The sequence below is a fragment of the Pseudomonas sp. 300 genome (assembly GCF_055803035.1).
In genome coordinates this window covers 2,816,202-2,873,131 of record NZ_JAVLRV010000002.1, presented here as the reverse complement: position 1 = coordinate 2,873,131, position 56,930 = coordinate 2,816,202, and the positions used below count along the sequence as shown (strand labels likewise).

General features: G+C 60.0%; 55 protein-coding genes and 1 pseudogene (1 of these 56 only partly in view). 26 read left to right on the top strand and 30 right to left on the bottom strand.

The features are described from left to right. Positions 1-749 carry the 5' portion of a LysR family transcriptional regulator gene (locus Q7W83_RS19535; RefSeq protein ID WP_150634057.1) on the bottom strand. The gene continues 175 nt to the left of window position 1, outside the view, so the window shows 749 of its 924 coding nt (coding positions 1-749); it begins with the start codon at positions 747-749; its stop codon lies off the left edge, out of view. A gap of 49 nt (positions 750-798) precedes the next feature. Between Q7W83_RS19535 and Q7W83_RS19530 the strand changes: the two genes are divergently transcribed. The 3 genes from Q7W83_RS19530 (at position 799) to Q7W83_RS19520 (ending at position 3,074) form a co-directional block, all read left to right on the top strand. After that, a complete protein-coding gene (locus Q7W83_RS19530) occupies positions 799-1,113 on the top strand; it encodes a hypothetical protein (RefSeq protein WP_017337035.1) in 315 nt (104 codons plus the stop codon). Between the two features lie 159 nt (positions 1,114-1,272). Then, the gene (locus Q7W83_RS19525) at positions 1,273-1,872 is read left to right on the top strand and encodes an FMN-dependent NADH-azoreductase (RefSeq protein ID WP_150634056.1); all 600 of its coding nucleotides are present in this window, start codon (positions 1,273-1,275) and stop codon (positions 1,870-1,872) included. A gap of 335 nt (positions 1,873-2,207) precedes the next feature. Beyond that, a complete protein-coding gene (locus Q7W83_RS19520; RefSeq protein ID WP_150634055.1) occupies positions 2,208-3,074 on the top strand; it encodes a carboxylate/amino acid/amine transporter in 867 nt (288 codons plus the stop codon). 42 nt (positions 3,075-3,116) lie between these two features. On the opposite strand, the gene Q7W83_RS19515 is transcribed toward Q7W83_RS19520, so the two are convergent. Further along, positions 3,117-4,004, bottom strand: a complete 888-nt coding sequence (locus tag Q7W83_RS19515) for a LysR family transcriptional regulator (RefSeq protein ID WP_150634054.1) — start codon at positions 4,002-4,004, stop codon at positions 3,117-3,119. 159 nt (positions 4,005-4,163) lie between these two features. Here Q7W83_RS19515 and Q7W83_RS19510 point away from each other — a divergent pair, with 159 nt between their 5' ends. Next, positions 4,164-4,808, top strand: a complete 645-nt coding sequence (locus Q7W83_RS19510) for a hydrolase (protein WP_150634053.1) — start codon at positions 4,164-4,166, stop codon at positions 4,806-4,808. A 130-nt stretch (positions 4,809-4,938) separates the two neighbouring features. Here the strand turns inward: Q7W83_RS19510 and Q7W83_RS19505 are convergent, their stop codons facing one another. Continuing rightward, positions 4,939-6,237 carry a mechanosensitive ion channel family protein gene (locus Q7W83_RS19505; protein ID WP_150653791.1) on the bottom strand — a complete coding sequence of 433 codons (1,299 nt, stop codon included), beginning with the start codon at positions 6,235-6,237 and terminating at the stop codon, positions 4,939-4,941. 193 nt (positions 6,238-6,430) lie between these two features. Between Q7W83_RS19505 and Q7W83_RS19500 the strand changes: the two genes are divergently transcribed. After that, entirely contained in the window at positions 6,431-7,777 is a 1,347-nt protein-coding gene (locus Q7W83_RS19500; protein ID WP_084323398.1) for a DEAD/DEAH box helicase, read from the top strand. Positions 7,778-7,877: 100 nt separating this feature from the next. Here the strand turns inward: Q7W83_RS19500 and Q7W83_RS19495 are convergent, their stop codons facing one another. Beyond that, entirely contained in the window at positions 7,878-8,153 is a 276-nt protein-coding gene (locus Q7W83_RS19495) for a hypothetical protein (RefSeq protein ID WP_473656569.1), read from the bottom strand. A gap of 258 nt (positions 8,154-8,411) precedes the next feature. Beyond that, positions 8,412-9,146 (bottom strand): DUF899 domain-containing protein, encoded by a 735-nt coding sequence (locus Q7W83_RS19490; protein ID WP_150636407.1) that lies wholly within the window; start codon positions 9,144-9,146, stop codon positions 8,412-8,414. Between the two features lie 177 nt (positions 9,147-9,323). Here Q7W83_RS19490 and Q7W83_RS19485 point away from each other — a divergent pair, with 177 nt between their 5' ends. Then, positions 9,324-9,713, top strand: a complete 390-nt coding sequence (locus Q7W83_RS19485) for a transcriptional regulator (protein ID WP_150636409.1) — start codon at positions 9,324-9,326, stop codon at positions 9,711-9,713. 111 nt (positions 9,714-9,824) lie between these two features. Here Q7W83_RS19485 and Q7W83_RS19480 read toward each other — a convergent pair whose 3' ends face one another. The 3 genes from Q7W83_RS19480 to Q7W83_RS19470 form a co-directional block, all read right to left on the bottom strand. Then, on the bottom strand, positions 9,825-10,694 hold the full coding sequence (locus Q7W83_RS19480; RefSeq protein WP_473656566.1) for a DUF6279 family lipoprotein: 870 nt from the start codon (positions 10,692-10,694) through the stop codon (positions 9,825-9,827). 65 nt (positions 10,695-10,759) lie between these two features. Continuing rightward, positions 10,760-11,476 (bottom strand): TorF family putative porin, encoded by a 717-nt coding sequence (locus tag Q7W83_RS19475; RefSeq protein ID WP_150634048.1) that lies wholly within the window; start codon positions 11,474-11,476, stop codon positions 10,760-10,762. Between the two features lie 205 nt (positions 11,477-11,681). Further along, the gene (locus Q7W83_RS19470; protein ID WP_017337097.1) at positions 11,682-11,870 is read right to left on the bottom strand and encodes a hypothetical protein; all 189 of its coding nucleotides are present in this window, start codon (positions 11,868-11,870) and stop codon (positions 11,682-11,684) included. A 350-nt stretch (positions 11,871-12,220) separates the two neighbouring features. On the opposite strand from Q7W83_RS19470, the gene Q7W83_RS19465 reads away from it, so the two are divergent. From Q7W83_RS19465 to Q7W83_RS19450, 4 genes are all read left to right on the top strand, one after another. After that, complete coding sequence (locus Q7W83_RS19465; RefSeq protein ID WP_150634047.1) at positions 12,221-13,057, top strand: CvfB family protein; 837 nt, start codon at positions 12,221-12,223, stop codon at positions 13,055-13,057. A 46-nt stretch (positions 13,058-13,103) separates the two neighbouring features. After that, a complete protein-coding gene (locus Q7W83_RS19460) occupies positions 13,104-13,508 on the top strand; it encodes a DUF2177 family protein (RefSeq protein ID WP_150634046.1) in 405 nt (134 codons plus the stop codon). A 133-nt stretch (positions 13,509-13,641) separates the two neighbouring features. After that, positions 13,642-14,574 (top strand): DMT family transporter, encoded by a 933-nt coding sequence (locus Q7W83_RS19455; RefSeq protein ID WP_150634045.1) that lies wholly within the window; start codon positions 13,642-13,644, stop codon positions 14,572-14,574. Between the two features lie 219 nt (positions 14,575-14,793). After that, positions 14,794-14,922 (top strand): PA1414 family protein, encoded by a 129-nt coding sequence (locus tag Q7W83_RS19450; protein WP_007914492.1) that lies wholly within the window; start codon positions 14,794-14,796, stop codon positions 14,920-14,922. 93 nt (positions 14,923-15,015) lie between these two features. Here Q7W83_RS19450 and Q7W83_RS19445 read toward each other — a convergent pair whose 3' ends face one another. The 6 genes from Q7W83_RS19445 to speB form a co-directional block, all read right to left on the bottom strand. Continuing rightward, positions 15,016-15,267: an acyl carrier protein gene (locus tag Q7W83_RS19445; RefSeq protein ID WP_473656561.1), complete on the bottom strand. Its 252-nt coding sequence runs from the start codon at positions 15,265-15,267 to the stop codon at positions 15,016-15,018. 54 nt (positions 15,268-15,321) lie between these two features. Then, positions 15,322-16,047, bottom strand: a complete 726-nt coding sequence (locus tag Q7W83_RS19440) for an MBL fold metallo-hydrolase (RefSeq protein WP_150634043.1) — start codon at positions 16,045-16,047, stop codon at positions 15,322-15,324. 349 nt (positions 16,048-16,396) lie between these two features. After that, entirely contained in the window at positions 16,397-17,776 is a 1,380-nt protein-coding gene (locus tag Q7W83_RS19435; protein ID WP_150634042.1) for a sodium:solute symporter family protein, read from the bottom strand. A gap of 189 nt (positions 17,777-17,965) precedes the next feature. Next, positions 17,966-19,477, bottom strand: coding sequence for a purine-cytosine permease family protein (locus tag Q7W83_RS19430; protein ID WP_150634041.1), 1,512 nt, complete (start codon positions 19,475-19,477; stop codon positions 17,966-17,968). 54 nt (positions 19,478-19,531) lie between these two features. Continuing rightward, complete coding sequence (locus Q7W83_RS19425) at positions 19,532-19,954, bottom strand: YybH family protein (protein ID WP_150634040.1); 423 nt, start codon at positions 19,952-19,954, stop codon at positions 19,532-19,534. A 9-nt stretch (positions 19,955-19,963) separates the two neighbouring features. After that, the gene (speB, locus tag Q7W83_RS19420; protein WP_008034256.1) at positions 19,964-20,914 is read right to left on the bottom strand and encodes an agmatinase; all 951 of its coding nucleotides are present in this window, start codon (positions 20,912-20,914) and stop codon (positions 19,964-19,966) included. A 235-nt stretch (positions 20,915-21,149) separates the two neighbouring features. On the opposite strand from speB, the gene Q7W83_RS19415 reads away from it, so the two are divergent. Beyond that, entirely contained in the window at positions 21,150-22,043 is an 894-nt protein-coding gene (locus Q7W83_RS19415; protein ID WP_008034255.1) for a LysR family transcriptional regulator, read from the top strand. A gap of 4 nt (positions 22,044-22,047) precedes the next feature. After that, positions 22,048-22,644: a tRNA-uridine aminocarboxypropyltransferase gene (locus tag Q7W83_RS19410; protein ID WP_150637644.1), complete on the top strand. Its 597-nt coding sequence runs from the start codon at positions 22,048-22,050 to the stop codon at positions 22,642-22,644. Positions 22,645-22,792: 148 nt separating this feature from the next. Here the strand turns inward: Q7W83_RS19410 and Q7W83_RS19405 are convergent, their stop codons facing one another. Genes Q7W83_RS19405 through Q7W83_RS19395 form a run of 3 tightly spaced genes read right to left on the bottom strand, consistent with a single transcriptional unit; the run spans position 22,793 to position 27,706 of the window. After that, entirely contained in the window at positions 22,793-24,160 is a 1,368-nt protein-coding gene (locus tag Q7W83_RS19405) for an HlyD family type I secretion periplasmic adaptor subunit (protein ID WP_150634038.1), read from the bottom strand. A 9-nt stretch (positions 24,161-24,169) separates the two neighbouring features. Then, positions 24,170-26,329, bottom strand: a complete 2,160-nt coding sequence (locus tag Q7W83_RS19400) for a type I secretion system permease/ATPase (RefSeq protein WP_150653797.1) — start codon at positions 26,327-26,329, stop codon at positions 24,170-24,172. An 18-nt stretch (positions 26,330-26,347) separates the two neighbouring features. Next, positions 26,348-27,706 carry a TolC family outer membrane protein gene (locus Q7W83_RS19395; RefSeq protein ID WP_150634036.1) on the bottom strand — a complete coding sequence of 453 codons (1,359 nt, stop codon included), beginning with the start codon at positions 27,704-27,706 and terminating at the stop codon, positions 26,348-26,350. A 591-nt stretch (positions 27,707-28,297) separates the two neighbouring features. On the opposite strand from Q7W83_RS19395, the gene Q7W83_RS19390 reads away from it, so the two are divergent. Continuing rightward, a complete protein-coding gene (locus Q7W83_RS19390) occupies positions 28,298-33,991 on the top strand; it encodes a retention module-containing protein (RefSeq protein ID WP_458377735.1) in 5,694 nt (1,897 codons plus the stop codon). Between the two features lie 72 nt (positions 33,992-34,063). On the opposite strand, the gene Q7W83_RS19385 is transcribed toward Q7W83_RS19390, so the two are convergent. Next, entirely contained in the window at positions 34,064-34,459 is a 396-nt protein-coding gene (locus Q7W83_RS19385; protein WP_150630293.1) for a YbaN family protein, read from the bottom strand. 10 nt (positions 34,460-34,469) lie between these two features. Continuing rightward, a complete protein-coding gene (locus Q7W83_RS19380; RefSeq protein WP_150653799.1) occupies positions 34,470-35,057 on the bottom strand; it encodes a UPF0149 family protein in 588 nt (195 codons plus the stop codon). 321 nt (positions 35,058-35,378) lie between these two features. On the opposite strand from Q7W83_RS19380, the gene recQ reads away from it, so the two are divergent. The 4 genes from recQ to Q7W83_RS19360 all read left to right on the top strand — a co-directional run bounded on the left by recQ (position 35,379) and on the right by Q7W83_RS19360 (position 40,276). Further along, positions 35,379-37,505: a DNA helicase RecQ gene (gene recQ, locus Q7W83_RS19375; protein WP_150630291.1), complete on the top strand. Its 2,127-nt coding sequence runs from the start codon at positions 35,379-35,381 to the stop codon at positions 37,503-37,505. A 130-nt stretch (positions 37,506-37,635) separates the two neighbouring features. Next, positions 37,636-38,070, top strand: a complete 435-nt coding sequence (locus Q7W83_RS19370; RefSeq protein ID WP_150630290.1) for a MarR family transcriptional regulator — start codon at positions 37,636-37,638, stop codon at positions 38,068-38,070. A 127-nt stretch (positions 38,071-38,197) separates the two neighbouring features. After that, on the top strand, positions 38,198-39,943 hold the full coding sequence (locus Q7W83_RS19365) for a type IV pilus assembly protein FimV (protein ID WP_150630289.1): 1,746 nt from the start codon (positions 38,198-38,200) through the stop codon (positions 39,941-39,943). 45 nt (positions 39,944-39,988) lie between these two features. Next, positions 39,989-40,276: an Rdx family protein gene (locus Q7W83_RS19360; RefSeq protein ID WP_150630288.1), complete on the top strand. Its 288-nt coding sequence runs from the start codon at positions 39,989-39,991 to the stop codon at positions 40,274-40,276. On the opposite strand, the gene Q7W83_RS19355 is transcribed toward Q7W83_RS19360, so the two are convergent. Further along, entirely contained in the window at positions 40,270-41,163 is an 894-nt protein-coding gene (locus tag Q7W83_RS19355; RefSeq protein WP_150637651.1) for a DMT family transporter, read from the bottom strand. The genes Q7W83_RS19360 and Q7W83_RS19355 overlap by 7 nt on opposite strands. Positions 41,164-41,241: 78 nt before the next feature. Then, a complete protein-coding gene (locus Q7W83_RS19350) occupies positions 41,242-42,000 on the bottom strand; it encodes a helix-turn-helix transcriptional regulator (protein ID WP_150630286.1) in 759 nt (252 codons plus the stop codon). Positions 42,001-42,135: 135 nt separating this feature from the next. Here Q7W83_RS19350 and Q7W83_RS19345 point away from each other — a divergent pair, with 135 nt between their 5' ends. Further along, positions 42,136-42,951 (top strand): UDP-2,3-diacylglucosamine diphosphatase, encoded by an 816-nt coding sequence (locus tag Q7W83_RS19345; RefSeq protein ID WP_150630285.1) that lies wholly within the window; start codon positions 42,136-42,138, stop codon positions 42,949-42,951. A gap of 142 nt (positions 42,952-43,093) precedes the next feature. On the opposite strand, the gene Q7W83_RS19340 is transcribed toward Q7W83_RS19345, so the two are convergent. Both Q7W83_RS19340 and Q7W83_RS19335 read right to left on the bottom strand, forming a co-directional pair. Continuing rightward, positions 43,094-43,684: an HD domain-containing protein gene (locus tag Q7W83_RS19340; protein WP_150630284.1), complete on the bottom strand. Its 591-nt coding sequence runs from the start codon at positions 43,682-43,684 to the stop codon at positions 43,094-43,096. Positions 43,685-43,713: 29 nt separating this feature from the next. Beyond that, on the bottom strand, positions 43,714-44,025 hold the full coding sequence (locus tag Q7W83_RS19335) for an Mpo1-like protein (RefSeq protein WP_150630283.1): 312 nt from the start codon (positions 44,023-44,025) through the stop codon (positions 43,714-43,716). 160 nt (positions 44,026-44,185) lie between these two features. Between Q7W83_RS19335 and Q7W83_RS19330 the strand changes: the two genes are divergently transcribed. After that, positions 44,186-45,247 (top strand): AraC family transcriptional regulator, encoded by a 1,062-nt coding sequence (locus tag Q7W83_RS19330; protein WP_224787820.1) that lies wholly within the window; start codon positions 44,186-44,188, stop codon positions 45,245-45,247. Here the strand turns inward: Q7W83_RS19330 and Q7W83_RS19325 are convergent. After that, positions 45,204-46,658 carry a TrkH family potassium uptake protein gene (locus Q7W83_RS19325; RefSeq protein WP_150630282.1) on the bottom strand — a complete coding sequence of 485 codons (1,455 nt, stop codon included), beginning with the start codon at positions 46,656-46,658 and terminating at the stop codon, positions 45,204-45,206. The two genes, Q7W83_RS19330 and Q7W83_RS19325, sit on opposite strands and share 44 nt — an antisense overlap. 122 nt (positions 46,659-46,780) lie before the next feature. On the opposite strand from Q7W83_RS19325, the gene Q7W83_RS19320 reads away from it, so the two are divergent. Then, positions 46,781-47,347, top strand: a complete 567-nt coding sequence (locus tag Q7W83_RS19320; RefSeq protein WP_150630281.1) for an NAD(P)H nitroreductase — start codon at positions 46,781-46,783, stop codon at positions 47,345-47,347. Between the two features lie 21 nt (positions 47,348-47,368). Here Q7W83_RS19320 and Q7W83_RS19315 read toward each other — a convergent pair whose 3' ends face one another. The 6 genes from Q7W83_RS19315 to Q7W83_RS19290 form a co-directional block, all read right to left on the bottom strand. Then, complete coding sequence (locus Q7W83_RS19315) at positions 47,369-48,709, bottom strand: sensor histidine kinase (protein ID WP_150630280.1); 1,341 nt, start codon at positions 48,707-48,709, stop codon at positions 47,369-47,371. Positions 48,710-48,884: 175 nt separating this feature from the next. Beyond that, on the bottom strand, positions 48,885-49,334 hold the full coding sequence (locus tag Q7W83_RS19310; protein ID WP_150630279.1) for a Spy/CpxP family protein refolding chaperone: 450 nt from the start codon (positions 49,332-49,334) through the stop codon (positions 48,885-48,887). A gap of 236 nt (positions 49,335-49,570) precedes the next feature. Next, positions 49,571-50,248 carry a response regulator transcription factor gene (locus Q7W83_RS19305; protein ID WP_150637657.1) on the bottom strand — a complete coding sequence of 226 codons (678 nt, stop codon included), beginning with the start codon at positions 50,246-50,248 and terminating at the stop codon, positions 49,571-49,573. A 7-nt stretch (positions 50,249-50,255) separates the two neighbouring features. Next, a complete protein-coding gene (locus tag Q7W83_RS19300) occupies positions 50,256-50,669 on the bottom strand; it encodes an SH3 domain-containing protein (protein WP_150630278.1) in 414 nt (137 codons plus the stop codon). Positions 50,670-50,778: 109 nt separating this feature from the next. Then, entirely contained in the window at positions 50,779-51,078 is a 300-nt protein-coding gene (locus Q7W83_RS19295) for a YciI family protein (RefSeq protein WP_008156126.1), read from the bottom strand. A gap of 1 nt (position 51,079) precedes the next feature. After that, a complete protein-coding gene (locus tag Q7W83_RS19290) occupies positions 51,080-51,676 on the bottom strand; it encodes a septation protein A (protein WP_150630277.1) in 597 nt (198 codons plus the stop codon). Between the two features lie 87 nt (positions 51,677-51,763). On the opposite strand from Q7W83_RS19290, the gene Q7W83_RS19285 reads away from it, so the two are divergent. The 6 genes and pseudogenes from Q7W83_RS19285 to rluB all read left to right on the top strand — a co-directional run bounded on the left by Q7W83_RS19285 (position 51,764) and on the right by rluB (position 56,878). After that, complete coding sequence (locus Q7W83_RS19285) at positions 51,764-52,627, top strand: PHP domain-containing protein (protein WP_150630276.1); 864 nt, start codon at positions 51,764-51,766, stop codon at positions 52,625-52,627. Between the two features lie 13 nt (positions 52,628-52,640). Continuing rightward, positions 52,641-53,270: an L-threonylcarbamoyladenylate synthase gene (locus tag Q7W83_RS19280; RefSeq protein ID WP_150630275.1), complete on the top strand. Its 630-nt coding sequence runs from the start codon at positions 52,641-52,643 to the stop codon at positions 53,268-53,270. Beyond that, a complete protein-coding gene (locus tag Q7W83_RS19275) occupies positions 53,271-54,092 on the top strand; it encodes a segregation and condensation protein A (protein WP_150637664.1) in 822 nt (273 codons plus the stop codon). Positions 54,093-54,103: 11 nt separating this feature from the next. Beyond that, positions 54,104-55,096, top strand: a complete 993-nt coding sequence (gene scpB, locus Q7W83_RS19270) for an SMC-Scp complex subunit ScpB (protein WP_473656529.1) — start codon at positions 54,104-54,106, stop codon at positions 55,094-55,096. A gap of 149 nt (positions 55,097-55,245) precedes the next feature. Continuing rightward, positions 55,246-55,439: pseudogene (locus Q7W83_RS19265) on the top strand (DUF1289 domain-containing protein). Positions 55,440-55,594: 155 nt separating this feature from the next. Then, complete coding sequence (gene rluB, locus Q7W83_RS19260; RefSeq protein WP_150630272.1) at positions 55,595-56,878, top strand: 23S rRNA pseudouridine(2605) synthase RluB; 1,284 nt, start codon at positions 55,595-55,597, stop codon at positions 56,876-56,878. The last annotated feature ends 52 nt before the right edge of the window (positions 56,879-56,930 follow it).

Genomic DNA, 56,930 nt, shown 5'->3' with positions numbered 1-56,930 from the left:
TCCCTCAGTTCGCGTTCGATCATGTGCCGCGGCAACCAGGCGAAACCCAGCCCGCTGCCGACAAAGGTCGCGGCAGTGGCGAGGCTGCCGACGGTCCAGCGCTGTTCGGCGCCGAGCCAGCCGACATCCCGTGGCTGTTGGCGGCCGGAATCGCGGATCACCACTTGCATCTGGCTTTCCAGGTCCTGGAAATTCAGTTCACGGTTCAGACGGTGCAGGGCGTGCTCGGGGTGGGCGACGGCGACGAATTCGACGTCGCTCAATTCCGCGCCCAGATAGCCAGGAATACTGAAACCGGTGATCGCCAGGTCAGCCACGCCTTCGAGCAGGACTTCTTCAACGCCCGACAACACTTCTTCGCGCAGCCGCACCCGGCAGCCACGGCTTTGCGGCATGAACGCAGTCAGGGCGCGGACGAGCCGGGCGCTCGGGTACGCGGCGTCGACCACCAGCCGCACTTCTGCCTCCCAGCCTTGCTCCATGTGATGCGCCAGGTCTTCCAGCTGGCTGGCCTGTTTGACCAGTTGCCGAGAACGGCGCAGCAGTACGCCGCCGGCATCGGTCAATACGGCTTTGCGACCGTCAATGCGCAGCAATGGCACGCCGAGCTGATCCTGCATGCGCGCCACGGTGTAGCTGACCGACGATTGCGAGCGGTGCAGCGCCTCGGCGGCCTGGGCGAAACCGCCGTGGTCGACCACGGCCTGTAACGTTCGCCATTGATCAAGGGTCACGCGGGGCGCTTTCATCTTGAGCTCCTCTTGTCCTAAGCTGGCGGTCCTTATTGGAGACTGCCGAATGAAAAAATTCTGTTGTGTGGTGTTGGCGATGTTGCCGCTGACTGCCTTTGCTTACCCGATCGACGTACAAAAACAGTTGAACGGCTTGAGCATCGACTACAACACGTATGACACGGATACCGACATCGCCTCCATTCAGGTGAACAACTACGGCAGCACCGATGCGGTCTGTAAGGTGGTTTTCAATAACGGTCCGGAAGCACCGCGCACTCGCAATATCGAAGTGGCCGCCGGCAAGCACAAAAATGCCACCGCCAAGTTCAACCGGACCATCATCAAGATGCGCATCAATCTGACCTGCACCCCGAAATAGCATCGAGACCCTGTGGGCGTTCGCTTCCACAGGGTGCATTCAGCTTATAAACGAATTTATTGATGGGTTGTAGCAGTTATTTGCGCTTTTTCATCGATATGACTCTGTTTAACCTTCACTCCATCGACTTACAGCATTCTCAGATGGAGGCTACATCCCATGTCCCGCGTTCTGATCATCGAAAGCAGCGCCCGTCAGCAAGACTCTGTTTCGCGTCAACTGACCCAGACCTTCATCAGCCAGTGGAAAACCGCTCACCCGAACGACCCGATCACCGTCCGTGACCTGGCCGTCAACCCGGTGCCGCACCTGGACATCAACCTGCTGGGCGGCTGGATGAAACCCGCCGAGCAGCGCAATGACATCGAACAGGCTTCCCTGGAACGCTCCAACCAGTTGACCGATGAATTGCTGGCCGCTGACGTACTGGTCATGGCTGCGCCGATGTACAACTTCGCGATCCCGAGCACGCTGAAAGCCTGGCTCGACCACGTGCTGCGTGCCGGCGTGACCTTCAAGTACACCGACACCGGCCCGCAAGGCCTGCTCAGCGGCAAGCGCGCTTACGTGTTGACCGCTCGCGGCGGGATCTATTCCGGCAGCACTGCGGATCATCAGGAACCGTACCTGCGTCAGGTCATGGGCTTCATCGGCATTCACGACGTGACCTTCATCCACGCCGAAGGCATGAACCTGGGCGGCGACTTCCAGGAGAAGGGCCTGAACCAGGCCAACGCCAAGCTTTCCCAGGTTGCCTGACCCGTTAATCGCCAGATAATCACTGGATGGTCTAGTGACCTGGCGCAACCCTTCAAGCCTGTACGCGCATCGACCTCCCTTTGCACTTGTTGCTCCTGAGTGCTGTAGCCCGATTGAACGCTTTAGCGCGATCGGGCTTTTTTTTGCCTGCGATTTGATGGGCGTACACATAAACCTGTGGGAGCGGGCTTGCCCGTGATGGCGGCGCCACATTCACCATGTATGTCGGCTGATATACCGTCATCGCGGGCAAGCCCGCTCCCACAGAGATCTGTGTGTTCTCGCGATCGCCGACAAAACCCGCTATCGTCGCCGCCATTCAAAACGAGGCGAGCATGGGCTATCTACTTTTTGTCACGCTGATCCAGGCGTTTTCCTTCAGTCTGATCGGCGAATACCTGGCCGGTCATGTCGACAGTTACTTCGCGGTTCTGGTGCGGGTGCTGCTGGCGGGCCTGGTGTTTATTCCGTTGACGCGCTGGCGCTCGGTGGAGCCGGCGTTCATGCGCGGCATGCTGTTGATCGGTGCGTTGCAGTTCGGCGTGACTTACGTCTGCCTGTACCTGAGCTTCCGGGTGCTGACGGTGCCGGAAGTGTTGCTGTTTACCATTCTCACGCCGCTGCATGTGACGCTGATCGAAGACGCGCTGAACCGGCGCTTCAATCCATGGGCCCTGGTCGCGGCGCTGGTGGCGGTGCTCGGCGCGGCGGTGATTCGCTACGACCGGATCAACCCGGATTTCTTCATGGGGTTCCTGTTGCTGCAACTGGCCAACTTCACCTACGCCGCGGGGCAGGTGCTTTATAAGCATCTGGTGGCGCGTCATCCAAGCGATCTGCCGCACTACCGGCGCTTCGGTTATTTCTATCTGGGCGCACTGGCGGTGGCATTGCCGGCCTTTCTGCTGTTCGGCAAACAGAATTTTCTGCCCGAAGCACCGCTGCAATGGGGCGTGCTGGGGTTCCTCGGTCTGGTCTCGACCGCGTTGGGGTTGTACTGGTGGAACAAGGGCGCGTGCCTGGTCAATGGCGGGACGCTGGCGGTGATGAACAATCTGCATGTGCCGGTGGGGCTGCTGATCAATCTGCTGATCTGGAATCAGCATGAGGAGCTGGGGCGGTTGTTCTTTGGCGGATCGGTGATTTTGATGGCGGTGTGGATCAGTCGACTGGGTGTACGAAAGTCCTTGGCTACGACCTGACTCCCGTAGGAGCCAGCAAGCCGGCTCCTACCAAATTTTGCGTTATATCTCTGCCAGCTGCGCCACCAGAAACTCAATGAACGTCCGGGTCTTCTGCGGCACCCGGCGTGCCGATGGATAGACCGCGTTAATCGTGATCGCAGGCGCCTGCCATTCACACATCACCGGCACCAACCGGCCAGCCGCCAGCGCATCTTCGACAATGAAGTTGGGCAACAGCGCGATGCCCATGCCGGCCTCGGCGGCCTGGGCGAGCAAGTCGCCATTGTTGGCGTGCAACGGACCCGTGACGTTGACCCGTTGGGTTTCCTTGCCGTTGCACAGCTGCAAACTCACGCCGCTTTGCAAATATCCGTAGTTCAAACATTGATGGGCGCGCAGATCCTGCGGCGTCTGCGGCGTGCCTGCGCGTTCGAGATAAGCGGGTGAGGCGACCATGATGCGCGGAGCCGGCGCCAGTTGCCGGGCAATCATCGTCGAGTCCGGCATGCTGGCGATGCGGATGGTCACGTCGAAACCACCGCGCACCGGGTCAACCTGCTGGTCGCTGAGTACCAGTTGCAGCTCTATATTCGGGTGTTGTTCATGAAACAGGGGAATCAGCGGCCCCAGTCGGCGCAACCCGAAAGACATTGGCGCATTGACGCGCAGCACCCCGCGTAACTCGCCGATGCCGTTACGTGCACGCTGTTCGGCCTCGTCCAGCGAGGCCAGTACTTCCCGCGCCGCGTCGAAATACTCCGCGCCAGCCTCGGTCAGGTGCAGGCTGCGCGTGGTGCGCTGCAGCAATTGCACGCCGATGGCTTCCTCCAGCGCCTGAATCTGTTTGCTGACTTTAGATCGCGGCACATCCATTGCCCGTGCAGCAGCGGCGAAGCCGTTCTCGCCGACCGTGACGACGAACGCGCGCATGCATTCGATGCGGTCCATGATTGTCCCTATTTTAGAATCAATGATTCTCGATTTTAGGGAATTGTCCCTTTCTCTGCTAGCCCCTAAAGTGACATCCAAGCCGACGACAAAGCCTCTGGAAGCCGCGTCGACTCACCCATTACTGATTTGAATTATCGACATCAAAAGGAACGCGCCATGTCTATTCGTGAACTGCTCAACCCAACCAACTCCGCTCTGATCCTGATTGACCACCAGCCGCAAATGGCTTTCGGCGTGCAGTCGATCGACCGTCAGACCCTGAAGAACAACACGGTTGGCCTGGCCAAGGCTGCCAAGATCTTCAACGTGCCGACGATCTACACTTCGGTGGAAACCGAAAGCTTCAGCGGTTTCATCTGGCCGGAGTTGCTGGCCGTGCACCCGGATCAAAAGCCGATCGAGCGCACCTCGATGAACTCCTGGGAAGACAAGGCGCTGGTTGACGCGGTGAAGGCCACCGGTCGCAAGAAGCTGATCATTGCCGCGCTCTGGACCGAAGTCTGCCTGACCTTCCCGGCGCTGGAAGCGCTCGCTGAAGGCTACGAGGTGTACATCGTGACCGACGCGTCCGGCGGCACCACCAAAGAAGCTCACGACATGTCGGTGCAGCGGATGATTCAGGCAGGCGCGGTGCCGGTCACCTGGCAACAAGTGCTGCTGGAATACCAGCGTGACTGGGCACACAAAGATACTTACGAGGCCGTGATGGAACTGGTGCTGGAACACAGCGGCGCGTATGGCATGGGCGTGGATTACGCTTACACCATGGTGCACAAGGCGCCGCAGCGTCAGGTCAAGTAAGCAGTGATCATCTGAACGATGCGGTCCATGTTGGAGCGGGCTTGCCCGCGATGGCGGAGTGTCAGTCTACGAACCATTGACTGGCACACCCCCATCGCGGGCAAGCCCGCTCCCACAAGTTTTTGTGGGGTTACATGATGTGTTTTTCGGGTTCGGGAATGTGGCTTGCGCCCAGCATGGCCGGTAGTAATCCGGCACGCAGATCCCCGCCACTGGGCTGCTGATAAAGGCTCAAGCCAAACTCCGGCAGCACCGCCAGCAGATAATCGAAAATATCCCCCTGAATCCGCTCGTAATCCGCCCACGCCGTGGTGCGGGTGAAGCAGTAGATTTCCAGCGGAATCCCCTGCGCAGTGGTCTGCATCTGCCGGACCATGCAGGTCATGTTCGGCTGAATCTCCGTGTGGCTCTTCAAATACGCCAGCGCATAAGCGCGGAAGGTCCCGATGTTGGTCATCCGTCGACGGTTGGCCGACATCGCCGCGACGTTGCCCTGCGCCTCGTTCCAGGCCTTGAGTTCCGCCTGTTTGCGGCTGATGTAGTCGGTCAGCAGATGCACCTGGGACAGTTTCTGCTCTTCGTCATCACGGATGAATCGCACGCCGCTGGCATCGATGAACAGACTGCGCTTGATCCGTCGTCCACCGGACTGCTGCATGCCGCGCCAGTTCTTGAACGATTCGGACATCAGGCGCCAGGTCGGAATCGAAACGATGGTTTTATCGAAGTTCTGCACCTTGACCGTGTGCAGTGTGATGTCCACTACATCGCCATCGGCGCCGACTTGCGGCATCTCGATCCAGTCGCCGACCCGCAGCATGTCGTTGCTGGTCAGTTGTACGCTGGCGACGAACGACAGCAGGGTGTCCTTGTAGACCAACAGAATCACCGCCGACATGGCGCCCAGACCCGAGAGCAGCAACAGCGGAGAACGGTCGATCAACGTGGCGACGATGATGATCGCGCCAAACACATACAACACCATTTTCGCCAGTTGCACGTAGCCTTTGATTGAGCGGGTGCGGGCGTGTTCGGTGCGGGCGTAGATGTCCAGCAAGGCATTGAGCAGGGCGCTGATGGCCAGCACCAGGAACAGAATGGTGAAGGCCAGTGCGACATTGCCGAGGAAAATCAGGCTGGTTTTGTTCAGCTCCGGCACCAGGTGCAGGCCGAACTGGATCACCAGCGACGGCGTCATCTGCGCCAGGCGGTGAAACACCTTGTTCTGGCGAAAGTCGTTGACCCAATGCAACGCCGGTTGGCGACCGAGCATTTTGGTCGCGTGCAGGATCAGGTAACGCGCCACTCGTCCGAGGGTCAGTGCCACCACCAGCAACAGAAGCAGCCCGAGGCCGGAATGCAGGAGCGGATGCTGATCGAGCGCACCCCAGAGGTCTTGGACGTTGAGCCAGAGCTGTTTGATATCCATGGGTAAAACCGTTTCTTCTGTAGGACGCGTCGGAGCGATTAGAGCATTTAAGACGCTTTGCATGACGTTTGAAGACAAAAGACGCAACAAAAAAGCCACTGTTTACGCTCGATTGCATAAAGAAACTCGGCCTTCGCGCTCGAAACCGTTACCCTATGCAGCTGTTTTTTTGTATTTCTTCGAGGTAGCACCCGTGTTTTCCCAATTCGCCCTGCACGAACGCCTGCTCAAAGCCGTGGCCGAGCTTAAATTTGTCGAGCCAACGCCTGTGCAAGCAGCGGCTATTCCGCTGGCGCTCCAAGGGCGTGACCTGCGGGTGACAGCGCAAACCGGTAGCGGCAAAACCGCTGCTTTCGTTTTGCCGATCCTCAACCGTCTGATCGGCCCGGCGAAAATCCGCGTCAGCATCAAGACCCTGATCCTGCTGCCGACCCGCGAGCTGGCTCAGCAGACCATCAAGGAAGTCGAGCGTTTCGCTCAGTTCACGTTCATCAAGTCCGGTTTGATCACCGGCGGTGAAGACTTCAAGGTCCAGGCCGCCATGCTGCGCAAGGTGCCGGACATTCTGATCGGTACGCCAGGGCGGATGATCGAGCAACTGAACGCCGGTAACCTCGACTTGAAAGAAGTCGAAGTGCTGGTGCTCGACGAAGCCGACCGCATGCTCGACATGGGCTTCGCCGAAGACGTGCAGCGTCTGGTGGAAGAGTGCACCAATCGTCAGCAGACCATGCTGTTCTCCGCCACCACTGGCGGTTCGGGCCTGCGCGAGATGGTCGCCAAGGTCCTGAACAATCCGGAACACCTGCAGCTGAACAACGTCAGCGATCTGAACGCGACCACCCGTCAGCAGATCATCACCGCTGACCACAACCAGCACAAAGAGCAGATCGTGAACTGGCTGTTGGCCAACGAGACCTATCAGAAGGCCATCGTGTTCACCAACACCCGGGCCATGGCCGACCGCATCTACGGCCGCCTGGTGGCGCAGGAATACAAAGCGTTTGTCCTGCACGGTGACAAAGACCAGAAAGATCGCAAGCTGGCGATCGATCGCCTGAAGCAGGGCGGCGTGAAAATCCTCGTGGCCACCGACGTTGCCGCTCGCGGCCTTGACGTCGATGGCCTCGACCTGGTGATCAACTTCGACATGCCACGCAGCGGCGACGAATACGTTCACCGTATCGGTCGCACCGGCCGCGCCGGCAACGATGGCCTGGCCATCTCGCTGATCTGCCACGGCGACTGGAACCTGATGTCGAGCATCGAGCGCTACCTCAAGCAGAGCTTCGAGCGCCGCACCATCAAGGAAGTCAAAGGCACTTACGGCGGGCCGAAAAAGGTCAAGGCCTCGGGCAAAGCCGTTGGCGTGAAGAAGAAAAAGGTCGACGCCAAGGGCGAGAAGAAGAAAACCGGTGCCAAGGCACCGACCAAGCGCAAGATCGCCAACCGCCCGAAGACCGACGCCCTGTCGCTGGTCAGCAAGGACGGCATGGCGCCGCTCAAGCGCCGCAAGCCGGAAGCACCGGCTGCTGAATAAGGCGCTGTAGCGATTCCATAAAAAAACCGGACAAACGTCCGGTTTTTTTATACACGTAAATCAATTAGTTGCAGGAACTGCGGGGCGGCATTCCCACAGATCAGCTTTCGGCTTTTTTATCCGCCGTCTTCAACTCCTTCATACGCTGATCGATCAACTGGCACTTGTCCGGCAGATCAGCGCTGGCTGTCCCCAAATCCATTTTCTGCAACTCATCGTTGATCTCCTTGGCCTTCTTCGGATTCTGCTCGGTGAGCTTGGCGACTTCCTTGGCCAGTTGTTCGCGTTTGATCGTGGCCTCCTCGGGGGTGCAGGCCCAAACGGGCAGGGCACAGGCGAGGGCGGCAGCGAGGGTGAGTTTCAGCAGGGTTTTCATGGGCGGGCCTCAGCACTGGTAAAGGCGGGTTACCCGGTTGAGGGGTGAGATCAGGGGAAAGTTCAGCCTATCGGCTCCTTTTGTTCGAGTGACGAGCTGAAAGCCAAACGCTGGCGATTGCAGTGAGTCAGTTGTATCGGTGTTGAATGTCAATTAGCTATGGCGAGCAAGCTTGCTCCAGGGCTTGCGGTGTTCACGGGCCTTGTTGCATCCAGCCCGGACCGCTGCAGGAGCAAGCATGCTCGCGAGTGGTGCTGTCTACCCCCCATGGCAGCAGCTTGAAGTCACCTTGTCATCATATCGATCATGATGCTTCACCCATTCCATGATCTCCTCTTCGTTGCGTCCCTTGGGCGTGAGGTCGAGGTAGTTGTAAGCGCCGACCAGCATGTCCAGGCCTCGGGCGTAGGTGGAATAGGTGTGAAAGATTTCGCCGGCATCATTGCGATAAAACACACTCAGGCCGGGGAGTTCTTCTTCGGGGCTGTCAGACTTTTCGTAGTTGTAGGTGGCTTTTCCTGCGGCAACATCTTCGGCTCGGGCCGAGACGCCAAAATCGTAGTTGAAGTCGCAGCCTTCTGACGAAACCCAGTCGAACTTCCAGCCCATGCGTCGCTTGAACGCCTGGAATTCGGCGAAGGGTGCGTGGGAAACCGCCACCACCGCCACGTCGTGATGTGCCAGGTGCTGGTTGGCGCCGTCGATGTGGTCGGACAGGAAGGAACAACCGGGGCAGCCTTCGTCCCAACCGTCGGCGAACATGAAATGGTAGATGACCAACTGACTATGGCCGCCGAACAGGTCGGCCAGTTTCAGTTCGCCGTTGGGGCCCTGGAAGTGATAGTCCTTGTCGATTTTCACCCAGGGCAGCGCTCGGCGTTCGGCACTGAGTTTGTCCCGTTCCCGGGTGAAGGCTTTTTCGTGGGCCAGGTGTTGGCGTCGGGCGGTGAGCCATTCTTCTCGGGACACGACCGGATGGTTCTGAATGTTCATCGGGTTTTCTCCTGCGGGGGGCTGGGAGGTGACTTACACAGCCTAGTCGTTCGGCCTGCGCACCAATCGACATACCGCCGGTCGGCAGAGGCGAAAAGCCTGGCTGAACGGCTGACGACGTAGCCGGTCACAACCTATGAAGGCCATCACACTCACGGGCTTTGGAGGTTGGACAGGATGACGACTTATAACTGGGATTTGATTGAACGCCTGCTGCACGAAGTGCAAAACGCTGCGCCCAGCTTTACGCCGCGGCCCTATGCAGAAGATTACGCGGCGGAAAAAGGTGCGGAAGGCGAGCAGACTGAAAACCTGGATCACCTGAAAGCGGTGGCCGGTGAGTATGAAAAGTTACTGTTGGAGCGGGGCTATATCGAATCTCGACCTGAAGAGCAGGGCGGAACCGGCTCGAACTACATGCTGACAATGCGGGGTTCGCGGTTGTTGAGCCTGATCGACAGCAGCATTCCGGGCAATGAGCATCCGCGGCAGGTGCTGGATGACCAGGAAGATGCGCTGGACGAGGTGACGTTTGATGAGGTGGCGTCCAAGGCGCAGATTGCCTGACGTACACACGACCCTTGTAGGCGCTGGCTCGCCAGCGATTGCGGTATTTCGGTCAACATGGATGTTATGGCCTTATCGCTGGCAAGCCAGTTCCTACAGGACGGTGGATGACTATCCCTGCTTCGCTGCTTTCAGGCACTTCAAATCATTGAAGTCTTTGCGCACGCCTTCGATTTTTTTCAGCAACCGCTGACGCTGGACCGGCGTGCTCTCGGCCATCAAATCGACAAACAACCCGCGTGCCTGAGCTTCGGTGTTGGCGTAGGCCTGGCGGTAGGCCGGTGTCCATAAGCTCTCTCGATTTACCAGAAGCGTCTCAATGCGCTGTGGGAATTCCGGACTCTGGCGCTGCGCAACTGCTGCGCTGAACTGTTTCTGCCAATGAGCGCGGTTGGCAATCCATTGGGTGTTCTGGTCGCCCAACGCATTTGACCAGGCAACGACCCGTTGTTGTTGAGGCGGACTCAGTGGACCGATCCAGTCATCCAGGCGTTTTTCCATGCGCTCGCCACGCTTCTTGATCTGCTGATCGAGCGACGGTTTTACGTAGTTCTCTTGGCGTTTGTGCTGGTCCTTGGCAAAGGCTTCGTTCATTTCCGCAACTTGCGTGTCGTCCAGCCCCTGCAGCAACTCGATGGCCGACGGGGTGATTTCCCGGGCGGTCTGGGCGATGGCTTGTTTGGCTTCCAGGGTGCGGGTTTGCAGTTCGGCGTCGGTGACCTGATTGGTTTCTACCATCAGCTGCAAACGGTCCAGCCAGTCGAGATAGCCCGGCAATTGCGTAGTGCAGTGCCAGCTCAGGTGTTCCTTCAGGCGTTCGTTGAACCAGCCTTTCTGTTCGCCGTTCATGTCCAGGTAATCGCTGAGCGTCCATGGAATGATCACGTCGAGGTTACGATAGGCCAGGCCCACGCGGCTGCAGGCGCCGAGGGCGAGAAAGAGGGTGATGACGATGGCAAGACATTTCAACCAGCGCGACATGGGCGAGTCCTTGCGAAAGCGTAGGTTCTCATGTGAACGCAGGATGAGCCTGGCAGTTCAGCCGATCAATAGAACGCGTGTTCGGCCTTGAGGGTGACCAGGCCGTCGCATTGACTGTTGTGTCCGGAATAGGCGGAGCAGTCGCTGCCGTTGAGGCTCGAGTCGCTGTAGATCAGGTCAAGGTCGATGCCCATGAACGGTCGGGACAGGGTCAGTGACCAGTCGGTGAAATTGCCTACGTACCCGCCGTCCACCGATACCGGGGTGTTGAGCTGGTGAGTGGTGTATTTCATGCTGATCCCGATCCCGAACGGCTGATTGCCACGGAGATCGGCGAATACGGTGCTGTTCTGTTTGTCCGGATCGTTGCTGAACGCTGCGCCGAAACGACTGCCCAACAGAGTCAAGCCGCCGAAGAGTTCCTGGGTGTCGAGCGTGTCCACTTTCGGGTAGCTGTAACGGATCATGCCGACTTCGTAACCGAGGGTTTGATCGAAGGGCTGTTTAAACCCCACGTAGGAATCCACTTCAAGGTTGTTCCCCGGACTCAACCCCATGCTCGGGGACCACTGCCCGAAGTAAAAGCCGCTGTCGTGACTCAGGTCGAGCCCGCCGTGGAAAGAGCCGGTGGTCGAAGGTTTGACCAGCCCTTGGGCCATGCTGCGACTGGGGGTGGTACCCAGCTTGAGATCGAAGTCGCCCAGCTCACGCTGGAAAACTTGCGCGTTGGCGACCGAGCAGAAAAGCAGGTTGCCCAGCAAGAAAAGAGAGAGTTTGAGCATGCGTCACTCCATGACCGCGAGGAGCAGAAACAAAAACTGCTGAAACGCTTGATCTAGACGTGTGCAAGCATACCGGCGAATGCTCGGCATCGAGGGCCGTTCGTCGATTTTTGAAATATTGGTGGGTTGGGCGGGGTGTTGCGGGAGGGTTCCAGTCCAAGCGCTTCGATGCTCAAAGCGCTTAGGGACCAGTTAACGCGGGGTCTTACTTCTTGCCGAGCGTGATCTGCTTGGACGGGCCGAACGTCTGGCCGCTGACGCCTTTGGCAATTTGCTGGATTTCGCCACCGGACTTGAGGAACGCAGCAATCTGGTTGTTGATCGATTCGCTGGTTTCAACGGCTGGAGCTGGCTTTGCTTTGCTGTTGGATGCTTTTACACGCATGGCGGCCATTAACCTGTAGAAAATTAACTTGGCCACGCATCGTACAGGAAATACTTGACAATTGCTTGGTAAATATCCCCCTGAAATACACGTCACAGAAACTGGATTAATCGCAAGTTATTATTCGAAATACTTCCCTAAGCTGCTGTTTTAACTAAGAACATCGGTGGATGGAAATGCTTTTTTGCTTGGCTGGGGGGAGCGAAAGTGCTCGGGATGTTCTGACGAGTGGCCAGCCCGTGTGACAAAACCCAGGAAAATTAAGGCCTGCAAAGGATTTTCTCGCGCCATCGGGCCGGCCGCCGAACGCGGCCGGTAAAAACGGGTAGAATGCCGCCCACGCAATGAGGGTATTGGACATGGCTTTAGTCGGGCGTTACAACAGTTTGCAAGTGGTTAAACACACTAACTTCGGTTTATATCTGGACGGTGGCGCGGACGGCGAAATCCTTCTGCCTAATCGTTATATTCCCAAAGATATTCCCAGCGAAGATGAAGACTGGCTCAACGTTTTTATTTATCTGGACAGCGATGACAAACTCATCGCAACAACCGAAAAGCCGAAAGTTCAGGTCGGTGAGTTCGCCAGTTTGAAAGTCGTTGAAGTCAACAGCATCGGTGTCTTCCTGGATTGGGGCCTGCCGAAGGATCTGTTGCTGCCGTATTCCGAAGAAAAACGTCAGATGACCGCTGGCGAGTACGTCGTGGTGCACGTCTACCTCGACAAGCACACCCGCCGTATCACCGCGACCGCGCGTCTGGACCGCTACCTGGACAAGACTCCGGCCAACTACACCCCCGGCCAGGAAGTTGATCTGCTGGTTGCCGAAGCGACCGATATGGGCTTCAAGGCAATCATCAATAACAAGCACTGGGGCTTGATCCACAAGAACGAAATCTTCAAGTTCATGCGCGCCGGTAAAGAAGAGAAGGGCTTTATCAAAGAAGTCCGTGCCGACGGCAAGATCAGCCTGAGCCTGCAGCCGGTCGGCGAAGAGGCCGCCACCAGCCTGAACTCGAAGATCCTCGCCAAGTTGCGCGACAACAACGGCACGCTGCCGGTGAGCGACAAAAGCGACCCGACGGTGATCACCAGCATGTTCGGCGTCAGCAAGGGCAACTTCAAGAAAGCCATCGGTGCGTTGTACAAGAATGGCCAGATCGTGATTCATGCCGATCGCATTGAACTAAGCTGACCGCGCGCCGGCCCCATGCAGGTCAATCACATGAGGTTGGACTGCGATGAAAAAAGCGCTGTATGCCTACGCTGGCACCTTGCTGGCGTTTCTCGTCCTCGACGGCCTCTGGCTCGGCGTACTGATGGCCCCGACCTATCGGGCGCTGCTCGGTTCGCTGATGCTTGACCAACCGCTGCTGGCCCCGGCGGCGGCGTTCTATCTGCTTTATGCCGTCGGTTGTGTGGTGTTCGTGGTGTTGCCGGCGAGTACCTGGCCGCGTGCCGCACGCCTGGGTGCATTGTTGGGGTTGGTGGCTTACGGCACGTATGACCTCAGCAACTGGGCGACGCTGCATGGCTGGTCAGCGCAGTTGGCCCTGATGGACATGGCGTGGGGAACCCTGGCGACCGGTATCGCTTGCACTGCCGGCTATTGGGCGTCGCGCAAGATGACGTCCGTAGTCACTTGAAGGTCTCCTGCAGGCTCCTTTTTCTGGCCATCTGGTTAATAATCGACAGCATAATTTTTCGCCCCGGCCCTGAGTCGGGGCTTTGCTTTCTACTGTGAGTCACTGCCATGGATTGTATTGTAGAGGTGTTCCGGTGAGCGCCACCCGGCGTAGCGCCGATGGGTTTGCCCTGCAAGTGATGATCGGGTTGTGCCTGATCTGGGGCGTGCAGCAAGTGATGATCAAGTGGGCGGCGCCGGACATCGCGCCGGTCATGCAGGCGGCCGGTCGGTCGGGCATTTCTGCGTTGCTTGTAGGATTACTGATCTGCTGGAAGGGCGGCTGGGATCAGGTCAGCCATACGTGGCGCGGCGGACTACTGGCCGGCGCACTGTTTGGACTGGAATTCTTCTTCATTTCCGAAGGCTTGCAGCTGACCACGGCCGCACATATGTCGGTATTCCTTTACACGGCGCCGATCTTCACCGCGTTGGGTGTGCACTGGCTGTTGCCGAGTGAGCGTTTAAGGCCGGTGCAATGGTTGGGGATTTTTCTGGCGTTTGTCGGGATTGCCATCGCGTTTGCCGGCGGGGTGTCTTGGGACAACCTCGACCACCGCATGCTGATGGGCGATGCACTGGGCGTGCTGGCCGGCGCCGCTTGGGGGGCGACCACCGTGGTGGTGCGCGCCTCGCGCCTGTCGGAGGCACCGGTGACGCTCACGTTGTTCTACCAATTGATTGTCGGTTTCGTCGGCCTGCTGCTGATCGCGATGCTCAGCGGCCAGGTCACCCACGTCAGCCTGACCACCGTGGCCGTGGCCAGCGTGCTGTTCCAGGGCCTGGTGGTCTCGTTTTTCAGCTACCTGACGTGGTTCTGGCTGTTGCGCCGGTATCTGGCGGCGAACCTCGCGGTGTTTTCGTTCATGACGCCGTTGTTCGGTGTCACGTTCGGCGTGGTGTTGCTGGGTGAGGCGCTGAGTCTCAACTTTGTCATCGGTGCCGTGCTGGTGCTGCTCGGCATCACGTTTGTCAGCGCGGAGCAGTGGGTGCGCCGGCGTTTGCGCAAGGCCCTCGGCCAGCTCTGACCGGACTGAACAACAAGCCGCCGCGCGGTGAATCAGACGGTTTACCGATGAGGTGGATTCAGGTCCAGGCGATTATCTGAACTAATGGTCAGGTATTTGGATCAATTCAGTAACAGATCATTGCGGATTTTGCCGAGCATTGCGTAGGACTTCGGACTATTATCAGTGTGAAGGGGCTACAGAATTTCAGCCGCTCGGCACTACCCTGAAGGGGGCACCATGAAAGAGAAAATTCAAAACTGGCTGCATGACCTGGGTGTCGCACTCGGTTTGATCGAACCGCCTCTGCAACCTGTGCCAATTCGCACTGACGACGAACAGCGTCGACGCCAGCAGCGTCGGCGCTAATGTCCAGGTCTGGAAGACCGCAGCCGTGTTGTTGCAGCTGCCGAAGGCTGCGTTCGGCTGCGTAGCAGACGTAGATTCAAAGATCGGGCGAAATCAATGCCGCCCGATTTCCATCAAAAACCGACTCAGATCATTCGCCGTCCTGGCGCTATTGAGCATCCGGTCTTCCTCAGCGGTAAACGCCGTCAACCCCAGCTCATCTTCCAGATGGATGATCAGGTCTTCGATGTCCGCTTTATCCAGGCCCAATTCCGCCAGGCTGGCGTTATCGTCAAAGACATCCTGACTTTCCAGCAAGCGGCTGATGTACTGATGAACGGCGGCACGCACGACGGTTCTTTTCATGGTCGTTCTTCGAGGGCGTTATTGTTGTTGTCCCAGGGTTGAGTACAGCAGGCCTCAGCCATGGGAGCGCTGCCACTCATCAATCATCGTGCGCAAATGTTCTCCGGAAAAACTCCCGAAATGCCCGCCATGCACCGTGCGGATTGGCAACGCGCGCAAGCGTTGCAGACTGCGCGCGTAGTCGTCGAGGTTGGAATGGTAGGCGTCTTCGATCAGCGGGCCGTCGTAGATGATATCGCCGCTGAACAGCGTCTCGGTGACCGCTTCATACAGGCTGATACCTCCTGGCGAATGCCCCGGCGTGTGCAGCACCTGCAACACACGATCACCCAGATCCAGCACGTCACCTTCCTCAATCATCCCCGTGGCCGGTGCGGCTTTGACCCGGTATTCGGCGTAGCACAGCGGGCAATCGGGGTGAGCCTCGAACATGTCGTCGCCGACGAATGCCCGGCTCAAATCGTTTTCGCCGTCAGGTCCCGCAAGGATGTCGGCCTCGGCGGGATGCACCAGGCGTTCGGCAAATTCGTGATGACCGGCAATGTGGTCGAAATGGCAATGACTGGCCACGGCCACCAGCGGCCGCTCGGTGATCCACGGCAGTTGCTCGCGCAGGCTCACCAGCCCGGAGCCGCTATCCAGCAGCAGGTCCTTGTCACGGCCCTGAATATGCCAGAGGTTGCAGCGGTAGAAGGGGCGGATGTACGGCTCGTGAATCAGGCGGATGCCGTCGCTTAGCTGTTTGACTTCGAACCACTGATCGCGAGAAACAATCTTCATCAAAGGTTTTCTCCAGACGAAAAAAAACGGGTGTGGCAAGTGGGCGTGTCCTCCCTTATTTCATGCGCCGCGCCGGATCTGATGTCGTGCAGGGCAAGGCGCGAGGAGCGTGGTTTGGTTGTTCCAAATTAGCTCCGAGTAACGCAGCCCTGCACGACATCAGCTCCGGCCCTCCGGGTTGTGCCTAAAAGTGAGCCAGACTGCGTTGCAGTCCTTGGCAAGGAAACGACCCTTACCTACGGACTGCGCCTTGCCTGGCTCGCTTTTAGGCGCAACGCGGCGCATGAAATAAGGGAGGACACGCCCGTGCCACACCCGTCGAAGAAAGCATCAAGTCGTTATGTTCAGCTTAGGCGGCGCTGGCCACCACTGCCGGGCGAGGGGACAGCAAGCTGACCACCACGAAACTCACCAGACCTACGCCGAGGCTGTAGTAGATCGGGGTGTTGGCGTCCATACCGTCCTTGATCATGAACAACAGCGCGGTGGCGAAGCCCATGCCCATGCTGGCGATCGCGCCGGCGGTGGTTGCGCGTTTCCAGAAGATTGCTCCGATCAGCGGGATCAGCATGCCGCCCACCAACAGGTTGTAAGCCAGGGTCAGCGCGCTGATCACGTCGTTGACGACCAGTGCGATACCCAGCACCACGAGGCCGGTCAGCAGGGTGAACAGGCGGTTGATGCCCAGGCTCGACGTTTTACCGCCGCGCAGTTTCGGCAGCAGGTCTTCGGTGAGGGTGGTAGCAGCGGCGAGCAGGCCGGCGCTGGCGGTGGACATCATGGCGGCCAGGGCAGCGGCGATCACCAGGCCTCGGATACCATCCGGCAGGGACAGTTTGACTATGGCGGCGAAGGCGTTGTTGACGTTGTCCAGGTCCGGGATCAGCACATGAGCAGCCATGCCGATCAGGGCACAGGCCAGTCCGTAAAGGATGCAGTAGAAGCCTGCGAATGTACCGGCGACCTGAGCCACTTTGGCGCTCTTGACGGTGAACACACGCTGCCAGATGTCCTGGCCGATCAGGATCCCGAAGAAGTAGATCATGAAGTAGGTGATGATGGTGTCCCAGCCAATCGTGGTGAAGCTGAAGGCGGTTGCCGGCAGTTTCAACACCAGCTCATCCCAACCACCGACGCGGTACAGGCAGATTGGCAACAGGATGAACATCAGGCCCACGGTCTTGATGACGAACTGGACGATGTCGGTCAGGGTCAGGGACCACATGCCGCCGATCGCCGAATAAATCACCACCACACCACCGCCGACCAATACCGACAGCCAGAACGGCAGGTCGAACAGCACTTGCAGCACGGTGCCAATGGCCAGGATCGAAACCACGCCGATCATCAGCGCATACGCCAGCATGATCACCGCGCTCGCGGTGCGGGCCATCGGGTTGTAGCGTTTTTCCAGCACCTGGGTAACGGTGTAGATTTTCAGTTTCAGCAGCGGTTTGGCGAGGAACAGGTTCAGCGCCACGATCCCGCAACCGAGGGCCGCGCAAAGCCAAAAACCGGAAATGCCATGGACGTAGCCCAGGCGCACGGTGCCGACGGTAGATGCGCCGCCCAGAACGGTAGCGGCCATGGTGCCCATGTACAGGCTCGGGCCGAGGTTACGACCGGCGACCAAAAAGTCTTCGTTGGTCTTGGCCTTGCGCATTCCGTAGTAGCCGAGTATCAGCATCGCGGCGGCGTAGATAAGTACGACGAATAAATCCAATGCCATGATGGCGTGTCTCCGATTGTCTTTTTTATGGTGAGGCGAAAATCAATCCCTGTGACGCCGCCAATTCCTGTGGGCGCGTGGCGTGCCCGCGATGGCGGCGCCGCGGTCTGTCAGGCAGATCGCTTCATCGCTCATCGCGGGCAAGCCCGTTCCTACAGGTAATGCGTTGACCACAGGTGATGCGTTTATTCAGGCGGCTTGTCGCACCGCCGGTTTACCGAGCGAATCCGTGCCCTTGCTGCGTGAATCATTCGGTCCGAACACCGCAGCCGATTCCGGGAACAGGCTCAGCAACGCCAGGTACACCAGCGAGGCCAGGCCCAGGGTCACCGGCAGGCTGATGTCGATGCCGCCGGCCAGGTCGCCCAGCACACCCACAAACTGCCCCGGCAGGTTCACAAAGCACAAACCGACCAATGCACTCGGGATCCAGGCACCCAGTCCACGCCAGTTCCAGCCGTGGGTGAACCAGTAACGACCGCCTTTCTCACCGCGGGTGAACACTTGCAGGTCATCCGGGCAGTAGAAGCCGCGGCGCACCAGCAGACCGATGATCATGATCACCATCCACGGGGTGGTGCAGGTGATGATCAGCACGGCGAAGGTCGACACGCTCTGCACCAGGTTTGCCGCAAAGCGTCCGATGAAGATGAAGGCAATCGACATCACACCGATCAACAGGGTGGCCTTGACCCGCGACAGCACACGCGGGAACACGCTGGACATGTCCAGCCCGGTGCCATACAGCGAGGTGGTGCCCGTGGACATGCCGCCGATCACCGCAATCAGGCACACCGGCAGGAAGAACCAGCTCGGTGAAACGGCCAGCAGGCCACCGACGTAGTTGTTGGCCGCGATGTAGTCCGGCGCCTTGATCGCAACGATGGTCGCAGTGGCGAGGCCGAACAGGAACGGGATGAACGTTGCGATCTGCGAGATCACCACCGCGGCCATGATCCGGCGCTTGGAGGTGTTACGCGGGATGTAACGCGACCAGTCACCGAGGAACGCGCCGAAGGAAATCGGGTTGCTCATCGCCACCAGTGCCGCGCCGATGAAGGCCGCCCAGAAACCCGGTTGGCCCATGCTCACGGTGCCGGCGTAGTTCACATCAAAAGGACCGGCGAAGGCGAAGATGCCCAGCAGAAACAGCAGGCTGGCGCTCCACACCGCGATCTTGTTGACCCACAGCAGGAAGCGGAAACCGTAGATGCACACCGTCAACACCAGAATCGCAAACAGACCGTAAGCCAGGCCCAGGGTCAGGTCGGTTTCCGGCAGGCCGATGAGGCGTTTCGCCCCACCGATCAGCGCATCACCCGAACTCCATACCGAGAGCGAGAAGAAGGCGATAGCGGTCAACAGCGACAAAAACGAACCGACAATCCGCCCGTGCACGCCGAAGTGTGCACCGGAAGACACGGCGTTGTTGGTGCCGTTTATCGGGCCGAACAGGCCCATAGGCGCGAGGATCAGCGAACCCAGCAACACGCCCAGCACAATCGCGCAGACGCCCGCCTGAAAGGACAGGCCGAACAGCACCGGGAAACTGCCGAGCACGGCGGTGGCAAAGGTGTTGGAACCGCCGAAGATCATCCGGAACAAGTCCGTCGGGCCTGCGGTGCGTTCGTTGTCCGGGATCTGTTCGACCCCGTAGGTTTCAATGTGCGTAAGGCTTTGGTCGTTGTTGTTGTTATTCATGATCTGCTCCGATCATAAAGGCGCGCTCATCGTGTGTGAGCGTCACCTGTTTGGCTAAGGGGTTGGCAGCCCTTCCGGCATCGCGGACAAATGTTCGTGGCAGGCCAGCCATAGGCCTTGTTGTTCTTGGCCAGACGCTTGTTTTTTGAAAACAATCGTCTCGCGCTCCTGGCTGAAGTGTTGCTCCCCTTGCATGCGCAGCTCGGTGGCCACGTCATGGATGAAAATCGCCACGTCACCTTGCAGGCTGACGAAAGCGTTGCTCGAGGTGCACGACAGCACCTCGAAGCCATCCTCGGCACGCCAGATGTCCCACAACGCCTGATAGGCATCGCGCGACAGCAGAGGCTGCTCGAGGGTGTAGAAGACGAAGCTGGCATCGGCGCTGAACGCGCCGAAGTAGGCTTCGCGATCATTGCGGGCAAAGGCGGCCACCAGATCGGCGGCGGCCTTCAAAACCTGATCACGTTCATTCATGACCAATCCTCAGCGATGGGCCACGCCAGGCAGTACGCAGAGCATTTCGTACAGCAGGTTGGCGCCCAGCAGCGAGGTGTTGCCGGTGGTGTCGTACGCGGGCGAGACTTCTACCAGGTCGCAACCGACCAGGTCGAGACCTTGGCAGCCACGAACGATCTCGATTGCCTGAATGGTGGTCAGGCCGCCGATTTCCGGGGTGCCGGTGCCAGGTGCCCAGGCCGGGTCGATACCGTCGATATCGAAGCTCAGGTACACCGGACCGCCACCGACTTTCTCGCGAACTTCGGCCATCAAAGGCGCGAGGGATTTGTGCCAGCATTCTTCGGCCTGAACCACACGGAAGCCCTGATTGCGGCTCCAGTTGAAGTCGTCAGCGGTGTAGCCCTGGGCGCGCAGGCCAATTTGCACCACGCGGTCGCAATCCAGAAGACCTTCTTCGACGGCGCGACGGAAGGTGGTGCCGTGGGCGATTTTCTCGCCGAACATGTGATCGTTCACATCGGCGTGAGCATCGATGTGCACCAGGCCGACCTTGCCGTGTTTTTTGTGGATGGCACGCAGGATCGGCAGGGTGATGGTGTGGTCGCCGCCGAGGGTCAGCGGGATCACATCGTGTTCAAGGATATTGTCGTAAGACTCTTCGATGATCCGCACGGCGTCGAGCAGGTTGAAGGTGTTGATCGCGATGTCGCCGATGTCGGCAACCGACAGCGAGTCGAACGGTGCAGCGCCGGTGGCCATGTTGTACGGGCGAATCATTACCGATTCAGCGCGGATTTCACGTGGCCCGAAACGGGTGCCGGGGCGCAGGGAAGTGCCGATATCCAGCGGGATGCCGATAAAGGCAGCGTCCAGGCCGGCAGCGGTGGGTACATGCGGGAGTCGGAGCATGGTGGCGATGCCGCCGAAGCGCGGCATTTCGTTGCCGCCCAGTGGTTGGTGAAGAATCTTGTCCACGGGTAGGGCCTCATCGTCGTTGTTTTATTTATGTCGGTTACACCGCACCGGGGAGGTTCGGGCACCGTTAGGGGCCGATTCTGCGAAATGTAGTGGTCGGGAAGAATCGCTACGGGCAAATACTTAGTTCAGATTTTTCTAAACTAATGCCTTGGCTGGCGATAGACTTCAAGATCACCACAGACCCAATGTTTTTACAGAGACAGCGCGCGTAACCTTGCGACAGGAACTCCCCATGGCCAACGCTTTACCCGACTTGAAACTGTTGCGCATCTTCGTCAGCGTGGTCCGCCATCAGGGGTTCGCCAACGCCCAGCAAGAGCTCAACCTCTCGACCTCGGCGATCAGCACCTACATGAGCCAGCTCGAGGCGGCCCTCGGCCTGGTGCTCTGCCATCGCGGGCGCGGCGGGTTCAGCCTGACCAGCAAGGGCGAGCTGTTCCATCAGGAAACCCTGCGCCTGCTCGGCGAACTCGAAGGCTTCGAGCAATACGCGGCGGCGCTGAAGGGAGAATTGCGCGGTACGCTGAACCTCGGCGTCATCGACTCCACCGTCAGCGACAAGGCCTTGCCGTTCGCCGAAGCTATCGGCGCCTACAGTCAGGAACACCCGGCCGTGCATTTGCACCTGTCGGTGATGAGCCCGTACGAGCTGCAACTCGGCGTACAGGACAACCGCCTCGACCTGGCCATCGGTGCGTTTTCCACACGCATGAGCGGGCTGGTCTACATGCCGTTGTACCGCGAGCAGCACTGGCTGTATTGCAGCAGCCGGCACCCGCTGTTCACCGAGCGGCGCATCCCCGAGCAAGTCATCACCCAGCAGCGCATGGTCGGCCGTGGCTATTGGAGCCAGGCCGAGCTGGCGCGCCACGGCTTCAAACACAGTGCCGCGACCGTGGAAAGTATGGAGGCGCAACTGATCCTGGTGCTGTCCGGCGCCTACATCGGTTACCTGCCGGAGCACTACGCCCAGGCCTGGGCCGACAAGGGGGATTTGCGCGTGTTGCTGCCGGCGACCTTCGGTTACCAGGCACCGTTCTCGATGATCATGCGCCGGGGCCGCAGCCGCGAACCGTTGATCCAGACCTTCCGCGATCTGCTCAAAGCGCAACTCAATCAGGCTTGAGAACATGTCCAGAATCCAATGCCCGCGCTGCCTGCGTCCGCAAACCCACTGCCTGTGCCCACTGATCCCGAGCCTCGACAGCCGCACTCGGGTGTTGCTGTTGCAGCATCCGAGCGAAGTGAACCATGCGCTGAACACCGCGCGGTTGGCGGCGCTGGGGTTGAACAATGCCGAGTTGATTGTGGGAGAGGTGTTCGAAAATTTACCGGCACTGTTGAATCAATCGGGCTATCAGGCGCGGCTGTTGTTTCCGGCAGAGCAGGCACAGCCGTTGCAGGCTTACACCGCAAATGATCAAGCGCTGCTGCTGGTGGTCCCGGACGGCACCTGGCGCAAGGCGCGCAAAATGCTGCACCTCAATCCGTTGCTGGCGGCGTTGCCCCGAGTGACCCTGGCGGAGGGCGGCGTGTCACGGTATCGCTTGCGCAAGGCGCCGGGGCCGGGTGCGTTGTCGACGGTGGAGGCGATTGTGCAGGCGTTGCAGACGCTGGAAGCACCCGTGAGTTTCGAGCCGTTGTTGAAACCGTTCGAGGCGTTGATCGAGGGGCAGATTGCGGCGATGGGGGAGGAAACCTTCCAGCGCAATCATGGCGACAGATAAGTATTGTTTTTACCGGCCCCATCGCTAGCAGGCTAGCTCCCACAGTTGATCAGTGGTGAGTACAAAATACGTGATCGCTCCAATTCCCCTGTGGGAGCTAGCCTGCTAGCGATAGCCATTGCACATTCAATGAAAATTCTGGCCGGATCTATCGCTCCCGCATCGCCTCGGTCCGGGCTTTAAGCACCGGCTTCAGCAGATAATCCAGCACACTTTTCTCACCCGTGATGATGTCCACCGTGGCAACCATCCCGGGAATAATCAGCAACGGTTTCACATCTCCACCCAAGTGATTTTTATCGGTCCGCACCTGGATCAGATAAAAACTGTTGCCCTTGTCATCGGTGATCGTGTCCGCCCCGATCAGCTCAAGCTTGGCACTCAACCCACCATAAATCGTGTAGTCATACGCACTGAACTTGACCATCGCTTTCTGCCCCGGATGCAGGAACGCCACGTCCTGCGGCCGCACCTTGGCTTCGATCAGCAGGTTGTCTTCGATGGGGACGATTTCCACCATGTCGCTGCCCGGCTGGACCACGCCCCCGATGGTGTTGACCTTCAGCACTTTGATAATTCCGTGCACGGGCGACACCACCGTCGTGCGGCTCACGCGATCGTCGATGGCGATGCTCGACGCGGTGATTTTCGACAGGTCGGTGCGTTTCTCATTCAACTCTTTCGCCGCGTCCGAGCGGAAGGATTGTTCCGATTCGTCGATCTTGCTTTTGATCTCGTTGATCGCCGATTCGGCGCGAGGAATCGCCAGCGTCGTGGCATTCAGCGAACCGCGAATCTCCACTGCGCTGCGTTTGAGCCGCAGGATTTCCACCGGCGACACCGCGCCGGTACCCACCAGGGGTGCAGACATGTTCATCTCTTGTTGCAGCAGCGCCAGGCTTGAACTGTATTGCCCCTGTTTCGAGCGAAACTCCGCCAGTTCCTGGGTTTTCTGCCGCAGTTGTTCGGTCAGTGTGCGCTGTTCGCTGGCCAGCCGGCGTTGCCGTTGTTCGTACAGCGAGCGCTCGTCTTCGGCGACTTGCGGGGCCTTGGCGATCACCTCCGGCGACAACTTGAATGGCCGGCCCTCGGCCTCGGCGGACAGGCGTTCGACCTGTGCAGTCAGCGCATAGCGATCAACCTCGCTTTCTCCCTTGTTCGACAGAAAGCGCGTGTCATCCAGGCGCAGCAGCGTGTCGCCCTTGTTCACCATTTGCCCTTCGCGCACGAAGATCTCGGTGACGATGCCACCCTCCAGGTTCTGGATCACCTGCACCTTGCTCGACGGAATCGCCTTGCCTTCGCCCATGGTGACTTCCTGCAACACGGCGAACTTGGCCCAGACCACCGCACTGATGATCAACGCAGCGGCGAGCCACACGGTGATCCGCGACCAGCGCGGGGAATCCTGCAATGAGGCGCCGGCCGTTTCCGGCATGAACTCGCTTTCGGCACTTTTGCTGAAGCTGTCGAAGTACCCGCGTGTCTTCGACGTTACAGGCAGGGAATTAGGCATGGCGGACTCCTAGACGGCCGCAGAGCCGACACGGCCCTTGCGCAGTGCATCGATGACCGCTTCTTTCGGACCGTCGGCGACGATCCTCCCGTTGTCCAGCACCACCAGCCGATCCACCAGGCTCAGCATCGAGGTGCGGTGAGTCACCAGCAGCAAGGTTTTGCCCTGGACCCAACCGTGGAGTTTTTGCCGCAGGACATCTTCGCTGCTGTTGTCCATGGCGCTGGTGGGTTCGTCGAGCAACATGATCGGCGGGTCGAGCAACAAGGCGCGGGCCAGCAACACCGCTTGGCGTTGCCCACCCGACAGCAACTGCCCGCGTTCGCCGACAGGCCGGTCAAACCCTTGCGGATGTTGACGCGCCAGTTCGGTCACACCGGTCAATTCCGCCACTTCCAGCATCCGCGAATCGCTGATGTAACGCGCGCCGAGGGTCAGGTTGTCGCGCAGGCTGCCGGCCAGCAGCGGCAGGTCATGGGCGACGTAACCGATCTGTTGACGCAGGTCGGCGACGTCCAGTTGCCGCAGGTCCAGGCCATCGAGCAGCAACTGACCTTCCTCAGGTTCGTAGAAGCCCATCAGCAGTCGCCCCAAGGTACTTTTCCCCGAACCGCTGCGCCCGATGATGCCGACCCGTTCACCGGGTTTCAGGCTGAAACTGATGTTGGCCAGCGCTGGGGCGTTCTGGCCGTTGTAGTGAAAGGTCACGCCGCTGACGTCGAGGGCGCCTTGCAGTTGCGTGCGTTCCAAGGGGCGCTGTTTGGCGTCGCGCTCTTGCGGCAGGCCCATCAGCGCATCGGTGCTTTTCATCGTCAGTTGCGCTTGCTGATAGCGCGTGATCAGGCCTGCGATCTGTCCCAGCGGCGCGAGCACACGGCTGCCGAGCATGTACGTCGCCACCAGTGCGCCGACGCTGAGGTTGCCGGCAATGATGCTGTAGACCCCGGCGACGATGGTCGCCATGCCGGAGAACTGCTGGATGAACAACGTGCCGTTGGTGGCCAGCGCCGACAGGTTGCGCGCATGGCTGTCGAGGCGGGTGAGGGCGCCGTGGGTGCTTTCCCATTTGTGTTGGCGTTCACTCTCGGCGCTGCAAGCCTTGAGGGTTTCCAGGCCGCCGAGGGTTTCGATCAGCAGGGCCTGGCGTTCGGCGCCGAGGGTCAGGCTTTTTTGCACGGTGTCGCGCAGGCGCACTTGAATCACCATCGCGAACAGGATGGTGATCGGAAACGCCAGCAACGGAATCACCACCAACCAGCCACCGAGCAGGCCGATCACCACCAGCATCAGCACGGCGAAGGGCAGGTCGATCAGGCTGGTCAGGGTTACGGCGGTGAGAAATTCACGCAGGCCCTGGAAGTCATGAATGCTTTGAGCGAACCCCCCGATGGTCGCCGGGCGCGCTTTCATCGACATGCCGGTGATGCGTTCGAACAGCGTGGCGGACAGGATCACGTCGGTTTTCTTCCCGGCGGTATCCAGCAAATGTGCGCGGACCACCCGCAATGCCAGCTCGAAACCGGTGCCGATCAGCAAACCGATGGACAGCACCCACAGGGTCGAAGTGGCCTGGTTCGGCACCACCCGGTCGTAGGTCTGCATCACGAACAGCGGCACCATCAGCCCCAGCAGGTTGATCAGGAAACTCGCCAGGATCGCATCGCTGTACAGCCATTTCGACAACTTCAAGGTGTCGCGAAACCATGCCTCCACACGTGGCACCAGGGGCGAGCGCAGGTCTTCGAGTTCATGCCGTGGCCGGGCGAACAAGGCTTGGCCGCTGTAGTTTTCGGCCAGCTCTTCACGGCTGACCCATTGCTCGCCGCCGTCGGCTTCGCTCGGCAGAATCAGCAACCGGCCATCCTCGCCAAAGCGACGCAGCACTGCGGTGCGGCCGTTGTTGAGGATCAGCATCACGGGCAAATTGAGCGCGGAAATGTCGTCCAGTTCGCGGCGCAGCAAGCGCGCCTGCAGACTGGCCCGGGCCGCAGCGCGCGGCAGCAGGTCCAGGCTCAAGCGTTGGTGTGCCATTGGCAGCCCGGCACTCAGGCTGGCGCGACTGACCGTCGCGCCATGAAGTTTGCAGAGAATCAGCAGCCCGTCCAGAAGCGGGTCATCGAAGCTCAGCCGCGGATCGACACCATTGTTGCCGGATTCCATGCTGGTCACATTGATCGCTCCAGTGCACTACTTCAGTTCAGGCAGACGGGCTTCGTTTTTCACTTCGGTCCGGGCGATCGCGTCGGCGGGCAGCACCACGCGTTGTTTGCTCAGCAACTGGCCCATGTTCGCCAGCACGCGGTACATCGAGTATTCCTCGGTGTAGCGCACTTCGGTGTAGCGGCGGTTGGCGTTGTAGAGTTCGTTTTCGCTGTCGAGCACGTCAAGCAGGGTCCGTTGGCCGAGGCCGAACTGGTCCTGATACGCCGCACGAACGCGGGTGGTGGTTTCGGCGTATTCGCGGGCAGTCGGGGTTTGTTTTTTCGCGTTGACCATGGCGTTCCAGGCCAGGTGAATGTTCTCGTTGAGTTGGCGCAGGGCGTTGTTGCGGATGTCCATGGCCTGGTTGATCTTGTGCGCGTCGGACGCCAGCCGTGCCTTGTCGCTGCCGCCACGGAACAGGTTGTAGTTCATCACGACGCCGACGCGCCATTCATTGTCATGGCCTTCTTCACCGGCGATGTTGTTGTTCGCGCCCACCGCAGCTTCAGCGTCGAAGCGAGGGTAGAACGGCGACTTGGCGACTTCGTACTGGCTCTCCGCCGATTGCACGTCGGCCTGGGCCGATTTCAGGTACGGGTTGTTGTCGACCATGCTCTGTTGGGCATCCTGGATCGTGGCCGGCAGTTCGCCGCGAATCGACGGCAGCGTTTCCAGTTCATCGGGCATGCGCCCGGTGACTGCGTAGAAATTTGCTTCGGCATCGGCCAGATCGACTTCGGCGGTGTCGAGGTTGTTCTCCGCAAGTGCCCGACGCGCCACGGATTGATCGGCGTCGGCGTTGCTGCCGATGCCGCGCTGGGTACGCAGGCCGATCTGGTCGTTGACCCGTAGGTGGGCTTGCAGGTTGTTCTTGGCCAGGGTCACCAGTTCGCGGCGCTTGAGCACCTCAAGGTAGACCTCGATGGTACGCAGGGCCAGGTCCTGAGCGGTGCCCTGGGCGTAATAGGCCCGGGAGTTGACCACGCCTTTGGTGCGCTCGACTTCGTTGGCCGTGTTGAAGCCGTCGAAGAGCATCTGCCGCAGGCGCAATTCCGATTGGGTGTAGTTGAGGATTTCCGTGTTGTGATTGCCGAAGGCGCGGGTGTTGGTGTTATCGCTGTACCCGCGCCCGTACGAGGCATTTAGATCAACGGATGGATAAAACCCACCTTTGGCGACTTTTACGTCTTCATCGGCCGACAGACGGCTGTCCACCCGCGACGCCAGTTCCGGGTGGGTCGCAATGGTGCTCTGGATCGCCTCGGTCAGTGACATGGCTTGAACCTGAGAAGTGCAGGCCATAGCCAATAAAATCGCACTGCAGATGGGGTTCAATCGGCTCATGGGTGCATCTCCCTGATTCCTAATGGTGCTTATAAGTCGCCAATTATTTGGCGGCATTTATAGGTAAACCGTTTCATGCCTGTAACAACTAGAGCTAAGAACATTCTGGGAAGAACCTAAGAAGGATTTTTCATAAGGTTTATGCCAAAAAAAACTTATGCGCTCTGCAAAATCCAGCACATTGTTCAAGTCGAAACCCCTTGATTTACGAGCGTTAGGGCGCTCAAAAGGGCAAAAGGAAGGTTCTACCCACTTATCGATACAGGGCGTAGAAGTGCTGGAGGGGAGGGACGCGAAACGGTTTTTTTGGTGACGTTTTTTTGTCACTTGTTTGATTCAGAACCGTTACGCATCGCTCACTGGATGAGGTTTTGCCGAACAGGATCCCGATGCTTTTGACTGCAAAGGGGTTTATCTCGGATCGACACCTCGCCCACGAGCGACATGCTTGGCGAGACAGTCGCCAGGGCGGCGGCTTGGTATTGACAGGCCGCTGCCCGGTAGACGTTCGCTGGCCATCCGCTTGAACCCTGAGCACGTTCTTCGCAAACAACAGGATGCCGACAACGGTTGGCAGCGGAGGAAGTGCACATGGCTACGCTCATCGGTATCGTCAGTAAGGTCATTGGTCAGGTGTTCGCCCAAGGGAGCGACGGCACCCGGCGTGTGCTGATCGAGGGGGATCGCCTGTATACCGGCGATCAACTGATCACCGGTGCCGAAGGCGCGGTGGCGGTGCATCTGCAAAATGGCCAGGAACTGACGCTCGGGCGTGGCAGCAGTCTGCAAATGAATCCTCAGTTGCTCGCTGATCACGCGCCTCACGTGGACACCACTGAGGCGGCCACGCCGACTCAGGCGCAATTGACCGATGTCGAGCAACTGCAAAAAGCCATCGCCGCCGGTGATGACCCGACCCAAACCGCTGAAGCGACGGCCGCAGGCCCTGGCACACCGGGTGCCCCCGGCGGTGCATTGGGCGGCGGCCACAGTTTTGTGCTGCTGGAGGAAGTGGCCGGGCGGGTCGATCCGACCATCGGTTTTCCCACCGCAGGCTTCAACGGCATTCCCGAAATGCCTCTGGAACGTCTGGCCGGCGATCCGGACAATGGCGGCAACGGGCCCGCTGCGGCGATTGTTGCAGACACCCCGGATCGTCCGGACGTTCCTGACACTCCGGACAACCCTGTCACCCTCAACGGCCTCGACGTAGAAGGCGGCGAGCTGACCGTCTACGAGAAAAACCTCACCTACGGCACCGACCCGGACGCTCCCGTCCTGACCCAGACTGGCACCTTCTCCGTCACCGCTCTGGACGGTTTGCAAACCCTCACCGTGGGCGGCATCGCCGTGGTCACCGCGGGTGTCGCGGCAGGCTTCCCGCAATCGAGCGAGACCGATACCGGGGCGATTTTCACCATCACCGGTTACAACCCGGCGACCGGCGTGGTCAGTTACAGCTACACGCTGCGTTACGACAGCGATCACCCGAATGGCAGCGGAGCCAACAGCATCTCCGAACACTTCGACGTGGTGGCCAAGGACACCGACGGCAGCACCGCGACCGGGCAAATCAACGTCAACATCGTCGATGACACGCCCGACGCCAACCCCGATGCGACCTCGGTGGCGGAGGGCGGCGTGGTCAGTGGCAACGTGTTGTGGAACGACGTCGCGGGTGCCGACGGTCCCTTGCTTGGCGGTGGCGTGGTCGGCGTGCGTGCCGGTTCCGATACCTCGACCCCGGTCAGCGGCGGACTGAATCAGCAGATCAACGGCACCTACGGTTACCTGACCCTGGACGCCCAGGGCAACGCCGAATACCACAGCTACCCGAACAGCGTGAACGGCCCGGGCGCGACCGACGTGTTCACCTACACCCTGCGCGATAACGACGGTGATGAAAGCACCACGACCATCACCATCGACGTCAACAACAGCTGCATCAAAGCGGTCAGCGACAACGACGTGACCGTCTACGAGAAAGCGTTGGACCTGAGCAAGGATGGCCAGGACCTGGCGCCCGGCACCGTCATCGGCAGCCAGCCGGGCCACACAGGCGAAACTGCCTCTGGCACCTTGGTCGGCTCGGTCAGCGGCGCGGCGGGCGCGATCACTTATGCACTGGTCGGCAGTGACCAGGGGGCATACGGCCAAATCCTGCTCAACCCCAACGGCACCTACACCTACACCCTGACCTCGCCGGCGAGCACCACGCCGCACGCGGACAACGGCGCCAACACCCTGAGCGAAACCTTCACCTATCAGGCCACCGATTCGCTGGGCAACACCGTCACCAGCACCATCGTGGTGAACATCGTCGATGACGTGCCGAAAGCGGTCGATGACAGCAACGCGACGACTGCCACGCCCACACACCTGACGCTCGAAGGCAACGTCCTGAGCAACGACGTGCAAGGCGCGGACCGCGTGCCGACCGGGCCGGACAGCGGACCGATTACCGCCGGCACGTTCAACGGGACTTACGGCACGTTGGTGCTGAACGCCGACGGCACGTACACCTACACGCTGAACACCAGCGATGCCGATTTCAAAGCCTTGCACGGCGATGGCAACGGCACCGAAACCTTCCAGTACACGCTTACCGATGCCGACGGCGACACCAGCACCGCCAACCTGGTCTTGCAGATCCATAACAGCCCGGTGACCCTCAACGGCCTCGACGCGTGTGGCGGCGAGCTGACCGTCTACGAAAAAAACCTCACCTACGGCACCGACCCGGACGCGCCGGCGCTGACCCAGACCGGCACCTTCACCGTCACTGCTCTGGACGGTTTGCAAACCCTCACCGTGGGCGGCATCGCCGTGGTCACCGCGGGTGTCGCGGCAGGCTTCCCGCAATCGAGCGAGACCGATACCGGGGCGATTTTCACCATCACCGGTTACAACCCGGCGACCGGCGTGGTCAGTTACAGCTACACGCTGCGTTACGACAGCGATCACCCGAATGGCAGCGGAGCCAACAGCATCTCCGAACACTTCGACGTGGTGGCCAAGGACACCGACGGCAGCACCGCGACCGGGCAAATCAACGTCAACATCGTCGATGACACGCCCGACGCCAACCCCGATGCGACCTCGGTGGCGGAGGGCGGCGTGGTCAGTGGCAACGTGTTGTGGAACGACGTCGCGGGTGCCGACGGTCCCTTGCTTGGCGGTGGCGTGGTCGGCGTGCGTGCCGGTTCCGATACCTCGACCCCGGTCAGCGGCGGACTGAATCAGCAGATCAACGGCACCTACGGTTACCTGACCCTCGACGCCCAGGGCAACGCCGAATACCACAGTAACCCCAACGGCGTGAACGGCCCGGGCGCGACTGACACCTTCACCTACACCCTGCGTGATAACGACGGTGACGAAAGCACCACGACCATCACCATCGACGTCAACAACAGCTGCATCAGAGCAACCGTAGACAACGACGTGACCGTCTACGAAAAAGCCCTCGACCTGAACCAGGACGGCCAGGATCTGGCGGCTGGCACCGTCACCGGCAGCGAGCCGGGCCACACCGGCGAAACCGCCTCGGGCACGCTGGTCGGCTCGGTCATTGGTGCGGTGGGCGCGACGACCTACACGCTGGTCGGCAGCGCCACCGGAACCTACGGGCAAATCCTGCTCAACCCCAACGGCACCTACACCTACACCCTGACCTCGCCGGCCAGCACCACGCCAAACGCGAACAACGGCGCGAACTCGCTGAGCGAAAGCTTCACCTACAAAGCCACCGATTCTCTGGGCAATTCCAGCATCAGCACGATCAAGGTCAACATCGTCGATGACGTGCCAAAAGCGGTCGCCTCGGAGCGTTCGGTGTCCGCCGTGGAGATCGATACCAACCTTCTGCTGGTCATCGACGTGTCCGGCAGCATGAAAGACGGTTCCGGAGTGGATGGGTTGTCGCGACTGGATCTGGCCAAGCAGGCGATCGGCGCTTTGCTCAACAAGTACGACGACCTCGGCGACGTCAAAGTGCAGATCGTCACTTTCAGCAGCGATGCCACTGACAAGACCTCGGTCTGGGTCGATGTGGCAACGGCCAAGTCGATCATTTCCGGACTGACAGCGGGGGGCAATACCAACTACGACGCGGCGGTGACGGTGGCGCAAACGGCATTCGACACCAACGGCAAACTCACTGGCGCGCAGAACGTCGGCTACTTCTTCTCTGACGGCAAACCCAACGAAGGGGACATTGGCAAAACCGATGAGGCGAACTGGAAAGCGTTCCTTGAAGAAAATCACATCAAGAACTTTGCGGTAGGCCTCGGCGACGGCGTTGGCCATACCAACCTCGATCCGCTGGCCTATGACGGCACTGCCGGTCTCGGCAATGGCACCAATACCAACGCCGTCATCGTCAACGATCTCAACCAGCTCAATCCGGTACTGTCGGGCACCGTGGTCGGTGCGCCGGTTACCGGTTCGCTGTTGGGCGAGGGCGGTACGTTTGGCGCCGATGGCGGCTTCATCAAAGCCATTATGGTCGACGGCACCACGTACACCTACGACCCCAAAGGCAACAGCAACCAGGGGTCGCTGAATTACAGCGGCGGCGCCAACCACGGCACTTTCGACACGGTCAACAACACCCTGAGCATCGCCACCGACGGCAAAGGCACGCTCGTGGTGAATCTCGACACAGGCGAATACACCTACACCTCGCAAAAAACCACGTCGGTGGTGATCACCGAAAACATTGGCTACACCGTCAGCGACAACGACGGCGACCTGGCCAGCTCGACGCTGGTGGTCAAGGTGGTTCCGAATGCGCCACCGGTGGCGGTCGATGATCACGTCATCACCAACGTGCTGTCGGGCAGTATCGTGGTGCCCGGCGAGTTGTTGCTGGCCAACGACACCGACCCCAACGGCGATCCGCTCACCGCTTCGCCAACAACTTTCAATACCGGCTGGATTGCCAAAGGCGCGGACTTCACCGGCAGCAACCAGAACTACAGTTTCACCGGCAGTAACGCTCAATCGGCGACCATCGCCCGCAGCGCATTCGTTGCCAACACGGCGGCCATGACTGCGGTACTGGTGGTCAGTGGGGCGTTGGGCGAAGTCAAAAACAACAACACCAATGATGAGGACCGCATCAACGTCACTCTCAAACAGGGTGAAACCCTCAACCTCGACCACAACCTGGCGGCCGGGCACGTCGCCATGGAGTACTCGGTCAACGGTGGGGCGTTCATTGCCATCGGCGATGGCCAGACCATCACCGCCGCGTCGGACGGCACCTACCAGATTCACATCACCAACATCGACAACGGGGGGTGGGGCAATAGCGGCAAGGACGCGGAAAACTACAAACTGACCCTGACCGTCGATTATTCCGGCGCTCACACCCCCGCCCCCTCGGACTACCACGGCGCCTACACCGCCAACGACCACCATGGCGGCAGCGACAGCGCAGCGGTGACCATCAGCTATCAGGACGGTCACACCCTCACCGGCACAACGGGCGATGACGTGCTGGTGGCGGGCACCGGCGACAACGTGATCAACGCCGGCGACGGCAACGATGTACTCACCGCCGGTGCAGGCAACAACGAGCTGCACGGCGGCGCGGGCAATGACGTGCTCTACAGCGGACCGGGTAACGACCTGCTCGACGGCGGCGATGGCATCGACACCGCGAGCTACGCCCATGCCACCGCCGGGGTCAAGGTCGACCTGAGCCTGCTCGGCGCGCAAAACACCCTGGGCGCCGGCACTGATACTCTGACGGCCATCGAAAACCTCACCGGTTCCAATTTCGACGATAAGCTCACCGGCGATAGCCACAACAACATCATCACCGGTGGCCTCGGCAACGACGTGCTCAATGGTGGCGGCGGCGATGACTTGCTCATCGGCGGCCTCGGCAACAACACCCTCACCGGCGGTGCTGGCGAAGACACCTTCCAGTGGCTCAAAGGCAACAGCGGCCACGACGTGGTCACCGACTTCACGCCGGGCACCGACAAACTCGACCTGTCGCAACTGCTGCAAGGCGAGAACGGCACGGCGGCGTCGCTGGATGACTACCTGCATTTCAAAGTCACTGGCAGTGGCGATTCTCTGGTCACCAGCATCGACGTCAGCGGCATGGCCGGCGCTGCGCCGAACCAGACTATCGATCTGGCCGGTGTGAACCTGGCCAGCCATTACGGGGTGACGCCGGGGGCGGGAGGGGTAATTGCCGGCGGCGCGGATACGGCGACCATTATCAACGGGATGTTGAATGATCATTCATTGAAGGTGGACACCGTGTGATCTGAAACCTTAAACAAAAAACCCCGCCATCCCTGTGTAAGGGATGGCGGGGTTTTTGTTGAGAACCAAAGCTCAGGATCGATGCAGGGTTTTCTGTTTGAGGATGTAAATCGTCACCAGCACGGCACTGGTCAGCATGAATCCGCGTGCCCACGGCAAAGGCACCAGGTAGCAAGACAACAGAATGCTGACCCACATCAGACCAATGGCGTAGACCTTGCCCTTGAGCGGAATACCGTTGCCGTCGAGGTAGTCGCGAATCCACGGACCCAGCCGGGGGTGCTCCACCAGCCAGTTGTAAAAGCGCGGCGAGCTGCGGGCGAAGCAGGCGGCCGCCAGCAGCAGGAAAGGTGTGGTGGGCAATACTGGCAGGAAAATCCCGATCACCCCCAGCGCCACGCTCAGCCAGCCGATGGCCAACAGCACGTAACGCAACATCAGGGAGCGGTTGCCTATGGGGTTGTCCATAGGCAAAACCTTAGTGGTGACGTGGCTTGAGGATCGCCGGTTTTTCGTCTGGCGCGTTGCACAGCAGGTACAACGCTGTCAGGGCTTCCGGGATCTGCACGATCATGTCATCCATCAGGTTGGCGTCGGCTGCGATGTCGGAGAACTCGGGCTGCTCGTCGAACAGACCCGAACCGACCATGATCGGCAGCAGCATTTCACTGACTTCATCTTCGGCGGTTTCGAACCAGGCCGCTTCGCGCAGGAATACGCCTTCCATGAAACCGATGCACCAGCCACGCAGGTCGGAATCGTCCGGATCGTCGCCAAGGTCCAGATCGCACGGCAGCTCGAACTCCTCATCGGACGCCAGTTGGCGGGCGATATGAGCCTTGAGGGCCAGCAGTGTGGATTCGATCGCTTCACGCTCGGTGTCATCGGCGTAATGCGGCTCTTCGGCGAAGAGGGCGTCGATCCACTCACGGTCAGGAACGGGTTCGGAACAGATCGATAGCGCGGTGAGGTAGCCGTGGGCGGCCACGTAGTCCAGCGCCTCGTCATGCAGTTCATCGGCGTCGAGGAAAACTTGCAGGCGGGTTAGTTGCTCAGCGAAGGACATTAAAGGGCTACCTTGGGAATTAACAGATGCGGGAATTCTAGGCCTTCTTGAGCACTCAGGCCAGCCGCGCGGCATATTTGCCCCCCTTGACCTCTCGGAACACCGCTCCCACAGGTTCTGCGCCATATTGGATTTTGTGCGTCTTCTCAGCGGCGCCCTTTGGAAGGGAGGCCTCGGGTATACTCCCGCGTTTTGTGATGCCCTGCTGCGTCGCGGCTCAAATGTGAAGCGTCATGCAATGCGCACTTACGATTTGTCGGTGCAGACTGCGTGGTTCTGAACCAGCCTTGCAGGGATGTTTCGGTGATTTTTGGAGTTTTTATGCTCGAACAGGCTCAACGCGTCCTCAAGGACATCTTCGGCTACGACAGTTTCCGTGGCCGTCAGGGTGCAATCATTGAGCGCGTGGCCAGTGGCGGCGACGCCCTGGTGCTGATGCCTACCGGTGGCGGCAAATCCCTGTGCTTCCAGGTGCCGGCGCTGTTGCGCGAAGGGCTGGCGGTGGTGGTGTCGCCGCTGATCGCGCTGATGGACGACCAGGTCGCGACCCTCGAAGAACTGGGCGTCGCTGCCGCTGCGTTGAACTCCACGCTGAGCGCCGAACAGCAGCGCGATCTCGCCGCACGGATCAAGCGCGGCGAAGTGAAGATGCTCTATCTCGCGCCGGAACGTCTGGTCCAGCCACGCATGCTGGCCTTCCTGCAAAGCCTTGAAATTGCCCTGTTCGCCATCGACGAAGCCCACTGCGTGTCCCAATGGGGCCACGACTTCCGCCGTGAGTACCTGCAACTGGGCCAGTTGGCGGAACTGTTTCCCAATGTTCCGCGCATTGCCCTGACCGCGACGGCGGACAAGCGTACTCGCGAAGAAATCGTCGATCGTTTGCACTTGCAGGATGCCGAGCGCTTCCTCTCCAGTTTCGACCGCCCTAATATTTTTTATCGCATCGTGCCCAAGGAGCAGCCACGCAAGCAGTTGTTGGCGTTCCTCGCGGAACGGCGTAGCGATGCCGGCATCGTCTATTGCCTGTCGCGCAAGAAAGTCGACGAAGTGGCGGTGTTCCTCAGCGAGCAGGGGTTCCCGGCACTGCCGTACCACGCCGGGCTGGCCAACGAAACCCGAGCCCACCACCAGAAGCGCTTCCTCAACGAGGAAGGCCTGATCATGGTCGCCACCGTGGCATTCGGCATGGGCATCGATAAACCCAACGTGCGCTTCGTCGCTCACCTCGATCTGCCGAAATCCCTTGAAGCTTACTACCAGGAAACCGGTCGCGGCGGTCGTGACGGCCTGCCGGCGGACGCCTGGATGGCCTACGGCCTTCAAGACGTGGTGATGCTCAAGCAGATGCTGCAGAACTCCGAAGGTGACGAGCGCCACAAGCGTCTGGAACAGCACAAGCTCGACGCGATGCTCTCGCTCTGCGAAGAAACCCGCTGCCGTCGTCAAACGCTGCTGGCGTACTTCGACGAAGACATGCCTGAGCCGTGCGGCCATTGCGACAACTGCGTTGATGGCGTGCAAACCTGGGACGCTACCGAGCCGGCCCGTCAGGCGCTCTCGGCGATTTATCGCACCGGCCAGCGTTACGGCGTCGGGCATTTGGTGGATGTGTTGCTGGGCAAGGACAACGAAAAAGTCCGTAGCTTCGGTCATCAGCATCTGTCGGTATACGGTGTCGGCAAAGCGATGGGGGAGAGCGAGTGGCGCTCCCTGTTCCGGCAACTGGTAGCCCGTGGTCTGGCCGACATCGATCTCGAAGGCTATGGCGGCCTGCGTCTGAGTGACACTTGCCGGCCGCTGCTCAAGGGCGAAGTGACCCTGGAATTGCGCCGCGACCTCAAACCGCAAACCACCGCGAAAAGCAGCAAGAGCCAGGCAAGCCAACTGGTTCGCGGCGAAGAGCGCGAACAGTGGGAAGCCTTGCGCGCCCTGCGCCGCAAGCTCGCCGAAGAACATGGCGTGCCGCCGTATGTCATCTTCCCCGACTCGACCTTGCTGGAAATGCTCCGCAGCCAGCCGACCTCGCTGTCGGAAATGGCCACGGTCAGCGGCGTCGGTGCGCGCAAACTGGAGCGTTACGGCGAGGCCTTCCTCGAAGTCCTTGGAGGTCAGGTCGAGGCGCCAAAAGTGGTGGCCGACGTGCGCCATGAATTAATCACGCTCGCGCGGGCCGGCATGACACCGCTGCAAATCGCCGGTCAGCTGCAATGTTCGGAAAAGAATGTCTACACCATGCTCGCCGAGGCTATTGGCAAGCAGCAGTTGTCACTGGAACAGGCGCTGGATCTGCCCGAAGACTTGATGGGGGAAGTGCAGGACGCGTTCCTCGACGGCGAGGGTGAATTACCGCCCGTGGCGGAGATTGCTGCGCTGTTCGCCGGTCGTGTGCCGGAAGGAGTTTTGTATTGCGTACGTGCCGCGTTGCAATCGGAATTCGAGGTCTGAAGCTCAAATCCTGAAACGGTTGTATTGATGTAACGATTCAGTACAGAGCAAGCCTTGCCTCTAGCCAAGGGCCATGCTTAGCTGACTAATAATTAGTTTTTCTCTATTTCAGTCTAACCATGAGTGTTTTATGCCGTTAACCGATCAACACCGCTTTGGCATGCAACTGGCGCAGATGTCGCGTGGCTGGCGTGCCGAACTGGACCGTCGTCTCGCCGGCCTGGGTTTGTCTCAGGCGCGCTGGCTGGTACTGCTGCACCTCGCTCGTTTCGACGACGCACCGACCCAACGTGAACTGGCGCAAAGCGTCGGCGTCGAAGGGCCGACCCTGGCACGGTTGCTCGATAGCCTGGAAAGCCAGGGCCTGGTTCAGCGCCAGGCGGTACTGGAAGACCGCCGGGCGAAAAAAATCGTCCTCTGTGCACCGGCCCGTCCCCTGATCGAACAAATTGAAACCATTGCCACACAACTGCGCCACGAGCTGTTCGATGGTGTCGATGAGGCGGATTTGAAGGTCTGCATGCGGGTTCATGGGCACATTCTGGCCAACCTGGAAAAATCTTGAGGCATAAGCAGGCGCCGGCTTTTTGAGATACCCCGTTGGGCAGACTATAAAGAACTACTAGGCAATATCGTGTTCGTACCGGATGTGCGAACACGCACTGGTTGGTCTGGCTATCTAAGGGATGCTCATGCTCGAGAGTTGGCACGTTGTATTGCGGTGTTGCGCCAGGCTGCTGCTGGCCGGTGGGGCTGTCACCTACTCGGCATTGGCGCCAGCGCTGGGTCTGGGGGAGATCACCCTGCATTCGGCGCTCAATCAACCGTTGCGTGCCGACATCGCGCTGGTGGATGCCGCCGGTCTTGAGGAGGGCGAGCTGTCCGTCAGCCTGGCGACGGCAGACGAGTTCAGCCGTGCGGGTGTCGAGCGGGTATTCTTTCTCAATGATCTGAAATTCACGCCGATCCTGCGGGGTAACCGCAGCCTGATCCGGGTGAGCTCCAACAAAGCGGTCAACGAACCCTTCCTGAATTTTCTGGTGCAGCTTAATCAGCCGAACGGTCGTGTGCTGCGCGAGTACACCGTACTGATCGATCCTCCGGGAGCGCCCGGGGTTGTTCCGGTCACTGACGAACCGTCCGCCAGCTCACCGAACTCTCCATTCCCGAGCGTTACACCTGCCGCTGCGCCTCGACCCGCGACGAAAAAAGCGGCCCAGCCAAAAGTTGAGCCACCGGCCGCTGTACCGGTGATTGATCCCGGCGCAGAACAACTGGCCGCCAGCGTGCTGCAAAATCAGCAATTGCAAAAAACCGCCGATGAGTTGAATGCAAAGCTGCAGGCTCAGGACGAACAGATCGCCGGTCAGAAAAAACAGATTACCGAACTGCAAACCCGTTTGGCGGAGGTTCAACAAGCGCCGCCGGTCACGCCGCAAACAGTGGTGCCCGCCCCTGTCGCGGTGCAAGAGCCCGAGGCATTCAATTGGCCGCTGATTATCGGGTTGCTGGCGCTGCTGGCGTTGCTGTTGTCGGGGTTGTTTGTTCGTCGGCAACGACAGCAGGTTCAGGCAGTGCCCGAAGATTCCCCGGTTTTACCGTTGCAACATGAGCCCGTGCTTGATCGAGCCGCAGCGCCGACTGTGAAGGTCGCTCCCGTCCATCACGAAGAGACGCCGTCTGGCGATGTGCTGGAGGGCGTAGGCATCTACTTGGCGTATGGCCGTTTTTCCGAAGCAGCGGCATTGTTGCGAGAAGCCTTGGCCAAGGAACCACAGCGCACGGATCTGGCGGTGCAACTGCTGGAAGTCCTCGGTAAACAGGGGGATGTGTCAGCCTATGACGCACAGGAAAGCAGTCTGCGAGACGCAGGGTTCGACCCTCAATCACTTCAGGATATTCGTGCCCGCTTTCCCAAATTGAACAGTGTGGCGCCTGCAGTGGCTGCGCCGGTTACCCATCCGATGACATCCGAGGGTGCGTCCGCTGATGAATTTCAGTTGAATCTGGATGACCTGTCGATGGATTCCAATTGGGACCTGGTCAGCCCCTTCGACCCTGCTAAACCTTTGGACGAACCTCTAAAGCCGGCAGAACCGGCGTTCACCTCGAACCTGCACGTTTTGCCCGATGTGTACGAGATGCCTGAAGAGCCGACGCTCGACGAGTCCGAGCTGGAATGGGTCGCCGAACCTGATTCACAGGCGCTGGACGATGATTTTCTTAACGAATTCAGCGAGGCCGGCGAGTTACTGGAGCTTGAGCCATTGGGTCAGGAGCACGCTGGGCTGAACAGCGCCGGCAAGCTCGAACAGGCCCAGACCTGCATCGATGACGGCGATCTCGACAGCGCGATAGAACTGCTCAACGAGTTGCTCAAGGACGGTGATGAGCCACTCAAACAGACTGCTCGGACTTTGTTGGCCGGTATCCGCTGACGCTCTATCATGGCGCTGCCCCTTGGCTCAGGAGTTTCGCCCGTCATGACCGCGCATAAACCGGAAATCGTCATCACTTATTGCACGCAATGCCAATGGCTGTTGCGTGCAGCCTGGTTGGCGCAAGAACTGCTCAGTACCTTTGGCGACGATTTGGGCAAGGTGTCGCTGGTGCCTGGCACCGGTGGGATTTTTCATATTGTCTGTGACGATGTGCAGATCTGGGAGCGCAAGGCGGACGGCGGTTTCCCTGAGGCCAAGGTGCTCAAGCAGCGGGTCCGCGATCAGATTGATCCGGACCGCGACCTCGGGCACAACGACCGCATTCAGTGAGACGCCGCTTCGACCGCCACGGTCTTCTTGCTTGAACCGCCAGAGAGCCTGCTGGACACAACAATTGCGACGATGATCAACACGCCGCCGATCAGCATGCGCAGCGTCGGGTTTTCATCGAACAGCAGCCAGGCCATGGTGATGCCATACACCGGCTCCAGGGCGAACACCACCGCAGCGGTCCGCGCCTTGATCACCGCGAGGCTGGCGACGAACAGACTGTGAGCGACGCCGGTGCAGAATATTCCCAGCAGGCCGATCCACAGCCAATCGATGGTGCGTACTTCGCTCAGTTGCGGTGCCGCCACCGGTAGCAAACACAGCGCGACCACCACGTTCTGACACAACGCAGCCTGCACCGGCGGAATTCGCCCGGAACTGGCGCGGTTGGTCAGTGACAGCAAAGCGAACAGCAGACCGGAACCTATCGCCCACAACAGGCCGGTAGTGGCGCCGCTGGCCAGATCGAAGTCAGGCGTGACCAGCACCAGCCCGATACTCACCAGCACCACCAGCAGGATTTCATTGGCGCGAATGCGCTCGCGGAAAATCAACCCTTCCAGGATCACGGTGAACGCGGGGAAACTGGCGAAACCGAGGGTTGCGATCGCCACGCCCGCCACTTTTACCGCAATGAAGAAACTCACCCAGTGCCCGGCCAGCAGCAAACCGCTGAGCAGCAATCGGCGCCAGTCCACGGCGTCGAGTTTTTTCCAGCGGGTGTGGCTGGCAAACCGCGCGAAAATGGCCAGGGCGAGCACGGCAAAGGCTGCACGACCGAAGACGATAACGGCGGGGGAGGCGGCGGCCAGTTTGCCGAACACACCGGTCAGGCCAAACATCAATGCGCCGATATGCAGTGCGCCCAGGGCGGTACGGGGAGTCATTGCGATCCTTAATAAACACAACCGACAGAGGTGCAGTCTAGAGCGCTGGCGGCACGCCTGTCTGTCGCCAGACTCGCATCATTTGTCGCCAGCCTCGCGCCGCAATTTACCGGGCGAGACGCCGAACTCCCGCAACACCGCCGCTGAAAATGCACTTTGAGAGCTGTAGCCGACCCGGCTGGCAATTTCGCCTATGGGCAACGTCGAATCGCGCAACATGGCCACGGCCCTGTGCAAACGACGACTGCGAATGTAGTCCATCGGCGTCTGCCCGCATTCAGCGACAAACCGCGCATGCAGCCGAGCGCTGGACAGCCCGGCAATGCGCGCCAGATCGGCCACCTGCAGCGGGTAGGCCGCGTATTGATCGATGTGCGAATTCAATGCGGCGTACGGCAGACGCCGGCCGCCCGGCACTCCGGTTTTGGCGTTGTTGAGGCTGGCCAGCAACAGCACCGCGCCTTGTTGGGCGATCAGCGGGTCGCTGACCTGACTGCCCGCCAGCCAACTGACCAATTGGCTTTGCCCGGCATCCAGCGGCAGGCGCCCGGCGTTGTCGAGCAAGCGACGGCTGGCATCGGCGTGCTCGCCAAGGGATTGCGCCACCCATTGATCGCTCGGTACGTCCAGCACCAGGCAGCGGCTGCCATTGGGGCTGCCGCACGCATGATGGAACCCGGACGGGACCACGACGAAACTCTGCTGAACCACCTGACTGCCATGCCCGTCGACCTCGAAATCCAGCGCGCCCGAGAGCCCGAACACCAGTTGCGCGTGGTCGTGACTGTGGACGATCAGGTCGTGAGTGTATTGGCGCAGCGTGAGGATCGGTCTCATCGCAGGTCTCCCGATTAAGGCCGCCAGTCTACACCGCGAGGGCTCACGTGCGCTGTCACAGGACTGACTTGTGACTGTCATGGGCAATTAACCCGACCGGCGCAAGCTTGCAAAAACAATCGCAGAGGGTTGCCCATGACCAGCGCCGAGCTCGCCAAACCCAGTCGTAAGCAACGTGTGCGGACCTTGTGGATTTCCGATGTGCATCTGGGCACCCGGGATTGCCAGGCCGAGCACTTGTCGCAGTTCCTCAAGGGCTACCACGCGGACAAGATCTACCTGGTCGGCGACATCATCGATGGCTGGAAACTGCGTGGCGGCATGTACTGGCCTCAGGCCCACACCAACGTCATCCGTCGCCTGTTGACCATGAGCAAGCGCGGCACTGAGGTGATTTATGTCACGGGCAATCACGACGAATTCCTGCGCCGTTACTCGAAGCTGATTCTGGGCAATATTCAATTGGTGGATGAAGCGGTGCACGTGACCGCCGACGGCCGTCATTTGCTGGTGATCCACGGCGATCAGTTCGACGTGATCACCCGCTATCACCGCTGGCTGGCCTTTCTCGGCGACTCGGCCTATGAATTCACCCTGACCCTCAACCGCTGGCTCAACCATTGGCGCGCCCGGTATGGCTACGGCTACTGGTCCTTGTCGGCGTACCTCAAGCACAAAGTGAAAACCGCAGTCAGTTTCATCAGCGATTTTGAAGAAGCCATCGCCCACGAATGCGTCAAACGCGAATTGCATGGCGTGGTGTGCGGGCACATTCACCATGCCGAGATTCGTAAGGTCGGCGGGGTGGATTACCTCAATTGCGGGGATTGGGTGGAATCGTGCACGGCGCTGATCGAGCATTGGGATGGTTCGATCGAGTTGTACCGGTTGGCGGATGCCCAGGCGCGGGAGGCGGAATTGAAAGCCGTTAAAATCGCGGAGCCGGCTTGAAAGTCAGCGTGTCGGCGCTGGCCTCATCGCGGGCAAGCCCGCTCCCACAGTAATTGGGGTGACCCCAAAATCTGTGAACGCCCGAGAATCCTGTGGGAGCGGGCTTGCCCGCGATGAGGTCAGACCAGACACCCCTTATTCATCAGGCCGGCGCGTGCGCCTCCATCGCCGCTGTGTAAATTGAATGCTTGGGATGAGCAAACAACCGCTCCATCATCGGCTCAAAGAAGCTCAGCGGTAACGTCTCGTAAGCCGGATCAAACGCTGCCGCATCATACTTCGCGCAAAATTCGATGGTCGCCTGATACTGCGGATGCCCACTGAATTGCTCGCGTAAATGCCGGTCCATCCCCAAGTGATGGAAAAAGTAGTAACCCTGGAAAATCCCGTGTTTCTCCACCATCCACAGATTCTCGGCGCTGACGAACGGCTTGAGAATCGCCGCCGCGATGTCCGGGTGGTTGTAGGAGCCCAAGGTGTCACCGATGTCGTGAAGCAGGGCGCACACCACGTACTCTTCGTCGCGGCCATCGCGCCAGGCGCGGCTGGCGGTTTGCAGGGAGTGGGTCAGACGATCCACCGGGAAACCGCCAAAATCACCCTCCAACAGTTTCAGGTGCGCCACAATCCGTGTCGGTAATTGTCTTGCGTAGGCACTGAAGTCAGCGGCGATGATCGCCCAGTCTTCTTGCGTGCCGTCCTGCATGTGGGTGAAACGGGCGTTGGCATTCATCGGCTAGTCTCTCTTTTTGTTGGCTGCGCCTAGAAAGGCACGCGACCCAGAATCATGTCGCGGTACATCACGAAATCGCCGAGCAGGCTGTAGAACGGATGTTGAAAGGTGGCAGGACGATTCTTTTCAAAAAAGAAATGCCCGACCCAGGCGAAGCTGTAGCCTGCCAGCGGTAAGGCCAGCAGCCATAGCCAGGCCCCTTTGCCAATGGTCAGGGCCAGAATGAAAATCACCAGTGTCGTGCCGATAAAGTGCAATCGTCGGCAGGTACTGTTGCTGTGCTCACTGAGGTAATACGGGTAAAACTCAGTGAAGCTGTTGAAACGCTTGATGTTTTCCACGACTGCGATCTCTGTGGTTATTGTTCTGACTGCAAGTTGTTCTGCGGGTAGCTTATTTGAGTCTAGAGTGATCATTGGCATCAGCCAGTGACATTGGGCGCCACTTTAGTATCCTTCGGAAATTGGCCGTAGCATGCGGCTCACCATGTAAGTAAACGCCATGAGCGAACGAACGACTTCTGCAAGCTGGGCGATGGGGATTGTCAAAGCACTGGAGATGGACGGCCTGGATTGCCGGGTTCTGTTCAAGCAGCTGGGGCTCGACTACGCGTCACTGGACGATCCTGATGCGCGCTTCCCGCAAGATTCCATGACACGACTGTGGCAGCGCGCGGTCGAGCTGTCCGGCAACCCGGCAATTGGCCTGAACATGGGCAAGGTGGTGCGACCGGCGTCCTTCCATGTGGCCGGGTATGCCTTGATGTCCAGTCAGACCCTGGCCGAAGGCTTTCAGCGGCTGGTGCGTTATCAGCGGATCATCGCCGAAAGTGCTGACCTGAGTTTTCGCCTGCTGGATGAGGGGTATGCACTGATTCTGACGGTCCACGGCGACCACCTGCCGCCGACCCGGCAAAGTGCCGAAGCGTCACTGGCCTGTGCGCTGGCGCTGTGCGGCTGGCTGACCGGGCGCACCCTGCAACCGCGCAAGGTGCTGGTTCAGGGTGAACAGCCCGCCGATCTCGAACCGTACAAACAAGCCTTCCATGCCCCGCTGGTGTTCAACGCGCCTTATGACGCACTGATTTTCGAGCGCGCCGACATGGAAGCACCGCTGCCGACCGCCAACGAGGCCATGGCGCTGCTGCATGACCGTTTTGCCGGGGAATACCTGGCGCGGTTTTCCGAAAGCCGCGTGACCCACAAGGCGCGTCAGGTGTTGTGCCGTTTACTGCCCCAGGGCGAGCCCAAGCGCGATACCGTGGCGCAGACGCTGCATTTGTCGCAACGGACATTGCAGCGGCGCTTGCAGGAAGAGGGCACGAGTTTTCAGACGCTGCTCGATGACACCCGACGCGAGCTGGCCGAGCAGTATCTGGCGCAACCGAGCATGACCCTGCTGGAAATTGCCTACCTGCTGGGGTTTGCTGATCCAAGTAACTTCTTCCGTGCCTTCCGACGCTGGTTCGATGCCACACCCGGCGAATACCGGGCGCGGCTGATGGAGGCACCGAACGAGGTCAGTGACGCCAGAACGCCGGAATACACAGAACAAACACCGTAATGATCTCCAGTCGGCCGAGCAGCATGCCGAACGACAGAATCCACTTGGCGGCGTCCGGAAGGGTGGCGAAGTTGCCCGCCGGGCCGATGGTTTCGCCCAGCCCCGGACCGACGCCGGACACGGTACTGGCTGCCCCCGTCAGCGCCGTCATCCAGTCCACGCCGAGCAGCGACAGCAACAGTGCGATCACGCAGATGGTGATGGCGAAGAAGAACGAAAAGGTCAGGATCGAACGCACGATCTCTTCGTCGAGGCGGTGACCGTTGTACTTTTGCTTGATCACCGCGCGCGGGTGAATCAACTGGTTAAGGTTGGCCTTGAGCAGAATGTAGGCGACCTGGAAACGAAAAATCTTGATCCCCCCTGCGGTCGATCCCGAGCAACCGCCGACGAAACCCAGATAAAAGAACAGCATCAGCGAGAAATTACCCCACAGGCTGTAGTCCCCGAGTGCGAAACCGGTGGTCGTCACCACCGACGTCACGTTCAGCGCCACATGCCGCAACGCTTCCAGCCAATGCAACTGGGTGGTCCACCAGTACCAGGTGCCCAGCACCAGCCATGTCACCAGCAGCATGCCGAGCAAGCCTTGCACTTGCTGATCCTTGATCAGCGCCCGGCGGTTACCGCGCAAGGTCGCCACGTACAGGGTGAACGGCAGGCTGCCGAGAATCATGATGACGATCGCCACCCAGTGCACCGCCGGTTGCGTCCACTTGGCCAGTGACTGATCGGAGGTGGAGAAACCGCCGGTGGAAATCGCCGACATCGCGTGGTTGATCGCATCGAACGGACTCATCCCGGCCCACCAGAACGCCAGGCTGCCGAAAATGGTGATGCCGACGTAGGCCGCTACGATCAAACGCGCCACCATGTGCGAACGGGGCATGACTTTTTCGGAACGGTCCGACGACTCGGTCTGAAACAGCCGCATGCCGCCGATGCGCAGCAATGGCAGAATCGCGACGGCCATGCCGATAAAGCCGATGCCGCCGATCCAGTGCAGCAATGAGCGCCACATCAGGATGCCGGGGGACATGTCATCGAGATGATTGAGTACCGTTGAGCCGGTGGCGGTGATGCCGGACATGCTTTCGAAGAATGAGTCGGTGTAGCTGATGTGCTGGGTCAACAGGAATGGCAGCGCCGCAAATATGCACACCACCAGCCAGCTGCTGACGGTCAACAGGTACATGTCCCGCGGGCGCAGGTGCACGTGCTCGGGGCGACCGGGGATCACCAGCGCCAGACCGGCGACAAAGGTGATCATGCTGGCCCAGAGGAACGACGGCAGGTCGCCGGTGCGTTCGAAAATCACCAGTGTGGCCATGGGCACGACCATGGCGATAGCCAGCGTGATCAGGAAGAGGCCGATGATGAAACCAATGAGACGTAAGGTCGGCAACGCCATGAAGTCCGCTCGGGCTGAAAGTAGGAAGGGCGCCATTCTACCCGTGGGGCAGGGCATGTAAACCGGCATCCCCGTGGCACTTGCAGCTAGAATAGCCAGACATTTTTTTCAGGAGGTGGCCGATGCAGGCTCTCGACGCTTTGCTCAACCGTGTTTCCGTTCCACGACTGGTCGACCCGGCCCCCACCGCCGAGCAGCGCGAAGTGCTGTTCAACGCCGCAATGCGTGCGCCGGACCACGGCCACTTGCAGCCTTGGCGCTTCCTGACAGTCGAAGGCGCAGCGCGTGAGCAGATGGGTGAGTTGCTGGCCGAAGCCGCGAAACTGCAAGACAGCGACGTGTCCGAAGCGGCGCTGGACAAGGCGCGCAATGGTCCGCTGCGTGCACCGCTGGTGGTCGTGGTGATCGCGCGGTTGCAGGATCACGTCAAATACCCGAAGGCCGAACAGTTGCTGGCGGCGGGTTGTGCGGCGCACGGGATTTTGCTGGCGGCGTATGCGCAAGGGATTGGCGCAGTGTGGCGCACCGGTGATCTGGCGTATTCGGCACATGTGGCCCAAGGGTTGGGTTTGGCTGAAGGGGAAGAGGTGATTGCGTTCCTGTACCTGGGCACGCCACAGAAAGAACCGCGGGTGGCGGAGAAAGTCGATCTCGCCGAATTCGTCAGCGCCTGGCCCGGTAAGTCCTGACACCGCCGCTCCCACAGGGGGTCACGGTTGGACCACGGCTCCGGGCACCAAGGGTAACTCCAGGCTGGCGATGAACCCGCCATCCGGATGATTGGCCAGCACCAGACTCCCGCCATGCCGCTCCGCCGCCCTGCGTGCAATGGCCAATCCCAAACCGTGCCCGGCCGCCGTCTGCCCCGGCGCCCGATAAAACGGCTCACCCAACTGGTTCAAATGCTCGGCATCCACGCCGGGCCCATGGTCGCGCACACTCACCACAATCCGCTCACCCTGACGCACCGCCTGCATTTCAATCGATTGCCCTACCGGGTTGAAGCGCTGGGCGTTGCGCAGCAAGTTGTCCAGGGCACGCTCGATCATGGTCGGCCAGCCTTTGAGATTCAGCTGCGGTTCTGCGTCGAGGCGAACGTTCTGCTCCGGTGAACCCAGTTGTGCATCCTTTTGCAGGGTGTTGAGCAGCGCATTCAGATCAACGTCTTCCGCGCTGGCGTTGTCGGCATCGACCCGCGCCAGTACCAGGATTTCGCTGATCAGCGCTTCCAGTCGGTCGCATTCGCGGGTCAGGCGCGGCCAGAGTTTTTCCCGTTCCTCAGGGTTGGCCCGTTCGGCCAGTGCCAGCGCTATGCGCAGCCGGGCGAGAGGGGAGCGTAACTCGTGGGACACATCGCGCAACAATTGACGCTGACTGCCGATCAAACTTTGCAGGCGTGAGCCCATGCGGTTGAAATCGTTGGCGAGCACGCCGAACTCATCGCGACGGTTGGCCAGTTTCACCAGGCTGTTCTGTTGATAGGTGGTTTGCCCAAGATCGTGCACCGCGCCGCGCAGGCGGCTTAGTGGTCGGGTGATGGACAAGGTCACGAACAGGCTGAACAGGGTCAGCACCACGAGCGCGATCCCCAGTGCACTCAGTGGCCAGAGCAGGCTTTCGCGGTGCCATGAGTCCAGCTCGGGGTGCGGAATGCGGTAGATCAGCAGGTAGGTGTCGCCGGTTTTGGCGCTGGTGTATTCATCGGTCAGACGGCGCCACGGCAGGCGCCGGTCATCGTTGTTCTGTCGAGCTTCGAAGGCCGCCGCGCGGCGAGGGAAGGTGCCGCGGACGACCGGATCACCGCTCTCGTTGAGCACCTGAACGTCGATGTGATATTGGCGTTTGCGCTGTTCCAGAATGTCCTGGGCGGCTTCTTCGCCTTGTGCTTCGTAGGTTTGCGTCCACTGTTCGGCCAGGGTGTTGAGGCCCGGGTGACGGCTGAGAATCCACGCGTCCTGGTTGAGCATGTGCCCGAGCAGAATGGACAGCCCTGCCACCAGAGCGATGGCCAACCAGAAGCTGGCCAGGATACGCCAGAACAATGAGCGCACAGAAAATCCTCAAGCTGACAGAATTCCATGTGGGAGCGAGCCTGCTCGCGACAGCGGTATATCAGACGACATCATGCTGTCTGACACACCGCTGTCGCCAGCAGGCTCGCTCCCACATTAAATTGAGTGGTATCGGACCCAACGGTGTTCAGCCGTTGGGTCCGGGGTTAGCGCATTATTGCGCTTTTTGCGGTTGTTGCGCTTTCCACGCCTTGAACTCAGCCCATTCTGCGCGGCGCTCAGCCTGTTTCTTCTCGATCTCGTCGAATTTCTTCTGTTGATCCGGTTTCAGCACGGCGCGCACGTCGGCCTGGGCTTTCTGATGTTTGGCGGCCATTTCGTCTTTCAGGGCTTTCTGGTCCGCTGGCGAGAGTTTTTCCAGGTACTTGTCGACCAGTTGCTTACGATCATGCATCTGCTCGCCCATGATCTTGCGGATCTGCTCGCGCTGTTCGCGGCTCAAATCCAGTTGGCTGTACGGGCCGCCTTTACCGTGCTCGTGCATCTGACCGCCGTGGCGCGGGCCGTCCATCGAACCACCCATCGGGCCGGCGCCTTCAGGCATGGCCATGGCAACGGTTGGCAGGGCGGCAGCGAACATCAGAGCGATAAGAGTCTTGCGCATGGTGAATCTCCTTGTCTCGTTCCCGGTACGTTCCGGATGAGTACAGATTACGGAGATCAAGGTCAGCGGCGGTCAGCGGAGCGTAAAGCTTGGGTAAAGACGGTTTTGCACCTTCCTGACAAACTCTACCTGAAGCAGCGCCTAACCTGAGCCGGCTTGCTGGCGATGCAGGCGACGCGGTATGTCAGATACACCGTTATCGCCGGCAAGCCAGCGCCTACAGGGGGCAGAGGATTTCAGAGGCTGTAGTAGTAACCACGGCTGCGCAGGGCGACGATGCGCGGGCGGCCGTCGGGGTGGGGGCCGATTTTTTTGCGCAGGTTGCTGACGTGCATGTCCAGGCTGCGGTCGTACAAGGTCAGCTTGCGGCCGAGGGCGATCTGCGCCAGTTCCTGTTTGTCCAGCGGCTCGCCCGGCTGCTTGAGCAGTGCTTCGAGCAGGCGACTTTCAGAGACAGTGAGGGTGAATTCCTGTTCATCGATGCTGACGACGCCGCGCACCGGGCTGAAACAAAGGTCGCCCAGTTCGAGCTGGCTGGACACCGCCGCCGGATGACTGCGGCGCAAGACAGCGCGCAGACGCGCGGTCAGTTCCCGTGGATCGCAGGGTTTGGCCAGATAATCGTCGGCGCCGAGCTCCAGGCCAAGGATGCGGTCCAGGGGCTCGCCGCGGGCCGAGAGCATCAACACCGGCAAGTCCGGGTGATCACTGCGCAATTGCTTGAGCAGTTCCAGGCCGCTGCCGTCCGGCAGCATCACATCCAGCACCACGGCCGCCGGGGATGTTTCGGCGAGCGCGCGGCGAGCACTCTGGCCGTCGTGGCAAGCGCGGACCTGAAAGCCTTCCTGGCTCAGCCAGCTGACCAGCAGCTCACACAGCTCCTGATCGTCATCAATTAATAACAGCTCGCTCATGACTCACTCAATTTAGCCATTGTCGACGTTTTCGACCTGCACCACTGGCGAAGATACCGCAGAGCAGGGCCAATAGCGCTACTCCCGCACCGATCACGAACCATTGCTGCTGATCTGTGAGAAAACGCGGCAGCGGACTGCTGGCCTGGGCTTCCTTGAGTTGCAGCTTCAGACGCTGGTTCTCCTGGCGCAACCGGCTCAGCTGAGCGCTTTCGCGTTCGGCATCGACACTTTGCAGTTGTTTGCTCAGTTCTTCTCGTTGCTGTTCGCTCGCCTTCAAGCGTTGCTGCAACTCGCTGATCTGGCTCCCGGCGCTCAAGGACAGAGGCGTCGAATTCCCACCGGCGGCACTTTCTTCACCGTGGGCGGGCGCCACGATCGACAACGTGACCAACATCAGACACAACGGACCTTTGCGCATCGGAGCTCCTGAATCCAATCGATTATTGGGCAGGTTGTCGGCAGGCAAACGAGAATAATGAGCGATTGAGAGCGCGATGAACCGAGAAGGTTCATCGCACGGGAGGGGTTTACGGAAGGACTTGCTTGAACGGCTTGACCGAAACGTTGGCGTAGACACCTGCGGCGATGTACGGATCGGCATCGGCCCAGGCCTGGGCGGCGCTCAGGGAATCGAATTCGGCGACGATCAGGCTACCGGTGAAACCCGCAGCGCCCGGATCATTGCTGTCGACCGCGGGGTGGGGGCCGGCCAATACGATACGACCTTCACCTTTGAGCACTTGCAGGCGCTCAAGGTGCGCAGGCCGTGCGGCCAGGCGGGCTTCCAGGGAGTTGGCGACGTCTGTGGCAATGATTGCGTAAAGCATGTCAGTCCTCGGTTTTTGGCGTGGTGGTATCGGCGTCGTGCAGGTGGCGGGACAGGTAGATACCCTGAGCGACCAGGAACAACAGCGTCATGCCCAGGCTGCCGAAGACCTTGAAGTCGACCCAGTAGTCCTGAAACGTGAACGCGACGAACAGGTTGGCGGCACCGCAAAACAGGAAGAATGCTATCCAGGCAATGTTCAGGCGAGTCCAGACCGCGTCCGGCAGGGTCAATGCGTGGCCCATTATGCGTTTGATCAGCAGTTGATCACCGATGAAGTGGCTGCCGATGAACGCCAGGGCAAACAGCCAGTTGACCACCGGGGCTTTCCATTTCAGGAAGGTCTCGCTGTGGAACGCCAACGTCAGGCTACCGAAGACCAGGCAGGCGATGAGCGTCAGCCACTGGCTTTTTTCCAGCTTGCGCTGCTTGATGAAGAGCGTGCCGTACACCACCAGGGAGCTGATGATCAGCATCGCGGTGGCGCTGTAAATACCGCCTACAGTCACTGGATGACCGGCGATGTCGACGACCCGTGGATCGATTTTGAAGACGATGAAAAACAGCAGGAGCGGGATGAAATCGATGAATTGTTTCACAGTGGCAGCCAGAAGCAGGATGTGGCGGCATAATAACAAACATATGGGCGCGCGATAGCGCCAGCTGATTTGAGGTTACACATCCCTGTGAATGTTGATTTGCACTGCCATAGCACGGCCTCCGATGGCGCCCTGGCGCCTGCGGTTCTGGTTGCGCGTGCGTTCGAGAAAGGCGTGCAAGTCCTGGCCTTGACCGATCACGACACCCTTGAAGGCCTCGATGAGGCCCGTAGCGCCGCAACGGCGCTGGGGATGCAATTGGTCAATGGCGTCGAGTTATCCTGCACCTGGGGCGGCGCGACCATTCATGTGCTGGGGTACGGATTTGATGTCAATGCAGCACCGTTGGTCGAAGCCATCGCCAAATTGCACGATGGCCGCTGGCTACGGTCCGAAGAAATAAGCCGCAAGCTGGCGTTGAAGGGCATGCCGGGCGCGCTGGAAGGCGCCCGGGCGATTCAGCAGGAACTCGGCGACAGCGGTAACGCACCGGCCCGCCCGCACTTCGCCGACTGGATGGTGCGCGAAGGTTTCGTCAAGGATCGCGCCGAAGCGTTCCGCAAATGGCTGGGCGCCGGCAAGCTGGGGGACGTCAAGCAACACTGGCCGACCCTGGAAGAAACCGTCGAAACCCTGCGCGCGGCGAAAGCCTGGGTAAGCCTGGCACATCCCTGGCACTACGATTTCACTCGCAGCAAGCGCCGCCGCCTGATTTCTGACTATATTCAAGCAGGGGGCCACGCTATCGAAGTGGTCAATGGCCATCAGCCCGCCGAGCAAGTGGGCAGTCTGGCGATTCTCGCCCGCGAGTTCGGTCTGCTGGTCAGCGCCGGCAGTGATTTTCATGGCCCTGGAGGCTGGTCCGAGATCGGTGAATACCGCCCGCTCCCGGAGGATCTGCCACCACTGTGGTGTCGATTCAAACATGACCCAATTATTGCCGCCGTCTGAACAGGTAGAGAATGTGAGTCAATTTTTCCAGATTCATCCGGAAAACCCGCAAGCGCGCCTGATAAAACAGGCTGTCGAGATCATCCGCAACGGCGGGGTGGTGATTTATCCCACAGACTCGTCCTACGCCATTGGTTGCCAGATCGGCGACAAGAATGCCGTGGAGCGCGTGCGCCGGTTGCGTCAACTGGATGAGAAGCACAACTTCGCGCTGATTTGCAGCGACCTGTCGCAACTCGGATTGTTCGCCAAGATCGACACCGGCACCTTCCGCGTGCTCAAGGCGCATCTGCCGGGGCCTTACACCTTCATTCTCAACGCCACCCGTGAAGTCCCGCGGCTGTTGTTGCACCCGAAAAAACGCACCATCGGCCTGCGTGTACCCAGTCATCCGATTGCCCTGGCGCTGCTGGAGGAACTCGGCGAGCCGCTGATGAGCGTGACGCTGATCATGCCTGGCGATACCGATCCGCTCACCGATCCGTACGAAATGCGCCAATTGCTCGAGCATCAGGTCGACCTGATCATCGACGGCGGTTTCGGCGGCATCAAGGCGTCCACCGTGATCAGCCTCGCCGACGGCGAGCCGGAAGTGATCCGCGTCGGTTGCGGCGACCCGACGCCGTTCATGGCCGAGGCGTAGATGTCTGCAGTAGAACCCGTTGTCGACAGTCAGGCCGGCGCCCAGCAAGAACTGCCTTTCGCCATGGTCTATGGCCAGGCGGTGCTGGAAATGCCGCTGGACCTCTACATTCCACCGGATGCGCTCGAGGTCTTTCTCGAAGCCTTCGAAGGCCCCCTCGACCTGCTGCTGTACCTGATCCGCAAACAGAACATCAACATCCTCGACATCCCGGTGGCGGAAATTACCCGCCAGTACATGGGCTACGTCGAGTTGATGCAGTCGGTGCGCCTGGAATTGGCCGCCGAGTACCTGGTGATGGCCGCGATGCTGGCCGAGATCAAGTCGCGGATGCTGTTGCCCCGCGCCGAAACCATCGAAGACGAAGAAGACGACCCGCGTGCCGAACTCATCCGCCGCTTGCAGGAATACGAGCGATTCAAGGCTGCCGCCGAAGGCATCGATGGCCTGAGCCGTGTCGGTCGTGATGTCGTGGTGCCCAAGCTGGATGCCCCGGAAGCGCGGGCGCGCAAGCTGTTGCCGGACGTCAGTCTGGGAGAGTTGCTGATGTCCATGGCCGAGGTGTTGCGCCGTGGCGACATGTTCGAAAGTCACCAGGTCAGCCGCGAGGCGCTGTCCACCCGCGAGCGCATGAGCGATGTACTGGAACGGCTCAAGGGCGGTGGTTTTGTGCCGTTTGTCGAGCTGTTCACGGCTGAAGAAGGGCGCCTGGGTGTCGTGGTGACCTTTATGGCGATCCTCGAACTGGTCAAGGAATCTTTGGTCGAGCTGGTGCAGAATGAGCCGTTCGCGGCGATCCACGTGCGAGCCCGAGCCGAATAACGAGTTGAATCATGAACCTGACTGAACCCCGCGAGCTGGCGCCACTGCTTGAAGCCTTTCTGTTGGCCTCGGGAAAGCCGCAATCGCTTGAACGTCTGTTCGAACTCTTTGAAGAGGGCGAGCGGCCAGAGCCGCCGGTCTTCAAGAAAGCCCTGACGATTCTGGCCAAGTCCTGTGATGGCCGTGCGTTCGAGCTGAAGGAAGTCGCTTCCGGCTATCGCCTGCAGATCCGCGAAAAATTTTCGCCATGGGTCGGGCGCTTGTGGGAAGAACGCCCGCAGCGTTACTCCCGCGCCATGCTCGAAACCATGGCCCTGATCGCCTATCGTCAGCCGATCACCCGGGGCGAGATCGAAGACGTGCGGGGCGTGGCGGTCAACAGTCACATCGTCAAGACGCTGCTGGAGCGGGAGTGGATTCGCATCGTCGGTTATCGCGATGTACCCGGTAAGCCCGCGATGTTTGCTACGACCAAGGCGTTTCTTGATCATTTCAACCTGAAAAACCTCGACGATTTGCCGCCGCTCGCCGAGCTGCGCGAGCTGGAGCCCGATCCGGTGCTCGACTTCGACGACGCGCCGGTGCCGGCCGGGTTGCAGGAACTGGCGGATGCCAGTGCCGAGCCGGAGGAGCCGAAGGAAGAAACCAGTTTCCATACGCTGTTGCTGGAGCTGGACACGATGGAGGAGGGGTTGAAGACCGACTTCGATGACATCCTGCGTGATAGCGCGGTGACGGAGTCTGAAGAGGCTCTGGAGCTTCAGGAGCCGGAAATCGAAGCTGAACTTCCGGTTGAGCCAGAAGCCACAGTCGAAGAAGAGCTTGAGGATGACGTGCTTGGCGTCGCCGAGGCGCGCGAGAAACTTCTGGCTGCTGTCGCTGCCCTTGAACAATCGAAACCCGAGCCCGAGCCCGAGCCCGAGCCCGAGTTGAGCGACGAAGAAGCCGAAGCCCGGGCCCTCGCCGAAGCCATCGAAGCCGAACGCCGCGAATTCGACGACTGACCCCTCCCCATTTTGAAGGCTATGGAGATCCTCTGTGGGAGCGAGCCTGCTCGCGATAGCGGTGTGTCAGGCAGCAATGATGTCGACTGACACTTCGCTATCGCGAGCAGGCTCGCTCCCACAGTGATTTGTGTTGATTGGAGTATTTGATGAGCTCAACCAGAGCTCCGCGCACATCAGCCTCTGCAAATTCACCGACGACATCTACCTCGGTTGCGGTCGCAGCAAGCGCGAGATCAAGGCCTGGAAGAAGCTCGACAAGACCGACAAACGCGCCATCCTCGCCGAAGCGGCGCTGCGCCTGATCAAACTCGGCGCCACCGGTCGGCGGAAATCCAGGTAACTCGCCATTCATCAGCTAGTCTCTGATGCGCAAACGCTCCCATGAGCGTATGATTCGCGACCCTCGAGCGATCCCTTCGCCCGAGTACAAGCTTTCAACGCTTCAGGCCCCTCACTTCAGAGCCGCCTGAACAGACCACACCGGGAGGTGCCCAGATGAGTATCAACGACCAGAAAGACGACCAGGAAATCGGCCCAGCAGGCGAAAAACTGCAGAAAGTCCTCGCCCGTATCGGCGTCGGCTCGCGCCGTGACGTAGAAGCCTGGATCAGTCATGGCCGCATCAAGGTCAATGGCAAAGACGCCACCCTTGGGCAGCGCGTCGACATGCACGACGCCATCACCATCGATGGCAAGGTGATCAAGCGCGAAGAAGCCGCCGAGTCGGTACGCCGCGTGATCATGTACAACAAGCCCGACGGTGAAATCTGCACCCGCCTTGACCCGGAAGGCCGCCCAACCGTTTTCGACAAGATGCCACGCCCCAAAGAAGGTCGCTGGATCAACATCGGTCGTCTGGACATCAACACCACCGGTCTGCTGATGTTCACCACCGACGGTGAGCTGGCCAACCGCCTGATGCACCCTTCCTACGAAATGGACCGTGAATACGCGGTACGTGTGCGTGGCGAAGTCGATGACGAGATGATCGAGCGTCTGAAGGCAGGCGTCGTCCTCGAAGACGGCCCGGCCAAGTTCACCGACATCAAGCAAGCGCCCGGTGGCGAAGGTTTCAACCACTGGTACCACTGCGTGGTGATGGAAGGGCGTAACCGTGAGGTTCGTCGTCTGTGGGAATCCCAGGGCCTGGTGGTCAGCCGTCTGAAACGCGTGCGTTTCGGTCCGGTGTTCCTCAACTCCGACCTGCCGATGGGTCGCTGGCGCGAAATGAGCCAGTACGAAGTCGACATTCTGAGCGCGGAAGTCGGCCTGACGCCGGTGGCCATGCCGCAGATGAACGCCAAGAGCAAAGACAAGCTCGACCGCATGCAGCGTAAATCGTCGCGTCCGATGGGCAAGACCGAACGCGTGCGCTCGTTGCGTCCAGCTATCGGTAACCAGACCGCTGCGACGCCGCGTGACTCCCGTGAACCGCAAATCGAAGGCGAGCGTCCAGCCCGCAAACCAGCAGCGCCACGCGCTGATGGCGAGCGCGGTCCACGCACACCGCGTCCGGCCAACGGTCGCACTGAACGCGGCGAAGGCCGCGGTGCGCCAAGCGGTGGTCGCAGCGATCGTGGTGCTCCTGCTGGTCGTGGAGAGTCGGGTCGCGGTACGCCAGTGGCCGATCGTCCTTCGGACACCAAGCGCCCGGCGAAGCCAGCGCCAAAACGTCCGGGCATCAAGCTGGTCGAGGGAGACAAGCCATCGGGCAAGCGTCGCGGCGCGCCAGCCGGTTCGGGCCAGCGTCCGGGCTTCGGTCGTCGCAAGCCTGAGTAATCGGTAAGCGGTACTAAAAAACGCCAACCTTCGGGGTTGGCGTTTTTTTTTT

Coding starts and splice junctions, on each gene's coding strand:
- Q7W83_RS19530 (WP_017337035.1), top strand. CDS start 799: ATGAAAAAATTCTGTTGTGTGGTGTTGGCGATGTTGCCGCTGACTGCC.
- Q7W83_RS19525 (WP_150634056.1), top strand. CDS start 1,273: ATGTCCCGCGTTCTGATCATCGAAAGCAGCGCCCGTCAGCAAGACTCT.
- Q7W83_RS19520 (WP_150634055.1), top strand. CDS start 2,208: ATGGGCTATCTACTTTTTGTCACGCTGATCCAGGCGTTTTCCTTCAGT.
- Q7W83_RS19515 (WP_150634054.1), bottom strand. CDS start 4,004: ATGGACCGCATCGAATGCATGCGCGCGTTCGTCGTCACGGTCGGCGAG.
- Q7W83_RS19510 (WP_150634053.1), top strand. CDS start 4,164: ATGTCTATTCGTGAACTGCTCAACCCAACCAACTCCGCTCTGATCCTG.
- Q7W83_RS19505 (WP_150653791.1), bottom strand. CDS start 6,237: ATGGATATCAAACAGCTCTGGCTCAACGTCCAAGACCTCTGGGGTGCG.
- Q7W83_RS19495 (WP_473656569.1), bottom strand. CDS start 8,153: ATGAAAACCCTGCTGAAACTCACCCTCGCTGCCGCCCTCGCCTGTGCC.
- Q7W83_RS19490 (WP_150636407.1), bottom strand. CDS start 9,146: ATGAACATTCAGAACCATCCGGTCGTGTCCCGAGAAGAATGGCTCACC.
- Q7W83_RS19485 (WP_150636409.1), top strand. CDS start 9,324: ATGACGACTTATAACTGGGATTTGATTGAACGCCTGCTGCACGAAGTG.
- Q7W83_RS19480 (WP_473656566.1), bottom strand. CDS start 10,694: ATGTCGCGCTGGTTGAAATGTCTTGCCATCGTCATCACCCTCTTTCTC.
- Q7W83_RS19475 (WP_150634048.1), bottom strand. CDS start 11,476: ATGCTCAAACTCTCTCTTTTCTTGCTGGGCAACCTGCTTTTCTGCTCG.
- Q7W83_RS19470 (WP_017337097.1), bottom strand. CDS start 11,870: ATGGCCGCCATGCGTGTAAAAGCATCCAACAGCAAAGCAAAGCCAGCT.
- Q7W83_RS19465 (WP_150634047.1), top strand. CDS start 12,221: ATGGCTTTAGTCGGGCGTTACAACAGTTTGCAAGTGGTTAAACACACT.
- Q7W83_RS19460 (WP_150634046.1), top strand. CDS start 13,104: ATGAAAAAAGCGCTGTATGCCTACGCTGGCACCTTGCTGGCGTTTCTC.
- Q7W83_RS19450 (WP_007914492.1), top strand. CDS start 14,794: ATGAAAGAGAAAATTCAAAACTGGCTGCATGACCTGGGTGTCGCACTC.
- Q7W83_RS19445 (WP_473656561.1), bottom strand. CDS start 15,267: ATGAAAAGAACCGTCGTGCGTGCCGCCGTTCATCAGTACATCAGCCGC.
- Q7W83_RS19440 (WP_150634043.1), bottom strand. CDS start 16,047: ATGAAGATTGTTTCTCGCGATCAGTGGTTCGAAGTCAAACAGCTAAGC.
- Q7W83_RS19435 (WP_150634042.1), bottom strand. CDS start 17,776: ATGGCATTGGATTTATTCGTCGTACTTATCTACGCCGCCGCGATGCTG.
- Q7W83_RS19430 (WP_150634041.1), bottom strand. CDS start 19,477: ATGAATAACAACAACAACGACCAAAGCCTTACGCACATTGAAACCTAC.
- Q7W83_RS19425 (WP_150634040.1), bottom strand. CDS start 19,954: ATGAATGAACGTGATCAGGTTTTGAAGGCCGCCGCCGATCTGGTGGCC.
- Q7W83_RS19415 (WP_008034255.1), top strand. CDS start 21,150: ATGGCCAACGCTTTACCCGACTTGAAACTGTTGCGCATCTTCGTCAGC.
- Q7W83_RS19410 (WP_150637644.1), top strand. CDS start 22,048: ATGTCCAGAATCCAATGCCCGCGCTGCCTGCGTCCGCAAACCCACTGC.
- Q7W83_RS19405 (WP_150634038.1), bottom strand. CDS start 24,160: ATGCCTAATTCCCTGCCTGTAACGTCGAAGACACGCGGGTACTTCGAC.
- Q7W83_RS19395 (WP_150634036.1), bottom strand. CDS start 27,706: ATGAGCCGATTGAACCCCATCTGCAGTGCGATTTTATTGGCTATGGCC.
- Q7W83_RS19390 (WP_458377735.1), top strand. CDS start 28,298: ATGGCTACGCTCATCGGTATCGTCAGTAAGGTCATTGGTCAGGTGTTC.
- Q7W83_RS19385 (WP_150630293.1), bottom strand. CDS start 34,459: ATGGACAACCCCATAGGCAACCGCTCCCTGATGTTGCGTTACGTGCTG.
- Q7W83_RS19380 (WP_150653799.1), bottom strand. CDS start 35,057: ATGTCCTTCGCTGAGCAACTAACCCGCCTGCAAGTTTTCCTCGACGCC.
- recQ (WP_150630291.1), top strand. CDS start 35,379: ATGCTCGAACAGGCTCAACGCGTCCTCAAGGACATCTTCGGCTACGAC.
- Q7W83_RS19370 (WP_150630290.1), top strand. CDS start 37,636: ATGCCGTTAACCGATCAACACCGCTTTGGCATGCAACTGGCGCAGATG.
- Q7W83_RS19365 (WP_150630289.1), top strand. CDS start 38,198: ATGCTCGAGAGTTGGCACGTTGTATTGCGGTGTTGCGCCAGGCTGCTG.
- Q7W83_RS19360 (WP_150630288.1), top strand. CDS start 39,989: ATGACCGCGCATAAACCGGAAATCGTCATCACTTATTGCACGCAATGC.
- Q7W83_RS19355 (WP_150637651.1), bottom strand. CDS start 41,163: ATGACTCCCCGTACCGCCCTGGGCGCACTGCATATCGGCGCATTGATG.
- Q7W83_RS19350 (WP_150630286.1), bottom strand. CDS start 42,000: ATGAGACCGATCCTCACGCTGCGCCAATACACTCACGACCTGATCGTC.
- Q7W83_RS19345 (WP_150630285.1), top strand. CDS start 42,136: ATGACCAGCGCCGAGCTCGCCAAACCCAGTCGTAAGCAACGTGTGCGG.
- Q7W83_RS19340 (WP_150630284.1), bottom strand. CDS start 43,684: ATGAATGCCAACGCCCGTTTCACCCACATGCAGGACGGCACGCAAGAA.
- Q7W83_RS19330 (WP_224787820.1), top strand. CDS start 44,186: ATGAGCGAACGAACGACTTCTGCAAGCTGGGCGATGGGGATTGTCAAA.
- Q7W83_RS19325 (WP_150630282.1), bottom strand. CDS start 46,658: ATGGCGTTGCCGACCTTACGTCTCATTGGTTTCATCATCGGCCTCTTC.
- Q7W83_RS19320 (WP_150630281.1), top strand. CDS start 46,781: ATGCAGGCTCTCGACGCTTTGCTCAACCGTGTTTCCGTTCCACGACTG.
- Q7W83_RS19310 (WP_150630279.1), bottom strand. CDS start 49,334: ATGCGCAAGACTCTTATCGCTCTGATGTTCGCTGCCGCCCTGCCAACC.
- Q7W83_RS19305 (WP_150637657.1), bottom strand. CDS start 50,248: ATGAGCGAGCTGTTATTAATTGATGACGATCAGGAGCTGTGTGAGCTG.
- Q7W83_RS19300 (WP_150630278.1), bottom strand. CDS start 50,669: ATGCGCAAAGGTCCGTTGTGTCTGATGTTGGTCACGTTGTCGATCGTG.
- Q7W83_RS19295 (WP_008156126.1), bottom strand. CDS start 51,078: ATGCTTTACGCAATCATTGCCACAGACGTCGCCAACTCCCTGGAAGCC.
- Q7W83_RS19275 (WP_150637664.1), top strand. CDS start 53,271: ATGTCTGCAGTAGAACCCGTTGTCGACAGTCAGGCCGGCGCCCAGCAA.
- scpB (WP_473656529.1), top strand. CDS start 54,104: ATGAACCTGACTGAACCCCGCGAGCTGGCGCCACTGCTTGAAGCCTTT.
- rluB (WP_150630272.1), top strand. CDS start 55,595: ATGAGTATCAACGACCAGAAAGACGACCAGGAAATCGGCCCAGCAGGC.